Annotated in this window: 43 protein-coding genes (1 of these 43 running past the window's edge); 26 read left to right on the top strand and 17 right to left on the bottom strand. The window is 71.3% G+C overall.

Annotation, left to right across the window (positions count from 1 at the left end; all coding sequences use genetic code 11):
• The 6 genes from AC1DIW_RS20180 to AC1DIW_RS20205 all read right to left on the bottom strand — a co-directional run.
• On the bottom strand, positions 1 to 824 hold an 824-nt coding region (locus AC1DIW_RS20180; RefSeq protein WP_478110450.1), incomplete at its 3' end, for an NAD(P)/FAD-dependent oxidoreductase.
• A gap of 156 nt (positions 825 to 980) precedes the next feature.
• Complete coding sequence (locus AC1DIW_RS20185) at positions 981 to 1,907, bottom strand: hypothetical protein (protein WP_478110452.1); 927 nt, start codon at positions 1,905 to 1,907, stop codon at positions 981 to 983.
• A 160-nt stretch (positions 1,908 to 2,067) separates the two neighbouring features.
• Entirely contained in the window at positions 2,068 to 2,640 is a 573-nt protein-coding gene (gene sigM, locus AC1DIW_RS20190; RefSeq protein WP_442280914.1) for an RNA polymerase sigma factor SigM, read from the bottom strand.
• 2 nt (positions 2,641 to 2,642) lie between these two features.
• Positions 2,643 to 4,688: a protein kinase family protein gene (locus tag AC1DIW_RS20195; RefSeq protein WP_478110455.1), complete on the bottom strand. Its 2,046-nt coding sequence runs from the start codon at positions 4,686 to 4,688 to the stop codon at positions 2,643 to 2,645.
• Between the two features lie 45 nt (positions 4,689 to 4,733).
• Entirely contained in the window at positions 4,734 to 7,112 is a 2,379-nt protein-coding gene (locus AC1DIW_RS20200; protein ID WP_478110457.1) for a DUF6049 family protein, read from the bottom strand.
• On the bottom strand, positions 7,109 to 7,594 hold the full coding sequence (locus AC1DIW_RS20205) for an NUDIX hydrolase (protein WP_442280911.1): 486 nt from the start codon (positions 7,592 to 7,594) through the stop codon (positions 7,109 to 7,111). The genes AC1DIW_RS20200 and AC1DIW_RS20205 overlap by 4 nt, the downstream gene beginning before the upstream one ends.
• A gap of 164 nt (positions 7,595 to 7,758) precedes the next feature.
• Between AC1DIW_RS20205 and AC1DIW_RS20210 the strand changes: the two genes are divergently transcribed.
• From AC1DIW_RS20210 to AC1DIW_RS20285, 16 genes are all read left to right on the top strand, one after another.
• Positions 7,759 to 9,258 (top strand): CCA tRNA nucleotidyltransferase, encoded by a 1,500-nt coding sequence (locus AC1DIW_RS20210; protein ID WP_478110459.1) that lies wholly within the window; start codon positions 7,759 to 7,761, stop codon positions 9,256 to 9,258.
• 207 nt (positions 9,259 to 9,465) lie between these two features.
• Positions 9,466 to 9,951 (top strand): hypothetical protein, encoded by a 486-nt coding sequence (locus AC1DIW_RS20215; RefSeq protein ID WP_478110460.1) that lies wholly within the window; start codon positions 9,466 to 9,468, stop codon positions 9,949 to 9,951.
• Positions 9,948 to 10,760, top strand: a complete 813-nt coding sequence (locus tag AC1DIW_RS20220; protein WP_478110462.1) for a PP2C family protein-serine/threonine phosphatase — start codon at positions 9,948 to 9,950, stop codon at positions 10,758 to 10,760. Before AC1DIW_RS20215 ends, AC1DIW_RS20220 begins: the two co-directional genes overlap by 4 nt.
• Before the next feature lie 2 nt (positions 10,761 to 10,762).
• Positions 10,763 to 13,051, top strand: coding sequence for an FHA domain-containing protein (locus AC1DIW_RS20225; RefSeq protein WP_478110464.1), 2,289 nt, complete (start codon positions 10,763 to 10,765; stop codon positions 13,049 to 13,051).
• Entirely contained in the window at positions 13,048 to 14,748 is a 1,701-nt protein-coding gene (locus AC1DIW_RS20230) for a serine/threonine-protein kinase (RefSeq protein WP_478110466.1), read from the top strand. Before AC1DIW_RS20225 ends, AC1DIW_RS20230 begins: the two co-directional genes overlap by 4 nt.
• A gap of 207 nt (positions 14,749 to 14,955) precedes the next feature.
• Complete coding sequence (locus tag AC1DIW_RS20235; protein WP_478110468.1) at positions 14,956 to 15,750, top strand: hypothetical protein; 795 nt, start codon at positions 14,956 to 14,958, stop codon at positions 15,748 to 15,750.
• On the top strand, positions 15,747 to 22,064 hold the full coding sequence (locus AC1DIW_RS20240) for an Ig-like domain-containing protein (RefSeq protein ID WP_478110470.1): 6,318 nt from the start codon (positions 15,747 to 15,749) through the stop codon (positions 22,062 to 22,064). The genes AC1DIW_RS20235 and AC1DIW_RS20240 overlap by 4 nt, the downstream gene beginning before the upstream one ends.
• A gap of 101 nt (positions 22,065 to 22,165) precedes the next feature.
• Positions 22,166 to 23,149 carry an AAA family ATPase gene (locus AC1DIW_RS20245; protein WP_442280903.1) on the top strand — a complete coding sequence of 328 codons (984 nt, stop codon included), beginning with the start codon at positions 22,166 to 22,168 and terminating at the stop codon, positions 23,147 to 23,149.
• A gap of 34 nt (positions 23,150 to 23,183) precedes the next feature.
• The gene (locus tag AC1DIW_RS20250) at positions 23,184 to 24,653 is read left to right on the top strand and encodes a DUF58 domain-containing protein (protein WP_478110472.1); all 1,470 of its coding nucleotides are present in this window, start codon (positions 23,184 to 23,186) and stop codon (positions 24,651 to 24,653) included.
• Positions 24,650 to 27,346 carry a transglutaminaseTgpA domain-containing protein gene (locus AC1DIW_RS20255; protein ID WP_478110474.1) on the top strand — a complete coding sequence of 899 codons (2,697 nt, stop codon included), beginning with the start codon at positions 24,650 to 24,652 and terminating at the stop codon, positions 27,344 to 27,346. Before AC1DIW_RS20250 ends, AC1DIW_RS20255 begins: the two co-directional genes overlap by 4 nt.
• Positions 27,343 to 31,743 (top strand): FtsK/SpoIIIE domain-containing protein, encoded by a 4,401-nt coding sequence (locus tag AC1DIW_RS20260; RefSeq protein WP_478110476.1) that lies wholly within the window; start codon positions 27,343 to 27,345, stop codon positions 31,741 to 31,743. The genes AC1DIW_RS20255 and AC1DIW_RS20260 overlap by 4 nt, the downstream gene beginning before the upstream one ends.
• A gap of 280 nt (positions 31,744 to 32,023) precedes the next feature.
• On the top strand, positions 32,024 to 32,299 hold the full coding sequence (locus AC1DIW_RS20265) for a WXG100 family type VII secretion target (RefSeq protein WP_081633740.1): 276 nt from the start codon (positions 32,024 to 32,026) through the stop codon (positions 32,297 to 32,299).
• Positions 32,300 to 32,354: 55 nt separating this feature from the next.
• Positions 32,355 to 32,630 carry a WXG100 family type VII secretion target gene (locus AC1DIW_RS20270; protein WP_478110478.1) on the top strand — a complete coding sequence of 92 codons (276 nt, stop codon included), beginning with the start codon at positions 32,355 to 32,357 and terminating at the stop codon, positions 32,628 to 32,630.
• 783 nt (positions 32,631 to 33,413) lie between these two features.
• Positions 33,414 to 34,766, top strand: a complete 1,353-nt coding sequence (locus tag AC1DIW_RS20275) for a DUF6421 family protein (RefSeq protein WP_478110651.1) — start codon at positions 33,414 to 33,416, stop codon at positions 34,764 to 34,766.
• A complete protein-coding gene (locus tag AC1DIW_RS20280) occupies positions 34,763 to 35,494 on the top strand; it encodes an SDR family NAD(P)-dependent oxidoreductase (RefSeq protein WP_478110480.1) in 732 nt (243 codons plus the stop codon). The genes AC1DIW_RS20275 and AC1DIW_RS20280 overlap by 4 nt, the downstream gene beginning before the upstream one ends.
• Positions 35,495 to 35,616: 122 nt before the next feature.
• On the top strand, positions 35,617 to 36,678 hold the full coding sequence (locus tag AC1DIW_RS20285) for a threonine aldolase family protein (RefSeq protein WP_478110482.1): 1,062 nt from the start codon (positions 35,617 to 35,619) through the stop codon (positions 36,676 to 36,678).
• A gap of 68 nt (positions 36,679 to 36,746) precedes the next feature.
• Here AC1DIW_RS20285 and AC1DIW_RS20290 read toward each other — a convergent pair whose 3' ends face one another.
• Positions 36,747 to 37,385 carry a peroxiredoxin gene (locus AC1DIW_RS20290; RefSeq protein ID WP_478110484.1) on the bottom strand — a complete coding sequence of 213 codons (639 nt, stop codon included), beginning with the start codon at positions 37,383 to 37,385 and terminating at the stop codon, positions 36,747 to 36,749.
• A 173-nt stretch (positions 37,386 to 37,558) separates the two neighbouring features.
• On the opposite strand from AC1DIW_RS20290, the gene AC1DIW_RS20295 reads away from it, so the two are divergent.
• The 3 genes from AC1DIW_RS20295 to AC1DIW_RS20305 all read left to right on the top strand — a co-directional run bounded on the left by AC1DIW_RS20295 (position 37,559) and on the right by AC1DIW_RS20305 (position 39,873).
• Positions 37,559 to 38,248, top strand: coding sequence for a DedA family protein (locus tag AC1DIW_RS20295; RefSeq protein WP_478110486.1), 690 nt, complete (start codon positions 37,559 to 37,561; stop codon positions 38,246 to 38,248).
• Positions 38,249 to 38,392: 144 nt separating this feature from the next.
• Positions 38,393 to 39,172: a hypothetical protein gene (locus AC1DIW_RS20300; RefSeq protein ID WP_478110487.1), complete on the top strand. Its 780-nt coding sequence runs from the start codon at positions 38,393 to 38,395 to the stop codon at positions 39,170 to 39,172.
• On the top strand, positions 39,169 to 39,873 hold the full coding sequence (locus tag AC1DIW_RS20305) for a DUF4190 domain-containing protein (RefSeq protein WP_478110489.1): 705 nt from the start codon (positions 39,169 to 39,171) through the stop codon (positions 39,871 to 39,873). The genes AC1DIW_RS20300 and AC1DIW_RS20305 overlap by 4 nt, the downstream gene beginning before the upstream one ends.
• Before the next feature lie 131 nt (positions 39,874 to 40,004).
• Here AC1DIW_RS20305 and AC1DIW_RS20310 read toward each other — a convergent pair whose 3' ends face one another.
• From AC1DIW_RS20310 to AC1DIW_RS20325, 4 genes are all read right to left on the bottom strand, one after another.
• Positions 40,005 to 41,096, bottom strand: a complete 1,092-nt coding sequence (locus AC1DIW_RS20310) for an inositol-3-phosphate synthase (RefSeq protein WP_442280893.1) — start codon at positions 41,094 to 41,096, stop codon at positions 40,005 to 40,007.
• Positions 41,097 to 41,099: 3 nt separating this feature from the next.
• Positions 41,100 to 41,738 carry a PadR family transcriptional regulator gene (locus AC1DIW_RS20315; RefSeq protein ID WP_478110491.1) on the bottom strand — a complete coding sequence of 213 codons (639 nt, stop codon included), beginning with the start codon at positions 41,736 to 41,738 and terminating at the stop codon, positions 41,100 to 41,102.
• Between the two features lie 128 nt (positions 41,739 to 41,866).
• Complete coding sequence (locus AC1DIW_RS20320) at positions 41,867 to 42,955, bottom strand: hypothetical protein (protein WP_478110492.1); 1,089 nt, start codon at positions 42,953 to 42,955, stop codon at positions 41,867 to 41,869.
• Positions 42,952 to 43,539, bottom strand: a complete 588-nt coding sequence (locus AC1DIW_RS20325; RefSeq protein ID WP_478110494.1) for a SigE family RNA polymerase sigma factor — start codon at positions 43,537 to 43,539, stop codon at positions 42,952 to 42,954. The genes AC1DIW_RS20320 and AC1DIW_RS20325 overlap by 4 nt, the downstream gene beginning before the upstream one ends.
• Positions 43,540 to 43,736: 197 nt before the next feature.
• Between AC1DIW_RS20325 and AC1DIW_RS20330 the strand changes: the two genes are divergently transcribed.
• The 6 genes from AC1DIW_RS20330 to rplI all read left to right on the top strand — a co-directional run bounded on the left by AC1DIW_RS20330 (position 43,737) and on the right by rplI (position 49,328).
• Entirely contained in the window at positions 43,737 to 45,866 is a 2,130-nt protein-coding gene (locus AC1DIW_RS20330; protein ID WP_478110495.1) for a transglycosylase domain-containing protein, read from the top strand.
• A 49-nt stretch (positions 45,867 to 45,915) separates the two neighbouring features.
• Entirely contained in the window at positions 45,916 to 47,259 is a 1,344-nt protein-coding gene (locus AC1DIW_RS20335) for a glycosyltransferase 87 family protein (RefSeq protein WP_442280888.1), read from the top strand.
• Positions 47,260 to 47,520: 261 nt separating this feature from the next.
• Positions 47,521 to 47,808 (top strand): 30S ribosomal protein S6, encoded by a 288-nt coding sequence (rpsF, locus tag AC1DIW_RS20340; RefSeq protein ID WP_030197748.1) that lies wholly within the window; start codon positions 47,521 to 47,523, stop codon positions 47,806 to 47,808.
• 60 nt (positions 47,809 to 47,868) lie between these two features.
• Positions 47,869 to 48,483, top strand: a complete 615-nt coding sequence (locus AC1DIW_RS20345) for a single-stranded DNA-binding protein (RefSeq protein WP_478110497.1) — start codon at positions 47,869 to 47,871, stop codon at positions 48,481 to 48,483.
• Positions 48,484 to 48,618: 135 nt separating this feature from the next.
• A complete protein-coding gene (gene rpsR, locus AC1DIW_RS20350; protein ID WP_013494395.1) occupies positions 48,619 to 48,855 on the top strand; it encodes a 30S ribosomal protein S18 in 237 nt (78 codons plus the stop codon).
• Between the two features lie 26 nt (positions 48,856 to 48,881).
• Positions 48,882 to 49,328: a 50S ribosomal protein L9 gene (gene rplI / locus AC1DIW_RS20355; protein WP_442280886.1), complete on the top strand. Its 447-nt coding sequence runs from the start codon at positions 48,882 to 48,884 to the stop codon at positions 49,326 to 49,328.
• A 151-nt stretch (positions 49,329 to 49,479) separates the two neighbouring features.
• Here rplI and AC1DIW_RS20360 read toward each other — a convergent pair whose 3' ends face one another.
• The 5 genes from AC1DIW_RS20360 to AC1DIW_RS20380 form a co-directional block, all read right to left on the bottom strand.
• Positions 49,480 to 50,511 carry a LacI family DNA-binding transcriptional regulator gene (locus tag AC1DIW_RS20360; protein WP_478110499.1) on the bottom strand — a complete coding sequence of 344 codons (1,032 nt, stop codon included), beginning with the start codon at positions 50,509 to 50,511 and terminating at the stop codon, positions 49,480 to 49,482.
• Positions 50,508 to 52,037 (bottom strand): GH1 family beta-glucosidase, encoded by a 1,530-nt coding sequence (locus AC1DIW_RS20365; protein ID WP_478110500.1) that lies wholly within the window; start codon positions 52,035 to 52,037, stop codon positions 50,508 to 50,510. Before AC1DIW_RS20365 ends, AC1DIW_RS20360 begins: the two co-directional genes overlap by 4 nt.
• On the bottom strand, positions 52,034 to 52,915 hold the full coding sequence (locus AC1DIW_RS20370) for a carbohydrate ABC transporter permease (RefSeq protein ID WP_478110502.1): 882 nt from the start codon (positions 52,913 to 52,915) through the stop codon (positions 52,034 to 52,036). Before AC1DIW_RS20370 ends, AC1DIW_RS20365 begins: the two co-directional genes overlap by 4 nt.
• Positions 52,912 to 53,907, bottom strand: a complete 996-nt coding sequence (locus AC1DIW_RS20375) for a carbohydrate ABC transporter permease (RefSeq protein WP_478110503.1) — start codon at positions 53,905 to 53,907, stop codon at positions 52,912 to 52,914. The genes AC1DIW_RS20370 and AC1DIW_RS20375 overlap by 4 nt, the downstream gene beginning before the upstream one ends.
• A gap of 86 nt (positions 53,908 to 53,993) precedes the next feature.
• Positions 53,994 to 55,322 carry an ABC transporter substrate-binding protein gene (locus AC1DIW_RS20380; protein ID WP_442280710.1) on the bottom strand — a complete coding sequence of 443 codons (1,329 nt, stop codon included), beginning with the start codon at positions 55,320 to 55,322 and terminating at the stop codon, positions 53,994 to 53,996.
• 213 nt (positions 55,323 to 55,535) lie between these two features.
• Here AC1DIW_RS20380 and iolC point away from each other — a divergent pair, with 213 nt between their 5' ends.
• Positions 55,536 to 56,501, top strand: a complete 966-nt coding sequence (gene iolC / locus AC1DIW_RS20385) for a 5-dehydro-2-deoxygluconokinase (protein WP_478110505.1) — start codon at positions 55,536 to 55,538, stop codon at positions 56,499 to 56,501.
• Between the two features lie 275 nt (positions 56,502 to 56,776).
• Here the strand turns inward: iolC and AC1DIW_RS20390 are convergent, their stop codons facing one another.
• On the bottom strand, positions 56,777 to 57,671 hold the 3' portion of the coding sequence (locus AC1DIW_RS20390; protein ID WP_478110508.1) for an MATE family efflux transporter. The gene runs 446 nt beyond the window's last position; the window shows 895 of its 1,341 coding nt (coding positions 447-1,341); the start codon falls outside the window, past its right edge; the stop codon is at positions 56,777 to 56,779.

Here is a 57,671-nt window from a genome sequence, read left to right on the forward strand (position 1 = left end):
GGCAGGTTGGTACGCGTGGAGCGGCCGTCGACGAGCACGTAGCCCGCGTCGTCGGTCTCGACGACGCCCGTGACGAGCTCGTTGCGGGGGTCGTGGCCGATCGCGACGAAGAGACCGGTGATCGCGAGCTCGCGGGTGTCGCCGGTGACGGTGTCGCGCAGCGTGACACCGCTGAGCTTGCCCTCGCCGTGGATCTCGGCGACCTCGGAGTTCCAGGCGAAGTGGATCTTGTCGTTGGCGTGGGCCCGGTCGGCCATGATCCTGCTGGCACGCAGCTCGTCGCGGCGGTGGATGATCGTCACGGTGCGGGCGAACTTCGTCAGGAAGGTCGCCTCCTCGATGGCGGAGTCGCCGCCGCCGACGACGGCGATGTCCTGGTCGCGGAAGAAGAAGCCGTCGCAGGTCGCGCACCACGAGACGCCGTGACCGGACAGCTCCTTCTCGCGGGGCAGGCCGAGCTCACGGTAGGCGGAGCCCATCGCGAGGATCACCGAGCGGGCCCGGTGGGCGGTGCCTTCGCCGTCGGTGACGGTCTTGACGTCGCCGGTCAGGTCCACCGCGGTGACGTCGTCGGTGACGAGCTCGGCGCCGAAGCGCTCGGCCTGGGCGCGCATCTCGTCCATGAGGTCGGGTCCCATGATGCCGTCCTTGAAGCCGGGGAAGTTCTCGACCTCGGTCGTGTTCATCAGCGCGCCCCCGGCGGTCACGGCGCCCTCGAAGACGAGGGGCGCGAGGTTCGCGCGGGCGGCGTAGACGGCCGCGGTGTAGCCCGCGGGGCCGGAGCCGATGATGATGACGTTGCGGACGGTGTCCGGACGGGACATGTGGGCTGCTCCTTGTGACGCTTCTCGTGTCGTGACCGTTCGACCAGCTCGGTGACCGGCAGGTGCCGGTGCTGCGCGCGGCCACGAGCCGCATAGGCCTCAACCGATCCTAGGTGGTCGTTGTTCCCACTCGGAGCAGCTCACGGCCGTCGGGCCTCACGGGACGGGGGTGGCGCCCTCGAGCACCCCGGGGGCGCCGGTCGTGCAGCTGCGCTCGACGGCCCAGGCGGTGCTGACGCCGGCACGGGTCACGACCACCACGACCGCGGGGTGTCCGTCGAAGGTCGCGAGATCGGCCGACACGGCCTCGGGCGCCGGGTCGGCGCCGTCACGGGCCCCGATCGCCCGCAGGCACGACTCGAGGCCCGTGGGGGTGGCGATGGGACCGACGGCCGGTGACTCGGCTGCCAGGTCGCCGATCGGCTGACCGGGGTGCTCGAGGAGCGTCCTCGCCTGCGCGGCGAGCCTGCCGGGGGAGTATGCCGTCGTGCTGAGCTGGATGTGCAGGCCGGACCGCGTGGCCGGTGGGCTGGACTGGGCACCTGATGGGGCACTCGACGGGCCGCTCGACGGCGACGCGCTGGCGCCGGAGTTGTAGGTGTCGCCGATGGCCGCCGCACCGTTCGGTCGCTTCGTCAGGTGCAGGGCTGAGGCGCCCACGGCGACGACGGCGACAGCCGCAGCGACCGCGGCGGCGAGGTAGATCGGCTTGGGTCGTCCGGCTCGCGATGGCATCGCGAGCACCGCGCCGCCGCCGCCGCCGGGGCCTGGGCCGCCGTCCGGCCCGTCAGGGCTGTGTTTCGAGCTGCCGGGCGCGAGCGGGCCGGGGTCCACGCGCAGCTGCGCGGCGTGCAGCAGGGCCCGCGAGATGCGCTCGCCCACCTCGGCGGGCATCGGACCGGGGTCGGGCGCGTCTGCCAGCAGCTCTCGCACCCGGGCATCGAGGTGCGCGTCGATGTGCGGCTCGGGGCCCTCGTCCTCGATCTCGTGACCGAGATCGGTGGCGGGCGGCGCGGTCGGGTCACGCGGTTCGGGGAGGTCGAGGGGTCGGTCGTGCTCAGGGGTGTTCGCGGACTCGTCCACCGATATGGTCCTTCGGGCAGAGCGTGCAGTGGTCGTACGGGCAGGCAGGGGTGTGCCGGTCGCCGCGGTTTCGACGGCCCCCTGTGGCCGTCGGGTTCCCCCGGATTCAACCATTGTTCGGCGGGGTCACCGCGCGGCCCCGGGCGGGGGACCCGCCCGGTCAGTCCTGCTCGACCGGTCGCACTCCGGGCGTCAGGCCCAGGTGCTGCGCCAGGGCGGCACGCCCCCGCGCGCAGCGGGACTTGATCGTGCCCTCGGCCACGCCGAGGATGACGGCGGCCTCGGCGACGGGCACCGCGTGCATGTCGACGAGGACGAGCGCGGCACGCTGGCCCTCGGGTAGCCGGGCGAGAGCCTCCTGGATGTCCAGGCGCACCTCGGTGGAGGCGTGGTGGTCGTGCCGGTCGGCGAGGTCGTACTCGAAGAGCTCGGTCGTCGGCCGGCGCCGGCGCAGCCGGTCGAGACAGGCGTTGACGACGATGCGGTGCAGCCACGTCGTGACGGCCGCCTCGCCCCGGAAGGAGTCGGCGCGGCGGAAGGCGGCGATGAAGCCGTCCTGGACGCAGTCGGCGGCGAGCTCGGGATCGCGGACGGTGCGCAGGGCGACAGCCCACATCCGGTCCTTGTGCCGGCGGAAGAGCTCGGCGAAGGCATGGTCGTCACCGTTGACGTGCAGTGCCAGCAGCTCCCGGTCGCTCAGGTCGGCGATCGGAGCGGCATCCCCCGAGCTCACGGTCAGCGCACTGTCACTTCACTGATCTGCGCGCGGTAGTGGTTCGCAGCCTCGGCGGGCGCCGCCTTGGTCACGAGGACGATGATCTTGCTGGCCGGCTTGAGCTGGCCGGTGGCCTTGATGACGACGGTGCCGTTGGCGTTGGTGGCCGAACCGATCTCCTGGGCGCCGTCGAGCGACTTGGTGGAGGCGGAGTCGGTGGCGTAGACCGTGACGTCCTGAGCGGCACCGAGGACGAGCTGGACCTCCTTCACGGCCGTGGGGGCGCTGAGGTCGAGCAGGACCCCGACACCGGCCTTCTTGCCGTTGAAGTTGTCGGAGCCGTACCAGCGCGACCGCCAGTCGGTGCCGGGGTTGCCGTCGAAGGTGAGCTTGACGTTCTGGTCGGTCTCGGTGCCGTCCTCGGGGTCGAAGCCCGTGCCCCCGACCACCGCGACCGGCGCCGCGGGAGGCGCCTGGGTCGTGGTCGTCGGGGCCGGCGTCGACGTGGTGGGCGGCTGGGTGGCACCCGGGCTGCGGGTCTGGGTCACGACGACCGGCGCCGCCGTGCCGTCGTGCTGCCCGATCTTCATGACGTTGCCCACCCCGATGAAGAGCGCCACGAGCACGAGGACGCCCACGATCGCGAGGGCGATGCGGGACTGGGTGCCGCTCGGGGCCTCCGGGACGTCGCGTCGCCCGAAGACCGGCACCGGCGGCTCGAGGCGTGCCGGGGGCGCGTCCTCGAGGGCGTCGACCAGCCCGATGCCGTCGTCGCCGAACGAGTCGTCGAACGTGTCGTCGAAGGTGTCGTCGAAGTCGTCGTCCACGTCGCCTTCGCGGGTGGCCCGACGCTCGGCGGCTCGCGCCGACGCCTTGTCGGCCGCGGCCCGGGCGAAGGAGCCGACCCGCTCCCCGATGGCGCCGGCCACCCCTGCAGCGGCAGCACCCGCCGCCGCGATGCCGGCCTGGAGGCGTTCCGCGGACGGCTGCGTCGGCTCCTGCTGACCGGACTGGCCCTCGGCGGGGCTGACGAACGACACCGTCTCGTTCTGACCCTCGTCGCCACTCGTGCCACCGACCTCGCCGGAGCGGAGGGCCCCTGCCGATCCTGCCGATCCTGCCGATCCAGCCGCTGCGGCAGCGCCCACGCCGAGACCCACGCCGGACCCTCCGCCGGCGGCCACCGACGGCATCACCCGCGTCGGGTCGAGGGACTCGGAGTCGTCACGGCCGCGCAGCCGCATGCCGGTCGCGCCGTCGGACGTCGCCTGCTCGGCGGGCCAGGGTGCGATCTGCAGCGCGAGGTCACCGGGTGAGATCGGGCCGCGGCGGCCGCTGCCGAGCGTCATGCGGCAGATGAGGTCGAGGTCGTTGGGCACGCCCACGGCGATCTCGGAGGGGGCGGCCACGCCGCCGACGATGGTGGGTGCGGCTTCGAGACCGACCGGCGCGCCGGCGGGGATCAGCCCGTCGTCGACGGCCACCATCGGCCAACGACCGGTGAGGCCGGCATACGCGATCTTGACGAGGCCGACGGCGTCGGCGCGGGAGGCGCGCTCGTCGGAGAGCCGGTCCGCGTCGGTCAGCGCGGCCTCGGTGGCCAGCCCACGGACCTTGACGGCGCCGTCGGGCATGCGCAGGACCGCGCTGGGCGTCAGGGCGAGGTGATGCAGACCGCGGTGGCTCGCCTTGTCGAGGGCCGTGGCGGCCTCACCGGTCAGGCGGCGCACCTCGTCGGCGGCGAGGCCGCCGCTCTGGAGCAGGTGCGAGAGAGGGACGGCTCCGGTGAGCGGCTCCTCGACGATGAAACCGACTCCCTGGTCGGTGCCGACGTCGAGCACCCGCACGAGGCGAAGGTCCTCGATGCCGGCGGCACGCCTGGCGGCGTCCAGCGCCGCCGCCGCCACTGATTCCGCGGCGGAGAAGCAGACGAGCACGACCTCGCGCTCGAGAGTGTGGTCGTTGGCGCGCCAGCGCTCGTGGTGCACGCCCTCTGAGGTGCGCAGCGTCACGGCATAGCGGCCACCGAGGACGGATCCCGGTCCGACTCCTTGCACCTGCGTCACCCTCCCCTCGTCCGGCCGTACCTGGAGGCGTGGCTCGGCATCATCCTAGGCGGGTCGGTCGGCATCCCGAGTGTCCGCACCGCCGAGAGACTCGTGTGCCGCGGTGAGTGCCTCGATGTCGGCGATCTCGTCGACGCGTGAGGTGCCCTTGAGGACGGCGCGAACGACACCGGCCAGCAGGACGAGGCCGACGAGGATCCCGCCGACCCAGTAGATGGCGCCGTCGAGCGGGTTGGCCGACACCGGGATCGTGGCCGGCGATCCGATCTGGGTGCCGTCGGCCGTCGTGAGGAAGGCGCGGATCTCGGCGCGGCCGGCGGCTACGGCGGCGACCTCCACGGGGACGTTCGTGCGGGACAGGGGTCCGATGGTCACCGGGCCGGGCTGCTCGACGACCCGGACGCGGGGGTTGTCCGGAACGAGTCGCAGGCGGATGTCCTGGATGGTGTAGTCGAGGCCGTTCTCGACGGTGATCCGCAGGGTGCCCTTCTCGGCGAGGAGGTTGATCGTGCTCGTGCGTGGCACGACGCGGATCGCGCTCGTCGCTGCCCGGATGTCCCTGGCCACCGAGGCGGAGAGGGTGGCCCACGAGCCGGGCTCGTAGCGCCATCGGGTGCTGGCGAGCTCGTCGAGCACCGCTCGGTAGGTGCGCTCGAACTCGGTGCCGTCCCGCAGCACCGAGGACACACTGAGCAGCGTGTCGCGCTGCTCGGCCATCTGGGCGAGGCGGCGCGCGGTGAGGACTGCCGGCGGCGCGGCGGACGCGACCGGGGTCGCCGGGGTGGCCTGCCCGACTGCCTGGTCGGTGCCGCTGTCGGAGAGCAGCGACGCTGCGTCGACGGGCTCGAGCCACGGGGCGCTCGACGTGGCGGCGAGGAACGTCGCGAGGGCGCCCCCGTCGGGGTCGTACGTGCGGGGGGCGGTGACGAGGACGGACCGGGGCGTGCCGGCCCGCTCCCCGAGGAGCACGAGCGTCTCCGCGAGGTAGCGCTGGGTCGACAGGACCGGGCTCGGGTCGGTGCGTGCCGGAAGGAGCGCCGACAGGCGGGGGTCGTACGCGAGCAGCCGCGTCCCGGCGGCCGCGACCCTCCGTGCGGTCGGGGTGTATGCCGTCGTCCTGGTCACCGCGGCGGCGTTGACGACGATGCCGGCCGGCTTCTTGACCGAGGTGCCGGACAGGAGGGTCTGGATGCCCTGTTCGCGACCTGCTGGCATCAGGCCGTCGACGGGCCAGACGATGTCGGCCCGGGCGGCTTGGCCGAGTCGCGTGGCCAGGGTGCTCGCGCGCGTCACGAGGTCGCGCACGAGCGAGTTCGAGGGGTCGACGGCAACGGTGGCGGCGACATCGGCGTCGGTGTACGGCAGCGCCCACACGCTGCGGCCCTGCAGCTGGGTCACGAGCTCGTCGCCGAGGCGCGCGATGGTGGCGGTGGCCTGGGACGGCGGGGTGCCCTGGGTCGTGGGAGTGGGCGTCGGAGCCGTCGGAGTCGTTGGTGTCGTGCCCGTGTCGGGGGTGCTGGGGGTGGCGGGGGTACCCGAGGCGGTGCCGCTCGGTGTCGGGGTGGCCCCGCCCGGAGCGGAACCGGCCCCGGAAGAGGACCCGGCAGCAAGATCCGGGCCGAGCACGGACGGGTCGACGGCGAGATCGACGTGCGCGCCACTGGTGCCGTCGAGGATGCGGGCCACGCGCGAGTCGGGTCCGATAGCTCGCTGCCAGGCGGACTCCCGGGTGGCGTCGTTGCGGGAGAAGAGGCCGACGTCCGGGTCGAGCGTCAGGGGCAGCACGGTGGCCACCTTGAGCGGGACGTACTCCTTGCGACCGTTCCAGGCGATGAAGGTCCGCGTCCGGCCGGTGGGCTCGGTCGCGCCCTGCTGGACCACGTCGACCGAGATCGGCACGGCGGCGAAGGCGTCGGCGGAGCGCAGCCGCCCCCACGGCACCGTGGTCGTGAACGGTCGGGTCTGGCCTGCCGGCACGGTCGGAACGGCCGTGGTGGCGACGGTGCGGCCCGAGGACGGCGTGCGGCCGGACGCCCAGTCGTCGAGTGCCGCGCGCTGGTTCACCGTCACGTCCCCGCGCACCACCTGCAGCTTTGGGCTGGAGAGCGGGCCGGTCAGCGGTGCCGTGACGGTGCCGGTGATCGTGACGTCCTTGCCCGGGCTCACCACGGCGGGCGACAGGGTGTCGAGGACGATGACGGCGACGTCCTTGACCGGCGTCACGGCGGGACGGTGCTCGAGCGCACGGGCGGACGTGCCGGCATACGTCGTCGGGACCCGGGACGAAGGAGCGGCGCTCGCGAGGGTGCCCCCGACCGAGAGCCCCACGGCGGCCAGCGTCGACGCGGTGGCGGCCAGGGTGCGCACGAGGCGGGTCGCGCGACGCCCGCTCGTGTCCGGACGCCGCGACCCTCGACGGATCACGCCGTCCCCGCCAGCCGGTTCCACGCCGCCTGCGCGATGCGGCGTTCGTTGGGGAACGTGAGTCTGCGGTGCACCTCGTCGAGCCTCATCCAGGCGACGTCGATCGCCTCGTGGTCCGGGTCGTTCTCGATGGAGAGCTCCCCGCCGGTGGCCTCGAGGAGGTAGTGGTGCACGAACTTGTGCACCCGTGTGCTCGACGTCGCGAACCAGTAGTCGATGGTGCCGAGCTCGATGAGCACGCGTCCGACGATGCCGGTCTCCTCGGCCACCTCGCGGGCGGCCGCCTCGACGAGCGTCTCACCGGGCTCGACGTGGCCCTTGGGCAGGCACCACTCGATGCGCCCGGCCCGGTTGCGCCGGGCGATGATCGCGATGAGCGCCAGACCCTCGCGGACGTCCACGACGATGCCCCCGGCCGACCGTTCCTCGACGGCGGGCAGACGCCTCCCCGGCAGGGGACTCGGGACGGGAAGCGCGCTCACATCGCCACCATAACCGGCGGAACCGTGGCACCTCCCGTCGTCGGGAGACGGCGACACGGGGTCACACGGGGGCCACACGGGGAGCACACGGGGACCACACGCGAACGCCAGGACGCGCCTGCACGCGGTCGGGGGGCTCGCCGGACGCTCACTAGGCTGGTCGCGTGCCTGACCGACCCGACACGCCCGCCCCCGACGGCCAGCAGCCTGCCGACGCCGGCCTGCCGCTCCTGCGCGCCGCCGTCGCCCGACTCGCCCCCGTCCTGCCCATGCTCACCGAGCTCGGCGAGCGGTTCGCCGGGGCCGGACACGATCTGGCACTGGTCGGCGGACCGGTCCGTGACGCGTTCCTCGGTCGGGTCTCGCCCGACCTCGACCTCACGTCCGACGCGCGGCCCGACGAGATCCTCGCGGTGGTCCGGGGCTGGGCCGACGCGCACTGGGACATCGGTCGCGAGTTCGGCACGATCGGCCTGCGCAAGGGCGCCCACGTCATCGAGATCACGACCTACCGCGCCGACACCTACGACCGCACGTCGCGCAAGCCCGAGGTCATGTTCGGCGACAGCCTCGAGGGTGACCTCGTGCGTCGGGACTTCACGGTCAACGCCATGGCGGTACGGCTGCCCACTCTCGAGTTCGTCGACGTCCACGGCGGGCTGCCCGACCTCGTGCAGCGCCGGCTCATGACGCCGGCCGCGCCCGAGGAGTCCTTCGCCGACGACCCGCTGCGGATGATGCGGGCGGCCCGTTTCGCCTCGCAGCTCGGCTTCGACGTGGCACCCGAGGTTCGTGCCGCCATGACGGAGCGCGCCGACACCCTCTCGATCGTCTCGGCCGAGCGCGTGCGCGACGAGTTCACCAAGCTGCTGCTGTCATCCCGCCCGAGGCTCGGACTGACGCTGCTCGTGGACACCGGTCTGGCCCAGGTGTTCCTCCCCGAGCTGCCGGCCCTGCGCCTCGAGCTCGATGAGCACCACCGGCACAAGGACGTCTACGACCACTCCCTGATCGTCCTCGAGCAGGCCATCGACCTCGAGGGCCCCGCCGACGGAGCGCCCGAGTCAGTGCCCGGTCCGGACCTCGTGCTGCGCCTAGCTGCGCTGCTCCACGACATCGGCAAGCCCGCCACCCGACGCTTCGAGGACGGTGGCGGCGTCTCGTTCCACCACCACGAGCTCGTCGGCGCCAAGCTCACGAGCAAGCGGCTCAAGGCGATGCGCTTCGACAAGGACACGACCAAGCAGGTCGCCCGACTCGTGGAGCTGCACCTGCGTTTCCACGGCTACGGCGACGGGCAGTGGACCGACTCCGCCGTGCGCCGCTACGTCACGGACGCCGGGCCGCTGCTGACCCGACTGCACCGCCTGACGCGCTCTGACTGCACGACGCGCAACGCGCGCAAGGCAGCACGCCTCTCCCAGGCCTACGACGACCTCGAGCGGCGCATCGACCGACTCGCCCAGGAGGAGGAGCTGGCCAGTGTGCGGCCGGAGCTCAACGGCAACGAGATCGCCGAGGCGCTGGGCATCCGACCGGGCCCGGTGCTGGGTGAGGCGTACGACTTCCTCCTGTCGGTCCGCCTCGACGACGGCCCCATCGGCAAGGACGCCGCCCGCGAGAAGCTCGAGGCCTGGTGGGCCGCGCGAGGGGCCACGGACTGACGTCCGCGGGTGTCGGTCTGGTCGGTGCGATGGGCAGTCCTCCCCATCGCGAGGCCCGGTGCGACCGTCGTACGCTCGGCAGCACTTCGTTCCCGTGCCACCACCTGCTCGAAAGGCACCACGACCGACCTGACACGGCACCGCGTGAATGATTGACTGACCGCGCCGTCCCCGACCCCTGCGGGAGCGACCGAAAGGAACGAGCCCATGAGCACCCTCGCCTACCCGAGCGCCGACTTCCCGGGGCAGCCGTCGGTGGCCCTCGAGGTTCCGGACGGATGGGAGCCCGCGCACGCACCGGGCACGACGATGGCCGCCCGGCTGCCGCGCGAAGGCGCGTTCGCCCCCAACGTCGTCGTCACCATCGAGGCGTGCGGGCCGGAGTTCAGGGTAGAGGACTCGCTCGAGCAGATCGCCTCCCTGGCGACCTCCCGGGGCGGCGTCTCGGAGCCGTATGCCGCGGACCTCGGCGGTGCCGCGTTCGTCGGGTGCGATGCGACCTGGCCGGACCCCGACGTCGAGACCGTGCTCCAGGCCAACCTCTTCCACCTCGTGAGCTCCGAGGCTCCCGACGTGGGCGCGCACCTCGTCCAGCTGACCGGTGCTGTCGGTGGGCCGGAGGCGGTCGCCGACTACGAGCTCATCCGTCAGGTCCTGACGACGGTCCGTGTCACCCCGTGGGGCGAGGCATGAGCAGCGGCCTTCCGGCGATCACCGTCGGTCTGGCGACCGACGTGGGACGTGTCCGCCAGCACAACGAGGACGCGGCACTCACGAGCGGGACCGTCTACGTCGTCGCCGACGGCATGGGAGGGCATGCCGCGGGCGAGGTCGCGAGCCGCATCGCGGCCGAGACCGTCGTCGAGCTCGCCGCGCGCCCGGTCGTCCACGTGGGTGACGTCGTCGCCCAGGTCGAGGAGGCCAACAGGCGCATCCTCGCCTCCGCCGCACGGCACCCCGAGCAGACCGGGATGGGAACGACCGTCGCCGGTCTGGCCCTCGTCTCCGTCGGCGGCTCGCGACACTGGGCCGTCTTCAACATCGGCGACTCACGCGTCTACCGCTGCCTCGACGGGCAGCTCTCCCAGGTCACCGTCGACCACTCGGAGGTGTGGGAGCTCGTCGAGCGGGGCCTCATCACGCCGGAACAGGCCCAGCGGCACCCCGGACGCAACGTCGTCACCCGCTCGCTCGGGCGCGACCCGATGGGTGTCGTCGACACGTGGGTCTTCCCGCCCTACCCGGGTGAGGTCTTCGTCATCTGCTCCGACGGCCTCTCCAACGAGCTTGCCCGCGAGGAGATGGAGGCCGTCCTCGCCGACCATCCCGACGCCGAGGAGGCGGCTGCCGAGCTCGTGCGACGCGGTGTCGCAGCAGGAGGACGGGACAACGTCACTGCTATCGTCGTCGCGGTGCAGGGGCAGGACGCCGACTCCGACGTCGACGAGGACACCACCCCGCGCGAGAACGTGAACGGCTCAGCAGGGGAGAGCAGGTCGTAGACGTGAGTGACCCGTCCGTGGTCGTCGAACGGGCCCCCGACGGGTGGACGCACATCGGGGGCCCCGGCATGCACCTGCTCATCGGCCTCGACGAGGACGACGAGCGCACGATCTCAGCGAGCGACGCCGCGGACGGTGGAGACATCGACGACGTCGTCGAGGTGCTGACCGCCGGTGGCATGCGCAAGGCCCACCACTTCGTCGGCGTCCACTGGAGGCCGCGCACCCGCATCGTCGCCTTCGGTCCTGTTGCGGCCGTCGTGACCCTGACCGACGGGACCGAGCACGACGTCCGCGCGACGAGCAGCAAGGTCTGGACCGACCTCGAGCTCCCGGAGCACCCCGATCGGGTGGTGCTGCGCGTCCTCGACGAGTCCGAGCGCTCCCAGCCGGCGCCGCCGCTGGCTTTCGTGACCGGCGCCCCGGCTCCCCAGCCCGTCTCGGACGCGTCGGCGGTGCAGCCCGCGGTCCGGACACCGACGCCTGAGACGCTTCCGGCCGTCGGTGACGCGCCGCGACCCGGGGTCATCCCGACCTTCAGCGCTGCGGTCCGGTCGCCCGAGGCACCCGACCGCACGGGCGAGGGTGCGAGCGGTTCGACCGGTGCGAGCGGATCGGACGGCTCGGGTCGGTCGCCGTGGGGTCGCAGCTGGGCCCGCCACGAGACCACGTCCGCGGCGAGTCCGCCTCAAGCCGACGGTCCCCCACCGGCGCCCGCAGCGCCCACGCCCGAACCACACCGATCCGTCGAGCCGACACCGCCCGCCGTCCCCGCAGCCGGGAAGCCGGCCCTGCGTGCATGGACCTCGGTCACCCCACCAGCCCCCGTCCGAGCCCCGGCGCCCGGCGCCCCCACCGATGCCGCGTCCGCGCCGGTGGCCGACGACCTGCCCGTCGTCGTTCCGCGGGACGTCGACTCGACCTGGGCCGCGCGCCCGCTTCTGGAGCCTGACGCGGCGACGTCCTCCCCAGCACCAGCAGCACCGGCACCGTCGACCGCCCTTCCCGACCGACCGGCCGGGACGACGGCGCCTCGTCTGCCGGACGACGGGGATGACGTGCACGACGGACAACGGCCGGCGCTGCCCAGCTACGACTACCTCTTCGGCCACACGACGACGGCCGACGAGCACCGCAAGGCGCTCGCCCAGCTGACCCAGACCGACGACGAGGACGGCGGATCCGACGAGGACGAGCCACTCGCGGTGCCCACGGTCAACGACCTGCTCGACGTTCCGGTCACGAACGCCGCCCCCGTCCCCGAGGTGCCGCCGCGGCCCATCCCGTCCGCGCCACAGGTCCCCCCGGTCGCAGAGCTGTCCGAGGGCGGTCTCATCTCGTCCGTCCCATGGGCCAGCCCTGCGCCGAAAGCGTCCCAGCCGGCCCCGGAGCCGGAGGTGCCGACCTTCTCCGGACGGCACACGCCGCCCCCCGCCCCGAGCCTGCTGCCCCCGACGATCACTCCGCCTCCGGGTGTCCGTGCCCCCGAGGCCACTCCGCTGATCGCGACCGGACCGCCGCCCGCGACCGCCAGCCCGGCACCCAGCCCGGCACCCAGCCCGGCACCCAGCCCGCCCGCGCCCCCGTCCGCGCCCCCGTCCGCGCCCTCGTCCGCGCCCTCGTCCGCGCCCTCGTCCGCGCCCCTGGCATACGCCCCAACGGGCCAGCCGACCACGGAGCCGACCTTCGACGTGCCCATCTCGATGCCGGTCGCGTCCGCGCCCACCGGTGACGTCGAGACGTTCGACGACGACGAGACGGAGCTGACCGTCGACCGCAGCGCGCTGCTCGAGGCCCGCAACGCCGCGCAGAACCAGACCATCTCCGGACCGAGCGTGCTCGCCGTCCTCTGCGCGGCCGGTCACCCGACGCCGCCGCACAGCGACCGGTGCCGGGTGTGCGGCTCGAGCATCCCGCCACAGGAGCCGTTCACGATGCCGCGACCGCCCCTCGGGGTGCTGAGGCTCTCGACCGGCGATGTGGTCACGCTCGACCGCAGCGTCCTGCTCGGCCGCGCCCCCAAGCTCGGCGACGGGCTGGCCGCCCACGACCGCCCGCACGTCGTCAAGGTGCCGAGCCCCGAGCGGGACGTCTCCCGCAACCACGTCGAGGTCATCCTCGAGGGCTGGCACGTCCTCATCCGCGATCTCGGCACGACGAACGGCACCACGGTGAGCCTGCCGGGCGAGAGTCCGGTTCGCCTGCGCGCCAACGACCAGCAGGTCCTCGAGCCGGGGTCGTACGTGTCCATGGCCGACGAGGTCTCGTTCACCTTCGAGGCCGCGACGTGAAGAAGGGTGCGCCCCCGAAGATCCCGGGGCTCGTCTTCGTCCAGCCGCTCGGCTCCGGCGGCTACGCCGACGTCTTCCTCTACGAGCAGCAGAGCCCGCGCATGCCGGTCGCGGTGAAGGTGCTCAAGTCCGAGGGGCTGACCGACGCGCTGCGCCAGCAGTTCGTCGACGAGGCCGACACGATGGCCGCCCTCGGCGACCACCCCTACATCGTGCAGGTCTTCCGGTCCGGCACCTCCGACGACGGTCGCCCGTACCTCGTCATGAAGTACTACCCGCCGCCGAACCTCGCGATGCGGGCGCGCGCCGAGCGCTTCTCCGTCGAGGACGTGCTGCGCACCGGCATCCAGCTCTCGAGTGCCGTCGAGACGGCGCACCGCGCCCACATCACGCACCGCGACATCAAGCCGGCCAACGTGCTCATCAGCGCCTACGGCGCCCCCGGGCTGACCGACTTCGGCATCGCGGGTCGCGGCGCGCGCGAGGGTGACGCCCCGCCCGAGGCCACCGACGACATCGGCGTCTCGGTCCCCTGGGCAGCGCCGGAGGTCCTCTACGGCCAGAGCAACGGCGACGAGCGCTCCGACGTCTACTCCCTCGCGGCCACGTTGTGGCAGCTGCTCGTCGGCCGCTCCCCGTTCGAGGTGCCCGGCGGCGACAACTCGGCGTATGCGTTGATGCCGCGGATCCGCAGCACCGCACCACCGGCCACCGGGCGCCAATACGTCCCGGCGGGGCTCGAGCGCCTGCTGGCGCAGGCCATGGCCAAGGACCCCGCGCACCGACCGGCGTCGGCACTCGAGTTCGCCCGCGCCCTCCAGGCCGTCGAGCAGCAGCAGCGGTTGGGTCGCACGCCCATCGTCGTGCTCGACGAGCAGGGCCACACGACCCTGGTCAGCCAGACGCAAGGCTCACCGACGGGCCGTGGCGGGGACGACGAGGACCGCACCCGCATCAAGGCCCCGCAGACCGTCGTCGCGCAGCCGGTCGGCCCCTCGCCGACGACGGCCGACGGCGAGACCCGTCGTCGCTCGGAAGCCGGCGGTCAGCGCTGGTCACCGGCCCCGATGCCCAGCCCGAGTCGTGCGGCGGCGGCAGCACCCGTGCGTCCCGCCGCCGCCACCGACCCGGTGACGAGCCAGACCGCGCCGCTCGGCTCCGACTCCTCGGAGGAGGCGACGGTCCGTCGGGCTGCGAGCACCGCCGATGTGCAGGCGCTTCCGGCTCCGGTTCCGGCGTCGCCCTCACTGCTGGCCAAGCCCACGGTCCTGGTGGGACTCGTGGCCTGCGTGGTCGTGCTCGTCGGTCTCGTGGTCTTCCTCGTCGTGCGCCCCGGGTCGGACGACCCGACACCAGCCAAGCCCAAGCCGAGCGCCACGGTCTCGATGCCGGGTGACGACAGTGCGATCGGCGATGGTGTCTTCGACAAGCCGACGGTCTCGGCGAGGTCGGGCACGGGCAACGTCAGTTTCACGTGGAACTACCCGCAGCCCACCAAGAAGGACACCTTCCAGGTGTCCTACGGCCCCACCCCGTCCGATGCGGGGAACCCGGACCGCGCCAAGATCGTCTCGGTCGCGACGAGGAGCTACACGGTCAAGGCGGCCAAGGGCACCAAGGTGTGTGCGACCGTCGTCGTGGCTCGCCTGGGCCAGACCTCACCGGGCTCTGACGTCCAGTGCGAAACGGCGCAGTGAGGCGCGCAGACCCGGACCATCACCACGGCGCACCGACCGCCGACGACTGCCTGAGTACGTCAGCGGGTGGACACCGGTCGGTTGGGGCGGCACTCTCAGGACAGACACTGCCAAACCACCACAAGCTTCCGTAACGACGCGGGTTGCCCATCGTTGACAGCGGGGGCCGACGCGCGAGCGTGCCGACAGGGATTAGGGGACCTGATCGTGATCCACAGCAAGGTGACCGTCGTGTTCTGCGGCGAGGAGTACTCCGTGTCGCCGGAGACCGGCCTGACCATCGGTCGCACCGGTGACGTCGAGGTGGACGACAACCCCTACCTGCACCGCACCTTCCTCGTCGTCTCGTTCGAGAACGGCTTCTGGTGGATCAGCAACACCGGGTCGACGTTGACGGCGACGGTCGCCGACGAGCAGGGCCTGTTCCAGGCATGGCTCAACCCGGGCGCGAAGATCCCGCTCGCGATGAGGAAGCTCATCGTCTGGTTCACGGCCGGCCCGACGACCTACGACTTCGAGATCCACGTGGCGAGCCCCGCCTTCCGGTCCGTGACCGCCGACGCGCCCGCCGACGGTTCCGCCGACACGGACGACGAGGTCGGCGCGGCCACCGTCGGACGCGTGTCGTTCACCCCCGACCAGAAGCTGCTCGTCGTGGCGCTCTGCGAGCCGTTCCTGCGGCGCCGTGAAGCGGGTACGAACCAGATCCCCTCCTCGGCCGCCGCCGCTGAACGGCTCGGCTGGACCCTCACTCGTTTCAACCGCAAGCTCGACAACGTCTGCCAGAAGCTCGCCGATGCCGGCACGCGCGGCCTGCACGGCGGCGTCGGCAAGCTTGCGACCAACCGCAAGGCGCGGCTCGTGGAGCACGCCCTCTCGACCAAGCTCGTCACGGAGAGCGACCTCGCCCTCCTCGACGGGGCGGTCACCACCGACACCACGCCCGATGAAGAGAACAGGGTCGACGACCGCCTGGCCGTCGCCGAACAGGGGAACGCATGAGCACCGCCGCCACCAAGCGACGGGTCGGGGTCATCTCCACCGTCGTCGTCGCCCTCCTCGCGAGCCTGCTCGTCTGGATGGCCTCCCGCAGCGAGGGTGAGATCGTCCGCAAGGCCGACCTCAACGACGGCGGCATCTGGGTGACCAACGCCGAGCAGGCCCGCTTCGGGCGCATCAACAAGCCGGCCGGTCAGCTCGACGCGGGCGTGCTGTCGGACGGCTCGACCGGGTCGGGCCTCGACGTCTTCCAGGACGGCGGGGCGATCGTCGGCTACTCCAAGGCGAGCAACCAGATCGTCCCGATCAACCCGGCCGAGGGCACTCTTGCTCCGGAGCAGTCGATCGTCGTGCCGAAGCCCAGCACGGCCACCGGCAACCGCGTCTTCACCGCTCCCCTCGTCGACGTGCGCGGCGAGACCATCGCCATGATCGACCCGGCCAAGGGCGAGGTGCGTGCGCAGCACGTCGACAACCGCTCGGGCATCGCCGGCCTCGACGGCCTCCAGACCCAGGCCAAGCCGCTCGCCAAGGTCGGCGGCAACGCCGCGGTCGCCGTCGGGGTCGATGGCACGGTGTATGCCGTGTCCGCCGAGCTGGGCACGATCACCGTCCTGCGCCCCTCGGGGGACGGGTTCGCCGCACCGGTCACGACGAAGCTCGGCTTCACGTCCAAGTCGGCACAGGTCACGGCCGTCGGCGCCCACTGGGTCGTCTGGGACTCCAGCACCGGCAAGCTCTACTCCGACGCACTCTCGGAGCCCCAGCAGCTCACGGTCGGCAACGCCGAGCCCGGCAACCCGGCCTTTGCCGCGCTGCAGCAGCCCGGCCCCGACGCGGGCTCGGTCCTCATCCAGGACGAGTCCCAGCTGACCCAGGTCTCCCTGACCGGCGGCAGCCCGACCTCGGGCGGGGTGAAGCTGAGCCAGGCCGCGCCCGGGCAGCGGCTGTTCCTCTCCGCCCCGGTCCGCCTCGCGAACTGCGTCCACGCAGCGTGGGCCGGCGCCTCGAACGTCTACTACGGCCGCAACTGCGGCTCACCCACCGACGCCGCCACGGTGGACCTCGGGGCGATGAAGAAGGGCGTGCGCACCGACGGCGTGAAGCTGCGCGTCAACCGCGGCCTCATCGTCCTCAACGACCTCGACTCCGGCGACGTCTGGGACATCGACCGCAACAAGGTCAAGATCGACAACTGGAACTCGGTCATCCCGCCGCCGCAGACCGACAACAAGAACAAGAAGAAGGACGAGAACCTCGTCGACGACCAGGTGAGCCGCACGCCCCCGAAGGCGCAGCCGGACAACCTGCAGGTCCGTCCGGGCCGCACCTCGACGCTGCACGTCCTCGACAACGACTCGGACTCGCAGGGCTCGATCCTCGCCATCTCGCCCGGTGACGTCAGCCAGCCGGCGACGCCGGGCATCTCGACGAGCGCGTCCGCCGACGGGCAGACCGTCCAGGTCACGGTCCCCGAGGAGGCCAGCGGCACGTTCTCGTTCGACTACACCGTCAACAACGGCACGACGGCCAAGAACGGCCGGGCCACCGCCAAGGTCACCGTCCGCATCGTCGGGTCCGAGACCAACACGGCGCCGAAGCTGCGCGCGGGTCAGGCGAAGCTGGCGCAGGCGAAGTACCCCGTCGTCGCCGGAGGCTCCGTGCGCGTCGGTGTCGTCGCCGACTGGCGCGACGCCGAGAACGACCCGATCCAGGTCTCGGCCATGGACCCGACCACCACCGGGGTCGACGGCTCCGGTGCCCTGACCGTCAAGGCGCAGGTCAACAAGGGGGACCAGGTCGTCCAGTACCAGGTCGACGACGGCCGGGGCGGCACGCAGCAGGCGTCCGTCACCCTCGACGTGCTGAGCGAGCAGGACAGCAAGGCGGTCCCGCCGAAGACCCAGCCGGACGTCCTGCGAGCCGTCGTCGGCAAGCCGGTCCAGCTCCAGCCGCTCGGCAACGACATCGCCGGCGCCGACCCGACCGACCCCCAGGCCCGCATGCGCCTCGCGCAGGCCGTCAAGGGCCCGGGCCAGCTCACGCTCGACACCAACCTCGACACCAACGTCCTCACCGTGACGGGCCAGACGCCCGGCACCTCGACGGTCACGTATGCCGCGCAGGTGGGTTCGGGGGTCAGCGTGGGCCGCATCCGCGTCGACATCATGCCCAACCCCTCGGTCGACCTGCCGCCCGTCGCGACGCCTGACGCGGCCGTGCTGCGTGGGCAGACGCCGGTCATCGCCGACGTGCTCTCCAACGACTACAGCCCGCGCAGCGACGTGCTCGTCGTCCAGCGTGTCGTCACGGGCGACGCGTGGCTGCGCGTCTCGGTCGTGCAGGGGCGGTGGGTCCGCGCCGAGGCGACGGCGCCGCTCGACGGTGACAGGCCCCGTCGGGGCACCGTGAGCTACACGATCAGCGACGGCACGAAGACCGCGGTCGGCCAGCTCTCCGTCGTCCAGAAGCCGGAGCCCCGGGAGAAGGTCCTGCCGACGGTCGTCGACGACGTGGCGACGGTCCGGGTCGGTGACGCCGTCACGATTCCGGCCCTCGACAACGACTCGATGAGCGAGGGCATCCCGCTCAAGCTGGACCCGGCCGGCGTCAAGGTCCTCTCGGGCGGCGGCCAGGCCTTCGCCTCCGGGACCGTCGTGCGCTACGTCCCGGACCAGGAGCCGCTCAAGGGCCCGAAGGCGGCGATCCTCGAGTACGCCACCTACCCGGAGGGCCTGCGCGCCCGGGCCGTGACCGGTCGCATCAACGTGACCATCAACCCGCTCCCCGACGCCGTGAAGTACCCGAACCAGCCGCCGTCGGCGCGCAGCTTCTCGGCGAGCGTCACGGCCGGTGACACCCTGGCCATCACGGTCCCCACGAGTGGCGTCGACCCCGACGGGGACCTCACCTTCGTCAGCGGCATCGTCGGGGAGGACGGCAAGGCCGTCGACCTCAAGCTGGGCCGGGTGCTCGGCTTCGGCGCGGCGACGATCCGCTACGAGGCCTATCCGCGCAGCGCCGGCACCGAGGTGATCCGCTACCAGCTGCGCGACCGCTTCGGGCTGACGAGCGAGGGCTTCGTGCGCGTCGGCGTGGTCCAGCCCGGCGACCCGCAGCCGCCCGTGGCGGTCGAGGACGACGTCGTCGCCGCGCCCGGCCGCACCGTGCACGCCGACGTGCTCTCCAACGACCTCATCGCCGCCGGTGACTCCGTCTCCTTCGTCGACCTGTCGACGCTCAACGACGCCGACGTGCTCAAGGACTTCCAGCGGCAGAAGGACGACAGCTTCAAGGTCGTCGCTCCCGAGGACGGCCCGGCGAAGGTGCTCACCTACGGCATCACGGACGGCCTCTTCGACCCGTCGAAGTCGAGGCTGACGGTGCGCGGCCAGAAGGACTTCAACAACCCGCCGATCGCGGTCGACGACACCGGCATCGCCAAGCCGGGCGAGACCTCGATCCTCGTCGACGCGCTCGCCAACGACCGTGACCTCGACGGCGACCAGGCGAGCCTCAAGATCACGAAGTTCATCGGCGACGGCGTCGTGCGGGAGGGCCGCAAGCTGCGCATCCAGCTGCGACCGCAGGCGCGCGTCGTCCCCTACGTCATCGAGGACGCGGACGGCGCGGCGGCCATGGCGCTCATCTACGTCCCGGCCGGCGCCAACGGCGTCCCCTACGTCGTGGACGGCAAGACCATCAAGATGGGTGCCGACTCGACCGTCAAGGTCTCGCTCGGCGACTACGTCAGCGACCCGCGTGGCGGCAAGGTCACGCTGACCTCGCCCGACACCCTGTCGACCTCTCCCGAGGAGGACCTCCAGTCCGAGGCCGGATCGGGCACCGAGATCACCCTGACGTCCACCAACGGCTACGTCGGACCCGCGGCCGTGATGCTCGAGGTGACCAACGCGACGGGACCCGCGGACAAGGCCGCCCAGACGGCATACGTCACGATCCCGGTCCAGATCGGCGCGGACGTGCCGGTGCTGCGCTGCCCCGACCACGAGGTGCAGCTCGTCGCCGACGGCCCGGCCCGCTCGTTCGACATCCCGCGCCTGTGCCACGCGTGGCTGCCGACCGGACTGGACGCCGGCAGCGCGCAGTACGAGGCGGCCTGGGACCCGGCCATCGACCGGGTCGACCTGAGCCAGGCCGGTGCCGGTGGGCGTCAGGTGGTCCTCAAGGCGCAGGCTGCCGCCAAGGAGGGCGCGACGGGCGCCGTCACCGTCAGGGCCAAGGGCGGCGCCGACTCCTTCAAGATCAAGGTCAGAGTCATCAGCTCGCCGCCGATCGCCACCCTGCGTCCGGTGCGCATCGAGGGCCTCATCGCCGGCACGAGCCGCACCGTCAACCTCGCGCAGTACCTCGACAGCCCCCTGACCGCGCCGAAATGCTCGGTGCAGGGGTCGCAGGTGAGGTCCGGCACCGGCGTCAGTGCCTCAGCCAGCGGCTGCCAGCTCACCGTCACGGCCTCCGACAAGGCGCGCGGCGACGCGAGCATCGCCGTGCAGGTCATCGACGCGCCGGGACGCCCCGCGGCGCTGGGCGAGGTCAGCGTCAGTGTCCGGAGCAAGCCCGACCCGGCAGCTGCACCGGTCGCGGTGGCCGACCGGATCCTCGGGAGCAGCGCGCGCGTCGACTTCCGGCCGCCGGCCTACGACGGCGGTCTCCCGATCCAGGGCTACGAGGTCACGGCGATCGGACCCGGCGGTGGCGCCAAGGCCTGCTCGTCGTCGCCGTGCACCGTCACCGGCCTGACGAACGGTCAGGACTACTCGTTCACGGTCCGCAGCCGCAACCCGGTCGGCTGGTCCGACCCGAGCCCGCCGAGCAACACGGTGCGTCCCGACACCAAGCCCAAGGCGACGTCGATCAGTGACATCACCCCGGGCGACCGCAAGCTCACGGTGAGCTGGACCGAGCCGCCCAACGAGGGCAGCAAGGTGGTGAAGTACCGCGTCCAGTGGGTCAACATCGGCGGCAGCGCCGGTGCCACGGGGCAGGCGGAGGTCGTGGCCCCCGGCCTGACCAAGGTCGTCACCGGCCTGATCAACGACGACGCCTACAACGTGCGGGTGCAGGCCTACAACGAGGCCGGCTGGGGGCCCTTCGGGCCCGACGTCAGGGCCCAGTCGTTCGGCAAGCCGGCCGCGGTGCCGGCGCCGACGTTGAGTCCTCGGTCGCCGGTCCCCGGCGAGACCAACGCCCAGGTGTCGATCTCCTGGCCCTCGACCGACCCCAACGGCCCGGCCATCACGAAGTACGACGTGTTCCGGCGCACCGGAGGCGGGGCATGGAACCTCATCGCGACGCGGTCGGGCGGTGACTCCCGGGTCGCGAGCGACACGGTGCCCTACCAGGGCCAGACGGTGGACTACGTCGTGACGGCCACCAACGGCGGTCCGGCGACGTCCGACAAGGCCAACTACCGGAGCTACACGGCCAACGGCTACCCCGACAAGCCGGCCATCACCCGTGCCGTCACGCCCCGTGACGACAAGACCGCCGACATCAGCTACACGGTCGGAGCCGCGCACGCGGGCGGTGGCCAGCGGGTCACGTACTCGACCTCCAGCGGGGCCCGTGGCAGCTTCAGCTGTGCGTCCGGGTCGTGCACGCAGACCACCGGCGCGCTTCCGGTCGGGTCGCAGACGATCACGGTGACGACCTGCAACAGCGCCAACCTCTGCCAGACCTCCGGCGGGGCGTCCATCTCGCCGTACGGCTCGACCCAGGGCGTGCCCAACCTCCACGTCTCGAGCAAGGACGGCAACAGCATCACCTTCAGCTGGGGGACCACGGCCAGCAACGGTCGGCCGATCACCGGCTACGAGATCAACGGTGACCGCAACCAGACCGTCGGGGCGGGCACGCACTCGACGACCTTCAACAACCTCGGCTACTCGACGTCGAGAACCATCCGGGTGCGCGCCATCGCCCAGGACTCCGGGCCCGGACCGTGGACGGCCAACGTGACCGGCACGACCGACCCGAAGCCGCCACCCCCGGCGCTGTCGATCAGCGTGCAGCGCGGCGGACAGTGCGCGCCGACCTGTACGCCCGCGCAGGGCTGCACGACCCAGAACTGCCAGTGGGTCACCTACACCCTGGGCAACTTCGTCGCTCCGATCAGCTGCTCCGTCTCGGGTTGGTCCCAGCCCGACGACGGCACGGGCGGCTCCCACGAGCCGACGAACGGCTTCAACCAGTCGCACAAGTTCTACGGGTTCCCCCAAGGATCAGTGACAGTCACCTGCCGCGGCGCCGACGGGAGACAGAAGGGCGACACCAAGAACCCGTGGGGCGGCTGACGGACCGCCCAGGGACGACCCACGGACCGCGCGCCGCGGCGGGAGCCAGCCCAGCGGCATACGCACGCATCGACCAGCAGCACCACAGGAGAACGAAACCCATGAGCGTCACCAGCCGCATCACCCAGGAGCAGGTCACGTGGTTCGCCCACACGTTCGACCAGCTCGTCGGCAACATCGAGAAGGCCGTCCTCGGCAAGCAGCACGTGACGCGCCTCGCGCTGACCTGCCTGCTCTCCGAGGGCCACATGCTCCTCGAGGACTACCCCGGCACCGGCAAGACGCAGCTCGCCCGCGCGCTCTCGGCCACGGTCCAGGGCACGCACAGCCGCATCCAGTTCACGCCCGACCTGCTGCCGAGCGACGTGACCGGCGTGACGATCTACGAGCCGACGAAGCAGTCCTTCGAGTTCCACCCGGGCCCGATCTTCGCGACCATCGTGCTCGCCGACGAGATCAACCGCGCCTCGCCGAAGACGCAGTCGGCGCTGCTCGAGGTCATGGAGGAGGGCCGCGTCACCATCGACGGCAAGCCGCACTCGGTCGGTGAGCCGTTCATGGTCATCGCGACGCAGAACCCCATCGAGCAGGCCGGCACGTACCGCCTGCCCGAGGCGCAGCTCGACCGCTTCCTCATGAAGGCGAGCGTCGGCTATCCCGACCACGAGGCGACCATCGCCGTCCTCGCGGACGCCAAGACGCGTGACCGCGCCAAGACCCTCAGCCCGCTCATCGCGAGCAACGTCATCGTCGAGATGAGCAAGCTCGCCGACGAGGTGCACGTCGACCCGGCGATCCTCGGCTACGTCAGCCGCATCGCCGAGGAGTCGCGCCGCCACCCCTCGCTCAAGCTCGGCCTGTCGGTGCGTGGCTGCCTCGCCTACGTCCGCTGCGCCAAGACGTGGGCCGCGAGCCAGGGCCGCACCTACGTCGTGCCCGACGACATCAAGCTGCTCGCCGAGCCGATCCTCAGCCACCGCCTCCTGCTCAACGCCGAGGCGCAGTTCGCCGGAACGACCGTCGAGCAGTGCGTCGACCAGATCCTCGGCGACATCGCGCCGCCGGCCGAGCGCGCCTCGGCCTGACCGCCGCTCGCACAGCAGCAACCAAGGGGACCGCATGACCCAGCAGGACCAGGAGGCCGCGCCGTCGCGTCGCGGCGGCCGCTTCCGTATGCCGTCACGCCAGGGGGCGTCGGCCGGTGCCGCCGCGCCGGTGGCGGCGGCAGCCACCGGCACGACGGGTGGTCGCGCGCACGCCGTTCCGGCGTCGACGAGCCGTGGCATCCGCCAGATCACTGCGCCGATCACCCGCTCCATCGAGCAGGTGGCCGACCAGACCGAGGGTGTCTGGCGTCCGGTCGCCGGCCTCGTGCGGTGGATCTCCCCGCTCGGGTGGACGATCCTCGCACTCGGCGTCGTCTGCTGGGCCGTCGGCGCGCGGTGGGGGTGGACGGAGCTGCTCATGGTCGCCGCTGCGGCCCTGCTCCTCTTCGTCGTCTGCTTCGTCCTCGCGCTCGGACGGACCAAGGTCCGCATCCTCGCCGAGGTCGACCCGCGACGGGTCGTCGTCGGCGAACCCGCGACCGGGCGGATCCTCGTCACCAACGAGGCGCGCACGCCGATGCTGCCGATCCTCGTCGAGCTGCCCGTCGGCCTGTCGGCCGCACGCTTCGTGCTGCCCGCGCTGACCCCGGGCAGCGAGCACGAGGAGCTCTTCGTCGTCCCGACCTCGCGCCGCGGCGTCATCCAGGTCGGCCCCGCGACGACCGTGCAGGGCGACCCGCTCGGCCTGATGCGCCGCACCCTGACGTGGACCGAGCGCACCGAGCTCTTCGTCCACCCGCGCACCGTCGCCCTGGAGTCGCTGGGGGCCGGTCTGCTGCGAGACCTCGAAGGCAGCACCACCGAGGACGTCTCGATGAGCGACCTCGCCTTCCACGCGCTCCGGGAGTACCAGCCGGGTGACGACCGCCGCTACATCCACTGGCGCAGCTCGGCCAAGGCCGGCAAGCTCCTCGTGCGCCAGTTCCTCGACACCCGGCGCTCGCACGTGACGGTCATCGTCGACCCCGACCCGGAGCAGTACCGCTCCGGCCACGGCAGGACGGGGCGCTCCGACCGCGACGTCGAGCGCGACGTCATGGCGGCCAACGCCCCGACGGCGGTCCAGGCCGACGTCGAGACGGCGATCTCGGTCGGCAGCTCGATCATGGTCCGCGTCATGCTCGACGAGCAGGACGCCACCATCGTCTGCGGCACGCAGAAGGTGACGAAGTCGGTCCCGCAGGTGGGCCTCGACGCGATGTCGCGGGTCGAGCCCGGACGGGTCGACCTCTTCACCACCTCGCTCGACGCGGTCGAGCTGGCCCCCGACACGAGCACCTGCTTCCTCGTGACGGGCCCGCACCGCCCGTTCGTCGAGCTGCAGCGCGCGGCCGGACAGTTCCCCCCCGAGGTCACGCGCGTCATCGTCGTCATCGACCCGATGGCCGACCACGGCATCCGTCATGGTGGCGGCCTCGTCATCCTCACGCTCTCCGCGCTCGAGGACCTCCGCACGCTTCTCGTCTCAGGGGTGGCCCGATGAGCTCACCGATGTCACCGGGCCCGGCAGGCTCCACGGGCTCGATCCCGGCACCGCCTCCGTCCGCGCTGGTCAAACCGCCGACGGCCGGCGAGCGCCTCCGTGCCCAGCTGGTCCGTCTGCGCCCGACCGTCCCCCACCTCGTCGACGCCGGCTTCACCCTGGTACTCGTGGCGCTGGCCCTCGTCGGCTTCCGCACGACCTTCTTCGGACTCGGCTGGCTCTGGGTCGGACTCGCCGGCCTCGTCATCGGCCTGATCGTCACCCACGTCACCGCGACGTTCCGGGCCTACGGCATCGTCACGCTGCTCGCGGTCGCGGCGGCCTACCTCCTGCTCGGCGGGCCCGTCGCGGTTCGCGAGGACCTCGTCGCGGGCTTCATCCCGTCGGGGCAGACGTTCGCGACGCTCGTGCACATGGCGGTGCCCGGCTGGAAGGAGCTGCTGACGGCGCTCGCTCCGGTCGACTCCGAGGGCCCCTACATGGCCCTGCCGTTCCTCTTCGGGCTCGTCGGTGCCGTGCTGACCTACGGAGTCGCGCGTCGCTGGGCCGGTGCCGTGTTGGCGCTCGTCGCGCCGGTGGTGCTCCTCGTCGCCTCGATCGTGCTCGGCACACTGACTCCCGCGGCGACGCTGCTCCAGGGCGCCGTCTTCGCCCTCGTCGCCATCGGCTGGACCGCGTTGCGCAGCAACCGCAACCGGCCCGCCCTGCAGAACGGCGCCGGCCGCACCACCCGGGCGGTCACGACTGCCGCGCTACTCGCCGTCGCGACCGTGGGTGGCTTCTTCGTCGGGCCGTTGCTGCCGGGTGCCGACGGGGCGGACCGCACCGTCTTCCGGTCGGCGCTCGTCCCGCCCGCCGACGTGGCCCAGTACCCGTCCCCGCTCGCCGGCTTCCGGCAGTACACCGAACCCAACGGCGCCCAGCTCTTCGACAAGACCCTGCTGACGGTCAAGGGCCTGCCGCAGGGCGTGCCGGTGCGCATCGCCGCTCTCGACTCCTACGACGACTTCGTCTGGGGCGCCGGCAACGTCGCCAACGACGGCTCCGGAGACACCCCCGACGGCGCGGGCTTCCGCAAGGTCGGCAGCCACATCGCGGCCGAGGGCGCCGGCGACCCGGTGACGGCAACGGTCAGCGTTCCGGCCGGTGGCTACAGCGACGTGTGGCTGCCGACGTTCGGCACGGTCACCGGTCTCGAGTTCGGCGGCCCCCGCGCCGACCAGCTCAGGGGCGACCTGCGCTTCAACGTCGACACCAACACCGGTGTGCTGCCCGAGAAGCTCCAGACCGGCGACACCTACACCGTCACCGCCCTGGCCCAGAAGGTCGACGCCGAGCTGCCGAAGAGCGTCGACGTCGCCGACGGCACCGTCGTCGACAGCCAGAACCTGACGTTCATCGACGACAAGATCTCGCCGTGGACCGAGCGCGTCGACGGCCAGTGGGAGAAGGTCGTCGCCGTCGCCAAGGCCATGCAGGACGGCGCCTACACCGACGGCGGCGCGCCCGGCGACTACCAGAACATCTTCCTCCCGGGCCACAGCCTCCGGCGGATGACGCAGTTCATGAAGGCCACCCAGCTCGCCGGCGACGACGAGCAGTATGCCGCCGGGCTGGCCCTCGCGGCCAACCGCCTCGGAGTGCCGGCGCGCGTCGTCCTCGGCGCCGAGCCCGACGCCACCGGCGCCATCAAGGGCAAGGACGTCCACGCCTGGGTCGAGGTCGCGCGGGCCGACGGGTCGTGGCAGCCGATCTACTGGAAGCAGTTCGTCCCGGACCGCAACAAGAAGCCGCAGCAGCTGATCCAGAAGTCCGAGGAGAAGAAGACCGGCGCCCAGGTGCCGCCGCCCGCGGCGAACAACCCGCCGAGCGTCCTCCAGGGTCCCGACCAGGCGCAGAACGCGACCCAGCTGAAGACCCCGCAGAAGGACGACAAGAACCCGCTCGACCCGAACAACTGGCCGGACTGGCTGCGCTGGCTCCTCTTCTTCGTCGTCATCCCGCTGCTCGTGCTGCTGCTCGTCTACGGCGCCATCCGCGGGGCCAAGTGGCTCCGCCGGCGGCGTCGGCGCACGACGGGCGAGACCGCGAGCCGGGTCAGCGGCGGCTGGCGCGAGGTCGTCGACACCGCCCGCGACCTGCGCATGCCCCTGCCGGTCAAGGGAACCCGGCTCGAGCAGGCGCGCGCTCTCGAGGAGCACGTCTTCGGTCCCGCGCCCGAGAAGCCGAGCCCGGTCGTCGACGGCGCCGTCATCGGCGCCCCCGTCCCGTCGAGTGCTCGCTTCCTCCCTGGACCCGAGTCGGCGGCACCGCCCACGGATGGGGAGGAAGTGAGCACTCGACGGGGGCTGGCCCTCGTGCCGCTCGCGGCCGCCGCCAACGGTCACGTCTTCGACGTCACCGAGCCGACGCCGGAGGAGGTCGACGCCTTCTGGGCCGACGTCGAGACGGCGCGCCAGCGGATCCGGAGCGAGCAGAGCTTCTGGCAGAGGCTGCGTGGCGACGTCTCGCTGCGCACCTTCCGAGACCACCTACCGAACGGCTCCGGCCTCGCGCCCGCCCGCATCCGCACCTCGCGCCGCCAGGGCCGAGATGCGCCCACGCGGCGCGAACCGGCGACGACGACCCGCCGCGGCACCATGGCCCCCAGCGCCAAGAGCGCTCGGGCGGCACGAAAGGGAAGAGACGCGTGAAGCTGAAGTTCGTCCTCCGCTCCGGGGACCGCGAGACCGACCTCGTCGCGACGACGGACTCCGCGACCACGGTCGGTGACCTCGCCTCCTATCTCGCGGCCGCCGACCCGAACCGCTCGAGCGTGCTCGGGGTCGACACCGCGATGACCCTCGCCCTCGTCGACCAGGACCTGCGCGGGCTCGACCCGCGCTCCACGGTCGCCGAGAGCGGTCTGCAGTCCGGCATGCGCGTCTCGGTGACCCGCGCCGGGGAGGGCTTCGTGGACCGGGGCCGTCCAGCGGCCGTCGCCCTCATCCGGTCCGGCCCCGACGCGGGCAAGGAGTTCCCGCTCGCCCGCGGGACGGCATACGTCGGCCGAGGTCGGGGCTGCGAGGTGCAGCTGTCCGACGAGTCGGTCTCGCGCAAGCACGCCAAGCTCGTCATCCAGGAGGTCGTCGAGGTCGTCGACCTCGGCTCGGCCAACGGCATCACCGCCGGCGGGCAGCAGGTGACGCGCGCGCACCTCAAGAGCGGCGACGTCGTGCGCGTCGGGGACACCGAGCTCGAGGTGCACCTCGAGGGAGACGGCGTCGTCAGCCGTCCCGGCAGCGGCGTCCTGTCCGGCGACGCCGGCACCGTTGCGTTCTCGCGCTCGCCCCGGGTGGCGCCGCTCTTCTCCGGACAGGAGTGGCAGGTCCCCGACCTGCCGGAGCGCGGCAAGCGGGGCCCGATGCCGCTCGTCGCGATGGTCGTGCCGCTGCTCATGGGCATCGTCATGTACCTCATCACGCGCAGTGCGTTCTCGATCATCTTCATGCTGATGATGCCGATGATGATGGCCGGCACCTACTACGAGGCGCGGCGCCAGCAGAAGAAGGACTACGCGCAGGCGATGGCGGACTTCCGCGAGGACCTCGAGCTGCTCTCGCAGCGCATCCGCGGCTCGCTCGAGGTCGAGGGCAACACCCGGCGTGCCGAGCACCCCAGCGGCGTCGACTGCCTCACCGCCGTCCGCGACCGGAGCGCCCTGCTGTGGACCCGCCGACGCGACGGCAACGGCTTCGGCGAGCTCCGGCTCGGCCTCGGCACGCGCCCGTCCCGGTCCGCGATCAAGATGCCCGCGGTCGGCCGCTCCAAGGCGGAGGCCTGGCTCGCGGTCTCGGAGGAGCTGCAGGGTCTCGAGGTCGTCCGCGACGTCCCCGTCGTGGCCGCCCCCCTGACCGACGGCGCCGTCGGCATCGCCGGCCAGCGCGCGAGCGCTCTCGGCGCGGCCCGCTCCGTCGTGCTCCAGATGGCGTCGCTGCACTCACCGGCCGAGCTCGCCGTCTGCTCCTTCGCCTCCGGCAGCTCCGCGCGTGACTGGGACTTCCTCAAGTGGCTTCCGCACACGACGTCGCCGCACAGCCCGATCGAGGTCGACCACCTCGCTGCGAGTGCGCCCGGGTGCTCGGCCCTCGCCGACGCCCTCGAGGACATCATCGAGGCCAAGGGCACCGCGAAGGAGCAGGAGCAGGCGAACGCCGAGCGTCCCACCGTCCTCGTGCTCGTCGAGAGCGACGCCCCCATCGACCGCAGCCGCCTCGTCGCGATCGCCGAGCGCGGCCACCGCCACGGCATCGTCGTCGTCTGGGTCGCCGAGACCCAGCAGCTGCTGCCGGCCGCGTGCCACACCTTCCTCGTCGTCAGCGACGACCACAGCTCGCTCGCCGGCTTCGTCCACGCGGGCGAGGAGGTGCAGCCCGTCGCCATCGACCGCATCGGCTACGACGAGGCGATGGCGTGCGCGCGCCAGCTCGCGCCCGTCGTGGACGCCGGAGTGCCGGTGGACGACGCGAGCGACCTGCCCCGGGCCGTCTCGCTCCTCACCCTCGCCGGCACCGACCTCGCGAGCTCCGAACAGGCCGTCATCGAGAAGTGGGGCGAGTCGCGCTCGATCCTCACGGGCCCGTATGCGCCGGCGGTCCTGCCACGCAAGCCCGGCAACCTGCGCGCCATCGTCGGACAGTCGAGCCAGGGCACGTTCTCCGTCGACATCCGCTCCGACGGACCCCACGCGCTCGTCGGTGGCACGACCGGTGCCGGCAAGTCCGAGCTGCTCCAGGCGTGGATCCTCGGCATGGCCGCGGCCCACTCGCCGCAGCGCGTCACCTTCCTGCTCGTCGACTACAAGGGTGGCTCGGCCTTCCGCGACTGCGTCAAGCTGCCGCACACGGTCGGCCTCGTCACAGACCTGTCGCCGCACCTGGTGCGTCGCGCGCTCGCGTCGCTCGCGGCCGAGCTGCACTACCGCGAGCACCTGCTCGCCCGGCACAAGGCCAAGGACCTCGTCGAGCTCGAGCGCCGCGGCGAGGTCGACGCCCCGCCCTCGCTCATCATCGTCGTCGACGAGTTCGCGGCCCTCGTCCAGGAGGTGCCCGAGTTCGTCGACGGCGTCGTCAACGTCGCCCAGCGCGGTCGTTCGCTCGGCCTGCACCTCATCCTCGCCACGCAGCGTCCCGCCGGTGTCATCAAGGACAACCTGCGCGCCAACACCAACCTGCGGATGGCGCTGCGCATGGCCGATGAGAACGACTCCGACGACGTGCTCGGGTCCAAGGAGGCCGCGTTCTTCGACCCCGCCCTCCCCGGCCGGGCCGTGTCCAAGACCGGCCCGGGCCGGCTCGTCCCCTTCCAGACGGGGTATGCCGGTGGGTGGACCTCGGACGTCCCGCCGCCGCCCGACATGAAGGTCGAGACGCTGACCTTCGGCCGCGGCACCGAGTGGGAGCCGCCGCGCGTCGAGGGCGCCGACGACGCGGCCGACCTCGGCCCGACCGACATCCAGCGTCTCGTCGGCACGCTCGGCCGCGCCGCGCGCGTCGCCGAGCTGCCCAAGCCCCGCAAGCCGTGGCTGCCCGACATGCGCGCGGTCTACGACCTCGCGACGCTGCCGACGGAGCGCCGCGACGACGAGCTCGTCTTCGGCGTGGCGGACGACCCCGACAACCAGGCCCAGCCCGAGATCGCGTTCCGCCCGGACAAGGAGGGCAACATCGCGATCTACGGCACGTCCGGCTCGGGCAAGTCCGTCTTCCTGCGCTCGATGGCGGTCGCGGCTGGTTACACGGTGCGCGGCGGCCCCTGCCACGTCTACGGCCTCGACTTCGGCAACCGCGGTCTCGCGATGCTCGAGACGCTGCCGCACGTCGGATCCATCGTGCCGGGCGGTGACCACGAGCGCGTCACGAGGCTGCTCCGCATGCTGCGCGCCACGATCGACGAACGCGCCTCGCGCTACTCGGCCGTCAGTGCCGCGACGATCACCGACTACCGCCGCCTGGCCGGTCGACCAGACGAGCCGCGCGTGCTCGTGCTCATCGACAACATGACGGCGTTCCGGCAGGCCTACGAGGTGGGCGGACGCTTCCAGTGGCTCGACCTGCTGGCCGGTCTCGCGGCCGACGGGCGCCCCGTCGGCGTGCACTTCATCATCGCCTCCGACCAGCGCACCGGCCTGCCCACCAACCTCGCCGCGGCGGTGCAGGGACGGATCATCCTGCGCATGAGCAACGTCGACGACTACTCCGTCTTCGGCGTGCCCGGCGACGTCCTGACGATGGCCTCCCCGCCCGGACGGGGCCTCATGTCAGGCTCGGAGGTCCAGGTTGCGGTGCTCGGCGGCTCGTCCGACGTCACCGTCCAGGCCGCGGCGATCGAGGCCTTCGCCGACGCGACGCGCAAGGCCGGCGTCAGCCAGGCGCCGCCGATCGAGAGTCTCGCCGAGGTCATCCCGCTCGGCGACCTGCCGTCGGAGTTCGGGGGTCGACCCGTCGTCGGTGTCGCCTCCTCGAGCCTCGAGCCGCACGGCTTCGACCCGAAGGGCACCTTCATCATCACCGGGCCCTCCGGTTCGGGGCGCACGACGGCGGTCGCCACGACGGCGGCCGGCCTCTTCCGGTTCAGCTCGGCCTCGGCGCTCTACCTCATGACGCCGCGGCGGACCTCCGAGCTGCTCGACCTCGGCATCTGGACCGAGACTGCCGTCGGCGGGGACGCCACGACGGCGCTCGCGACCCGGCTCGCCGCCGACATCGAGGAGGGACGCGTCACGAGGCCCATCGCCGTCTTCGTCGAGCGCATCGACGACCTCGCCCCGTCGGGCGCCGAGAACGCCCTGACCACCCTGACCAAGGCCTGCGTCGACAACGACCAGCTCGTCGTCGCCGAGGGCGAGGCGGCGTTCTTCAGCAGCAACTTCGGCCTGCAGGCCCTGCTCAAGACGTCGCGCTCGGGCCTCGCCCTGCACCCGGACGGCAACGAGGGGCTCTCCGTCTTCAAGGCCAACCTCCCCGCCCTCAACCGGGCCGAGCTCCCCCCAGGACGCGGTTTCCTCATCGAGAAGGGCCGTTTCGAGCTGCTCCAGGCGGCCCTGCCGTGAGCTCGCTGAACCCGCCGAAAGCGTTGTGGCACAAGGGAATCGAAGGACGCTCACGGCATACGCCAGCGGTGTCCGCGGGGGCGGCGAAACATGGGGAGTGCTCCCCATCGACACCCCCGAAACGCTGACATAGGTTTCTGCATGTCGACGAAAGCCGCCCATCGGACGAACCGCCCGAAGGTGTCAACGTCGAGGAGTTTCGAACAGCGCGGGCCTGCACGGTTGGTCCGGAAGAGAACTTCCCGAATCAGTCGGGGGAACACAGGCAAAGGAGAAGGTCATGGCTTGGCTCGGAATGAACGACGATGAGGTCAACGCCCAGGGCAACGTCCTGCAGCAGCAGGCGGAGGCCATCCAGAAGCTCATCACCAAGGTCGACCAGGAGGTCGAGTCCCTGAAGCAGAACTGGCAGGGTGACGACTCCAAGCAGTTCGAGCAGGAGTGGACCGGCACGCACCGTCCCGAGCTCCAGAAGGCCCAGAAGCTGCTCACCGAGATGAAGTCGACGATCGACCACGAGGTCCAGCAGCAGCGCAGCACCTCGTCGCAGTACTGATCGACCTTCGCTCACACAAGACCAACACACGCTTCACTTCTGAAGGGGAACTGACATGGCTGTTTACAAGAAGGGTATGAACGCCGACGCGGTGTCCGCGTCCGGTGACAAGCTCGTCGGCTACAAGGGCGAGCTCGACGGCATCGTCGAGGCCGTCAACGGCGCCGTCTCCAACATCAAGGGCAACTGGGGCGGCACCGACGCCGAGCAGTTCCAGAGCGACTGGCACGGCCAGCGCCAGGTCGTCTCGGCCGCCGGCGACAAGCTCGACGCCATGGGCAGGAAGTGCAAGACGAACGCGGAGACGCAGAAGCAGACGTCGTCGAAGTGAGCTTGGCGCTCGCGTGAGCCAGACGGCTCCGCGGTAGCCGTAGCGCGAAGAGTGGTCGCTCTCTCAGGGGAGGAGCGGCCGCCCTTTCGTGTGCCCGGCTCGTCGACCGGAGATGCCCAGATGTGCGTCATGTCACGTGCCGGCGAGACGAATTGGCGTTGGTACGCCGTCGACCCGTAGATTCTTCATCAGCAAGGCAGCAATGCAGAAGTATCTCCGGACAGGAGGCCCCTCGTGAGCCTGTTTCCCCTCGTGACCGTCGTCGCCGACCGGCCCGACCTCGCCGACGCGCTGACCCGACGCGGTTGCGTGCCCAACCCCGCCCAGGAGGCCGACGTCCTCGTCGTCGATGCCTCCTCGGCCGCGGACGACGAGGTAGGTGACGCGCTGGCCCACGGCCGGGGCGTCGTCGTCCTCGGTGCCCCGGCGAGCGCCCTGTCCGGTGTAACCGCTGGTGAGGACACCGCGACCGGAACCCTCCGGCCTGCCGTCCGCGTCGAGCGCGACACGGAGATCGGCGAGGACCTGCTGGCGCGCGTCGACCTCGGCGCCCTCCGTGCCTCCGGCTCGCTGGTCGTGCAGGCCCCGGCCCGTCCGCTGCTCGCCGCCGGCGGAGTGCCGGTGGCCGCCACCACGACGACCGAGGCGGGTCGTGCCGGTCGTGCGGGTCGTGCCGGTCGTGTCGCCGTGCTGACCGTCGTCCCGGATGCGGCCTCGGCCGCCGGGGAGCAGTCGTTCGCCGAGCTCGTGCACAACGCCGTCTGCTTCGTCGCGCCGCGTCGGGTGCGCCCCGTTGACGGCGCCACCCACCCGCTCGTCCGCTCCGAGGCCTGGGCCGGGCTCAAGTCCGCCGTCACCGACCTCCGGTCTCTGCAGGTGGCCGACGGGTCCGTGCCGGACTCCGCCCACCACGAGGCCGCCGCAGGCCACGTCGGCCGCGTCGTCGCCGGCATCGAGGCCCTCGCGCCGCAGCTGCCGCACGACGCCGACTACCTCGAAGCCCTCGTCAAGGACTTCGGTCGCTGGGCCGACGGCGGGTTCGACGTGCCGGACTTCTACGACTCCCTCGTCGCGTTCGCGCCGGCACAGCACCGGGTCGACGGACTCCCCCATCTCGTCGTCTTCCCGATGTACACCCAGAACGGCAACCCGGACCGCCAGGTCGAGGCCGTCCTGCTCGAGGTGATCTGGCCCGACTTCGTCGCCGAGCTCGAGGGCGGCGACTACTCCAACAAGCTCTTCCTGCCGATCCGCTTCCTCGACTTCACCGCGGGCTACGACACGAACTCCGCCGTGCTCTTCCCCGAGACCGTCGCGATGCGCGAGGTCCCGGCCTTCACGTGGGGCGGCATCTTCGCCGACCGTGAGGCGGCCCGGTTCCGTCGCGTCGTGTCCGAGGCGGCCGCCGTGACGCGCCTGTCCCTGCCGCCGGACGCCGCGCGCCTCATCGCGGACCAGGACCTCGCCGAGCGTGCCTTCGTCATGTGGGACCTCATCCACGACCGCACCCACATGCACGGGGACCTGCCCTTCGACCCGTTCATGATCAAGCAGCGGATGCCGTACTTCCTCTACTCGCTCGAGGAGCTGCGCTGCGACCTCACGGCGTTCCGTGAGGCCGTCACGCTCGAAGAGCAGGGCCACCCCTACGCGCGGTCGGTGCAGTATGCCGTCCTCTTCGACCGCATCTTCCGCTTCGCCATCACCGGTGACCGCACCCGCAACTACGACGGCCTGGGCGGACAGCTCCTCTTCGCCTGGCTGCACCAGCAGGGCGTACTGCACTGGACCGACAACCGCCTCACGATCGAGTGGGACCGCGTGGCGGAGCCGGTGCTCGAGCTGGGCCGGAAGGTCGAGGACCTCTACTGGCGCTCGATCGACCGTCCCAAGACCGCGCACTGGCTGGCGGCCTACGACCTCGTCGCGTCCGTGCTGACGCCGCACCCGGTGTCGGCGTGGGCCCGGCACCGCGACGGCGACCTGACCGCACTGCCTCTCGACGGCCCGCCCAAGGGGCTCACCGACGCGGTGCTGCCCGACGAGTTCCCGCTCTCGATGTTCTACGAGGCCCTGTCCAAGAAGATGAAGGGCATCATCGAGTCGACGGCCGGGATCACCGGGGCGAGCGCGTGACCGCGACCGGCTCGGTCGGCTCGGTCGGCTCGGTTGCGCCGTCCGTGCGGGTCGTCGTCGTGACCGGCGCCACCGGAGCGACCGGGCGCGCGACCTGCGCCGCCGTGCTCGCCCGCGGTGAGCAGGTGGTGGCGGTCGGCCGCGACGCCGCCTCGCTCGAGTCGCTCCGCGCCGAGCTGGACGGTGCGCTCGGTGACGACGCCGGCGGCCGTCTCGACACGCGCGTCTGCGACCTGCTCGACGGCGATGCTGTCGAGGCCCTCGCCCGCGACGTCGTGGCGGACCACGGGCACGTCGACGCGCTCTTCCACCTCGTCGGTGGCTGGCGCGGCGGTGACCGTTTCACCGACTCGACCGACGACGACTGGCGCTGGCTCTCGGGCAACCTCGTCGACACGCTCCGGCACACGACCCTCGCGCTGCACGACCACCTGCTCGCCTCCGGGCGAGGGCGCGTGGCGATCGTGAGCGCGGCTGCCGCACAGGCACCCACGGCCGGCAACGCGGCATACGCCAGCGCGAAGGCAGCGGCCGAGACGTGGCTCGGCGCCCTCGCGGACTCCTTCGGGTCCGACGGGGCGACCCCGGGCTCGGCCGCGGTCATCGGTGTGGTGAGGTGGATCGGGACGGGTCGCACGGCGACCAGCCCGGCGGCGATCGCCGAGTGGCTCACCGGGCTGCTCGACGGGGATCCCTCAGCCCTCAACGGCGCGCGCGTCGACCTCTGACGCAATCGAAAGAGCACTTCGTCCGCCCCGTAGGCGCCCGGAGCTCGATCGAAAGAGCAATCCGTCCGCTGGGTCACCGCCCAGGCCGACCTGACCGACCGACTGACCGAGTGAGGACTCCCGTGACGACCCTGCACGACCCCGAGCGCCGCGGCTTCGCGTCCGACAACTACGCCGGCCTGCACCCCGAGGTGCTCGCCGCGCTCGCCGAGGCCAACGGCGGCCACGAGATCGCGTACGGCGAGGACGCCTACACGACGCGGCTGCAGGAGGTCGTCGCCGGACACGTCGGCGCCGGCGCCGTGACGTGGCCGGTCTTCAACGGCACCGGCGCCAACGTCGTGGCCCTCCAGGCGCTCCTGCCGCGCTGGGGCGCCGTCGTCTGCGCCGAGACGGCCCACATCAACACCGACGAGGGCGGGGCGCCGGAGCGGATGGGCAGCATCAAGCTGCTCACCGTGCCGACGCCGGACGGCAAGCTCACGCCGGAGCTCGTCGACCGGCAGGCCTGGGGCTTCGGCGACGAGCACCGCGCGCAGCCGCTCGTCGTGTCGATCACGCAGACCACCGAGCTCGGCACCTGCTACACGCCCGAGGAGGTGCGCGCCATCAGCGACCATGCGCACTCGCTGGGCATGCGGGTCCACCTCGACGGCGCCCGCATCTCCAACGCCGCCGCGACCCTCGGCACCGACCTGTCCGCCTTCACCGGCGAGGCCGGCGTCGACGTCGTGAGCCTCGGCGGCACCAAGAACGGCGCTCTCGCGGCCGAGGCGGTCGTCGTGGTGAACCCCGAGCTGGCCGCCGACCCGTCCCTCGGGCTCGTCCACGTGCGCAAGCTGTCGATGCAGCTGGCCTCCAAGATGCGCTTCGTGTCGGCACAGCTCATCGCGCTCTACGGCACCGACCTGTGGCTGCGCTCGGCCACGCACGCCAACGCGATGGCGACCCGCCTCGCGGCGGGCGTCGAGCCGCTTGCCGGCGTCACGGTCCAGCGCCCGGTGCAGGCCAACGCCGTCTTCGCGGTGCTCGACCGAGACGTCGCGAACGCGCTGCGCGAGCGGTTCCGGTTCTACGACTGGGACCCGGCCACCGGCGAGGTGCGCTGGATGTGCTCCTGGGACACGACGGAGGCCGACGTCGACGCCTTCCTCGCGGAGCTGGAACGGCTCCTCGGCGCCTGAGAGTTCCCGTTGCAGCGGCAGGGCCCGTACCTCGCCGAGGTGCGGGCCCTGCCCTGTGACGAAACGCGTCAGGCCGGGGCCGTCGTGAACCGCAGGTAGGGCTTGACCTCGTCGACGGCATCGGCGCCGAATCGCTCGCGGGCGTCGGCGGTCGAGACAGTCGGGGCGACGATCACCTTCTGGCCCTCGCGCCAGTCGGCCGGTGTGGAGAACGGGCCGCTGTCGGTGAGCTGGAGCGCGTCGACGGCGCGAAGGATCTCGTCGAAGTTGCGGCCGACGCTCTTTGGGTAGGTCAGCGACAGGCGGACCTTGTTGGCCGGGTCGATGACGAAGACGGAGCGGACTCCGGAGGTGTCGCCCTCGCCGGGGTGGATCATGTCGTAGAGCTCGGAGACCTGGCGGGAGTCGTCGGCGATGATCGGGTAGCCGACCTTGGCGCCGCCGACCTCCTCGATGTCGCCCTTCCACTCCTCGTGCTGCTCGATCGGGTCGACCGACACCGCCAACACCTTGACGCCGCGCCGGGCCCACTCGTCCTCGAGGGCGGCCACGCGGCCGAGCTCGGTGGTGCAGACCGGCGTGAAGTCGGCCGGGTGGCTGAAGAGGACGGCCCAGCTGGCGTCCTTCCAGTCGTGGAAGCGGATCGGGCCCTCGGTGGTCGTGGCCTCGAAGTCGGGGGCGATCTCGCCCAGTCGCGGTGTTGCCATTGGCTCGTCCTCTCGCGGTCGGGCGCACGGCGCGCCCCGGTCTGCGACTCATTGTGACCACAAGACCATGCACCGCGTTATGGGTGTCCAAATGTTGTGACGCGCACTCAGCGGGCACCCAGTCAAGCCGCCAAGACTTCCTCGAACCCTGTCGCCACCCCGAGGAGTCCGACGTGAGCGCTCTGCTCGACACGATCACCACCCAGGTCCTCCATGCACCGGTCTGGCTCGTGCTCCTCGTCGTCGGCGGGGTCGTCTTCGTCGAGGATGCGCTCTTCGTCGGCTTCGTCGTGCCGGGTGAGACGGTCGCGATCCTCGGCGGGGTCGCGGCCTCGCTGGGACACGTGCCGTTCGCGGCGGTCCTCGTCGTGGTCGTGGTCGCGGCCATCGTCGGCGACAGCGTCGGCTTCGAGGTCGGTCGCCATCTCGGCGGCCGGGTCGTGGGGCTCAGTGCCTTCGACCGGCACCGGGACCGCATCGACCGTGCGCAGGACTTCCTCGGTCGGAAAGGTGGCACCGCAGTGTTCCTGTCGCGCTGGACGGCCTTCCTGCGCGCCGTGATGCCGGCGCTCGCCGGGATGTCCAAGATGCACTACCCGACCTTCCTGGCCTGGAACGCGGCCGGCGGTATCGCCTGGGGGAGTGTCGTGGTCACCGCCGGCTACCTCGCCGGACAGTCGTACGCCCGCGTCGAGACGTGGCTCGGACGGGGTGCTGCCGTCGTCGTCGCGGTGGTCGTGGTCGTGGCGCTCGTCATCTGGCAGAAGCGGCGGCACAGTGCGGGCCCCGACACGGGCGCCGACGCGGGCCCCGAGGGTCGCGAGGGTCATGAGACTCCGTCGCGTATGCCGTCGCCGGGCTGACGCGGGCGACGCGGGCCGATGTCGGGCGCCCGCATTGATAGTTCATCCTCTTTGCCCCATTTGGACCCCAATCAGGGAATGACCTGTCATGCTCCTGCGCGGGGCGGCTGAGCCCCGCTTTGCCCCGACCCGAGCAGGAGCACCGTGACCGCCCCCCAGACCTTCCACGGCATCGTCGCGAGCCGCCCGGAGCAGACCGTGCTGGACGACGACCGCGGGATCATCTTCTGGGTGCAGACCGACGACGACCCGCACACGGACGCCGCCCAGGTGTTCCTCTCGGCCACCCGCGCGGACCAGGTCGAGGGTCTCGACCTGGCGATCGGGTCGGAGCTCACCATCGAGGGAGCCCCGCTCGGCAACGGCGTCACCTCCGTCTCGGCCCTGCGGCTGGCGGAGCACCGCCGGCCGCGAGGTCGGGTGCTGGGCACCGTCGAGGTCCACGTCCCCGACCTGGCGCGCCTCGACCCGGGTCGCGAGCGTCGCTACCAGCTCCTGGTGTGGGGCGGTGTGGCGACCATCGTCGTGCTGGGTGTCATCGGGATGGTGAAGAGCAGCGTCGTCGGCAACATCGGTTTCATCTTCTTCCTCCTCTGGGGTGCGGTGCTGGTCTGGGACGACCTGCGCACCCGGAAGATCGACGACCGCGAGTACGCCGCACTGTCGAACGACGTCGTCACGGCCGTTCGGTCCCGGCTCAACATCGACGTGCCCCCGCAAGCGGTGTTCGACATGCTTGGCGGTGGCCTCGAGCGCACGGGCAACCCGTGGCGGCCGATGCGCCCCCGCCGGACGGGCCCGGCGTACTGGGTCGCCGAGGCGGTCGGGGCGCGGCTCGCGGTCGACATCACGCCGCAGCCGCTCCAGCCCAATGCCCCAGCCACCATCACGGTCGTGGCGGTCGACGAGGACCACCCGGCGTGACCACAGAGCTCCCTCCTCCCAGCGGCCCGCCGCTGGTCCCACCCGTGACGGCGACGCCCGGTCAGAGCGGTCAGCTGGTGCCGGCGCCTGGAGGGCGCAACGGACTCGCCATCGCTGCCCTGTGCTGCGGTCTCGCCGCCTTCGTTCCCCTGGTCGGCGTGCTCGCCGTCGTCTTCGGCGTCGTCGCCCTCAACCAGCTGCGAGGCGGCTTCCAGCGAGGTCGGGGCATGGCCATCACCGGCATCGTCCTGGGCGCGCTCGGCGTGCTCGCCTGGGCTGCGCTGCTCGCCATCGGCATCTTCGCCGGCGGGCCGGAGCGTGACGCCTCCGGGCAGGTCGCTCCGGCTCAGTCGGTGTTCCTCCAGGACCTCAAGGCGGGAGACTGCTTCGACGGCGTGCCGGCCACTCCGGACGCCGCGGTCGACGCGGTGACCTCCCGCGCCTGCAGCGGAGCGCACGAGGCCCAGGTTGCCGCGATCGTCGAGCTCCGCGAAGGAGCCTTCCCCGGAGACAAGCAGGCCGCCGATCTCGCCGGACGGGCCTGCAGCGACGCGGTCGAGCCGCGGCTCCGCGACAACGTGACGGACGCCGACCTGAGCTTCGTCTACCCCGACACGGCGCTCGCGTGGCGCCTCGACCGGCACGCCGTCTGCATCCTCGCGGCAACGTCGGGCAAGCTCACCGGCTCGGTCCTGAAGTAGGCCGCGAACGCCACACGCACGTGAGGCCCCCTCCCGCTGGGAGGGGGCCTCACGGCATACGTGCTCGGGTCGAGGTGATCGGCGACCGCGGTGGGTCGGCTGTCACCTCGACCCGGGGATGTTCGCTGGGGTCAGCGCGCCTCGGTGCCCGCGATGAACGCCTCGAGCTTGGCACGGCCGAGGTCGTCGGGACGCTGCTCCGGCGGGGACTTCATGAGGTAGGACGAGGCGGACAGCAGGGCGCCGCCGATGCCACGGTCCTTGGCGATCTTCGCCGCGCGGATGGCGTCGATGATGATGCCGGCCGAGTTGGGGGAGTCCCAGACCTCGAGCTTGTACTCCAGGTTCAGCGGCACGTCACCGAAGGCGCGACCCTCGAGGCGCACGTAGGCCCACTTGCGGTCGTCGAGCCACGCGACGTAGTCGGACGGGCCGATGTGGACGTTCTTGCTGTCGACGAGGCCCGAGAGCGAGCCGGTCAGGTTGGACGTCACGGCCTGGGTCTTGGAGACCTTCTTGGACTCGAGACGCTCGCGCTCGAGCATGTTCTTGAAGTCCATGTTGCCGCCGACGTTGAGCTGGTACGTCCGGTCGAGCGCGACGCCGCGGTCCTCGAAGAGCTTGGCCATGACGCGGTGCGTGATGGTCGCGCCGACCTGGCTCTTGATGTCGTCACCGATGATCGGCACGCCGGCGGCCTCGAACTTCGCGGCCCACTCGGGGTCGGAGGCGATGAAGACCGGGAGCGCATTGACGAAGGCGACCTTCGCGTCGATGGCGCACTGCGCGTAGAACTTGTCGGCCTGCTCGGAGCCCACCGGGAGGTAGGAGACGAGGACGTCGACCTTGCGGTCCTTGAGCACCTGCACGACGTCGACCGGCTCGGCGGACGACTCGTCGATCGTCAGCTTGTAGTACTTGCCGAGGCCGTCGAGCGTGTGGCCGCGCTGGACCTCGACACCCGTGGTGGGGACGTCGGCGATCTTGATGGTGTTGTTCTCCGAGGCGTTGATGGCCTCGGACAGGTCCTTGCCGACCTTCTTGTCGTCGACGTCGAACGCGGCGACGAACTCGACGTCAGAGACGTGGTAGTCGCCGAACTTGACGTGCATGAGGCCGGGGACACCGGTGGTCGGGTCGGCGTCCTTGTAGTACTCGACGCCCTGCACGAGCGAGCTCGCGCAGTTGCCGACGCCGACGATGGCGACGCGTACGGATCCCATGGATCACTCCTTGTTGTTGGTGGTCGTGCTCTGGGGGGTGGTGATGTCGGTGGTGTCGTATGCCGCTGGGCCCGGGTCGAGGGCCGCGCGGCGTTCGGCGACGATGAGCTCCTCGAGCCAGCGGACCTCGCGCTCGGCGCGCTCCTCGCCGTGCTGCTGCAGCGCCAGGGTGTAGCTGTCCATGCGCTCGCGGCGCGCCTGGGAGGCGTCGCGGATGTTGGCGAGACGCTCCTCGAGGCGGGAGCGACGGCCTTCGAGGATCCGCAGCCGGACCTGGGCCTCGGTGCGGGAGAAGAAGGCGAAGCGGACGTCGAAGTCGTCGTCGTCCCAGGCGTCCGGGCCGCTGGCCGCGACGAGGTCCTGGAAGTGCTCCTTGCCGTCCGCGGTCAGCTCGTAGGTGATCCGGGGACGCTTGCTCGTCCCGGTCGCCGCCTCGCTGGTCTCGTGGATCCAGCCCGAGTCGAGCAGCTGACGCAGAGCCGGGTAGAGCGAGCCGTAGGACAGGGCGCGGAAGATGCCGAGCGCGGTGGTCAGCCGCTTGCGCAGCTCGTAGCCGTGCAGGGGACCGTCATGGAGCAGGCCGAGGACCGCGAACTCGAGCAGCGCGGCACGGCGGCTCTGAGGACGTGGGGATGACGGCACGCCTTCACCATACAGGCAGATATATCGCTGCGATACATCGCCAGTCAAAGTGCGATCGAAAGAGCAATCCGTCCGTCGTGTGTGACCGCGCGGTCGCGCAGCGTGGGTACGGATTGCTCTTTCGATCGTCAGGGCGCGAGGACGTAGGTGGCGATGTAGGCCGTGCCGGTCGAGTTCGGGGATCCCTCGCCGAGCTGCACCGTGAGCCACTGCCCCCGACCCGCGGACTGGGGCACGGTCTCCCTGCCACCCTCCTGGACCTGTGAGGCCTGGCCGGTGAGGCCGTCGAGCGTGTAGTAGCCCGGGTTCGCCCGGAGGGAGCCGGTGCCGACGGTGCCGTAGGTGACGAGGTAGGGGCCGCTCGACGGTGCCTCGAGCTCGACCTTCCGGCGAGCGACATCGGTGAGTGGTCCGGCCGTGAGCGCCAGTAGCCGGTACGTGTAGCCCTGGTGCTCGAGCGCGTCCGGGACGAGGCCGACCACCTGCTGCGCCGCGTCGCGGACCTCGGTCTGCGGACCCAGCTCGTAGACGGCGGCGACGAGTCGCACCCCGGGTCGCGACACCGGACGGTTCTGCCTGTCGACGAGGTCGACGTGGAGGGTGGCCGGGCTGCCCACCGTGACGTCGGCGGACCCCTGGCCGGACGGACCCAGCTCGAGACCGCCGACGGGCAGGTCGCCGCCCGGTGCCGTCGCCGAGCAGGACATCGAGACGTAGCCCTCCAGGGCGCCGACCCGGGCCCGCACCATGAGGTCTCGGGTTGCTGTGGGCGAGGTCGTGGGGCCGTAGCACTCGACGGTGAGCGAGATCTTCTTCGTCGTCGGGTTCCAGTCGACGTCGAGCGAGCGCTGCCCGACGTCGCCGATGGCGCCGCCTGCCAGCAGGCTGTCGGCCGAGTGCGCCCGAAGGCGGAAGCCGTCCTTGATGATGTCGCCGTGGGCGTCCGGAACGGCGCGGTACGGCAGGCCGTCGGCGCCGATCATCGGGGCCGTGCTCGACGGCGTGCCGGCGGGAACGGTCGGGCTGGGCCGGCCGAGCGACGTCACGACCCCGACGGCCAGCGCGGCAACCGCGAGGGTGGCGCCGGCACCGACCGCCACCGCGCGGCGGCGCTTCGTCTGCGTGACCTTCGCGGCGACGCCGGCCCGGAGGTCGGTGGCCGTGCCGAGGTCGTCGGCGTGGGTGGTCAGCTCGTCGCGCAGGTCGGTGAGGTTCATCGGACACGCTCCTCGTCGGAGTTCGGCGCCAGGGTGGGGTCGATGCGGAGCTTGGCGAGGGCGCGGCTCGCCTGGCTCTTCACGGTGCCGACCGAGCACTGCATGATCTCGGCGGTCTCGACCTCGGAGAGGTCCTCGTAGAACCGGAGCACGACGACGGCCCGCTGGCGTCTCGGCAGGCGCGCGAGCGCCCGCCAGAGGTCGGTGCGGTCGTCCACGCGTACGTCGTCGGCGGGACGGGGGCCGGAGCCCACGCCACGCTCGGGGAGCTCGGCCGTCGCCTCCTCACCGTTCCAGCGCCGCCGCCACCAGCTCGAGTACGTGTTGACCATGACCCGACGGACGTAGGCGTCGGGCTGGCCCTCGATGCGCGCCCAGGCGAACCACGCCTTGGCGAGCGAGGTCTGCACGAGGTCCTCCGCCAGGGCGCGGTCGTGCGTCAGCAGGTATGCCGTCCGCAGCAGTCTCGTGGAGCGCGTCGCCACGAAGTCGTCGAAGGACCCTCGGTCCACGGCTGGTCCCCCTGTCAGCGGCCCGGTCGAGGAGCTGCTCGCCCCGGCGTCGGCGCTCGTCACAGTCGTCACGGTCGTCACACCCTGCAGGACCGGCTGGCCCGGGAGAAAGGTTGCACGTCATGCGGGGGTATGTGAAGCGAGCCTGTGGGGTGGTTGTGCCGCTCGTGTGAAGCGCCTCGCCGGTTTCGTCGTCCCGGTGCAGGTCGGGTCATACTGAGTGGCGGCTCGGGACGGTTCTCGGGCCTGATCAGTGAATGGAGCAGGTTGTGACGCAGAGCAGGCGCGACAAGAGCCGCACCGGCTGGAAGAAGTGGGCGATCGGCACCCTCAAGTGGGGCTCGATCGCCGCTGGCGTCCTGCTCGTGGTCGGTGTCATCGGCGTGGTCATCGCCTACAACCGGACCGCCATCCCGCAGCCGAACCAGCTCGCCAACAAGCAGGTCTCGATCGTCTACTACAGCGACGGCAAGACCGAGCTCGACCGCATCGCCGTTCAGGACGGCAACCGCGAGTCCGTGCCGCTCAGCAAGGTGCCGAAGTTCGTCCAGGACGCGCACATCGCGGCCGAGGACCGGACCTTCTACCAGAACAACGGCATCTCGGTCGGCGGCATCCTGCGCGCCGTCAAGACGAGCGTCACCGGCGAGACCCAGGTCGGCGGCTCCACCATCACCCAGCAGTACGTCAAGAACTACTTCCTCACGCAGGACCGGACCATCTCCCGCAAGGCCAAGGAGATCCTCATCGCCGTCAAGATCGACGGCCAGCTCTCCAAGTCCGAGATCCTCGAGAAGTACCTCAACACCATCTACTACGGCCGCGGCGCCTACGGCATCCAGAGCGCGGCGAAGGCGTACTTCGGCAAGGACGTCTCCCAGCTCACCGTCGGTGAGGGCGCGGTGCTCGCGTCGGTCCTCAACGCCCCGACGCTCTACGACCCCGCCCAGGGCCCGGCCGCCGAAGCCAACCTCACCAAGCGCTACGCATACGTCCTCGACGGCATGGTGCAGGAGGGCTGGCTCAGCGCCGCGGACCGGGCCAAGTACGCCGCGCTGCCGAAGATCCTGCCGTACAAGGGCAACAAGTTCTCGTCCGGTCCCAACGGCTTCATCACGGCGCAGGTCAAGAACGAGCTGCTCTCGACCGGCCTGTCCGAGCAGGACATCGACAAGGGCGGCCTGCGCATCGTCACGACGATCGACAAGAAGTCCCAGGACGCCGCGATCACGGCGATGCAGTCGAACCTGCCCAAGCAGGTGCAGGGCGGCCTCGTCGCGGTGCGACCCGGTGACGGCGCGGTCATCGCGATGTACGGCGGCGCGGACTACTCGAAGTCGCAGTTCAACACCTCGACCCAGGCGATCATGCAGGGCGCCTCGAACTTCAAGCCGTTCGCCGTGCTCGCCGCGGTGCGCAGCGGCGTCTCGACGAAGACGAAGTTCGACGGCGACCAGCCCCAGGACATCGCCGGCACGACGATCACCAACTTCGGCGGCCGCTCGTACGGCATGGTCGACATGCGCCGGATGGTCGGTCGCTCGATCAACACCGCCTTCGTCAACCTCAACAACACGATCGGGCCGGAGCTGACCCGGCAGGCGGCCATCGACGCCGGCATCCCGGAGAAGACGCCGGGGCTCGACGCGACGCTGACCAACGTCCTCGGCACCGCCTCGCCCCACGTCATCGACATGGCCACGGCCTACTCGACGATCGCCTCGCAGGGCGTGCGCGCCAAGCCGTACTTCGTCAAGAAGGTCACCTCGACGACGAGCGACTTCAGCTTCGAGGCCAAGGCCCAGACCAAGCGGGCGTTCGACAAGGACGTCACCGCCGACGTCACCGACGCGATGACCTACACCGTCAAGACCGGGGGCACGGCGACGAAGCTGCAGCGGCTCGGCCGTCCGGTCGCCGGCAAGACGGGCACGTCGTCCTACGCGAAGTCGATCTGGTTCTCCGGCTTCGTCCCGCAGCTGGCGGTGTCGATCGGCATGTACAAGCCCGACGCGCAAGGCAACCCGCAGACCCTCACGAGCTCCGAGGACACCAACCTCACGGGTGGCACGGTCCCCGCCGACGTCTTCTACGACTTCATGAAGGTCGCCCTCCAGGGGATGGAGGTTCAGGACTTCCCGGCGCGGGCAGGCGTCGGCGACGACAAGATCCCCACGCCGACGACGACCTTCACCCCGCCGCCGACCACGACGACGACGCAGGCGCCGACGACGACCACCACGCAGGCGCCGTCCACGACGACCACGCAGGCGCCGACGACCACGCAGGTCCCGACGACGACGCAGGCGCCGACGAGGACCAGGACCCGGACGGCGACGTCCACGCCGACCCTGACGGTGCCGCTGGGGCAGCGGTCGAGCCAGGGCAACACTCCTTGAGCCGGCGGTGCGGTCGGGGGCGTCACGGCCTGACGGGGCTGGTGCCTCGGTGACCGAGCAGGTCGACGACCCCGTCGTGCGGGCGGCCTCCGAGGTCATCGGGGGCCCCCGTGGGCGGTATGCCGCGGCGCACGAGCTTCCGTGGCTGCTCACGGCCGCACTCCTGTCGGCCCTGACAGCCGTCACCGCCGGGCTCGCCGTCCTGCTCCGCGTGCCGTGCCTGCGCACCGGCTTCAGCGGCGACACCCAGTTCTGGAGCGCGTGCTACGCCGACCTGCCCACCGCCTACCGTGACGCCAACGTCAAGGCCGGAATCGCCGCCTACCTCCAGGGTGGCGACGGCGCGCCGGTCACCGGTCAGCCGCCCCTGACCGGGCTGGTGCTCACCGCCGTCGCGAGCCTCACGCCGGACAACGGGTCGCTGGCGACGCGCGCGGTCTGGTACTTCGCGCTGTGGTCGGTGTTGCTGACGCTCCTGCTGCTCGCCGTCGTCTGGCTCGTCGCGTCGTCCGCCGCCCGGCCCTTCTCGGCCGCGCACGTCGCGCTGTCACCCGTCGTGGTGCTCGCCGGCTTCATCTCCGCCGACCTGCTGGGGGTGGCGCTCGCGAGCGCCGGCATGTGGGCGTGGTCGCGGCGCAACCCGACGCTCGCCGGGGTGCTGCTCGGGCTCGCCATCGGGGCCCGGTCGTATCCCGTGCTGGTCCTCGTGGCCATCGCGCTGCTCTGCGTGCGGTCCGGGCGGCTGCGCGAGATGGGTCGCGTCGTCGGCTATGCCCTGCTGACGTTCGGCGCCCTGCTCTCGGGGCTGTGGCTGCTCAACCGCGGAGCGGCCGCCTCGCCCTACCAGGGGTGGGCGTCCTCGGGCGCGGGCTACGGCTCGCCGTGGCTCCTGCCGCAGCTCGCCGGCCACCCCCTTCCCGAGGGGGCCGTGACGACGCTCGCGGTCGTCGGTTGGCTCCTCGCGCTCGTGGTCGGAGCCGTGCTCGCGCTGTCGTCCGCGCGGCGACCCACCATCGCCGAGGTGTCGCTCGTCATGGTCGGGATCGTCCTCGTCACGGGCAAGTCGTTCACGGTCCAGAGCTCCCTGTGGCTGGTGCCGCTCGTCGCGTGGTGCGCCCTGCAGTGGCGTGACCACCTCATCTGGGCCGGCGCCGAGGCACTCAACTTCGTCGCCGTGTGGCTCACGATCGCCGCGACGACCGTGCCGGACCGTGGGCTGCCGGCGCCGTGGTATGCGTTCTTCTCGATGCTGCGCGTCGTGGCCGTGCTGTGGCTGGTGGCCGTGGTGTGGCTGCGGGCGCGGGGTCGGTGGGGTCGCGGGACGTCCGAGACCGACGACCTCGCCGGGCCGATGACCGGCGCGCCGGATCGGCTCATCGTCCGCTTCTCCTGAGCGTTCTCCCGAGCGTTCTCCTGGGCGCAGGGGCCGCGGGCTGCGCCGATTTCGGGGTATGCCGTCCGGCCCGGTAGTCTTGCCCAGTTCGCCGTGTGCCCGGTGGCCTGTGGATCAAACCGATCGATGTCGGCGCGGTCTGCGAGGCTGAACCCGGCTGGAAGATCAGGCCGGGCCCCGTGCCCGCGGTGGGACGAATGCAACCCTCCTGTCACGAGAGAGACTCGTGACCGCCGAGACCAGAGGAGGTGGGTTAGAAGCATGCGTCAGTACGAACTCATGGTCATCCTCGACCCGGAGACCGAAGAGCGCACCGTCGACAAGACGATGGACAAGTTCCTCACCGTCGTGAAGAACGACGGGGGCACCGTCGACAACGTCGACATCTGGGGCCGTCGCCGTCTCGCCTACGACATCAAGAAGAAGTCCGAGGGCATCTACGTCGTCGTCACCATGACGGCGGAGCCGGCCACCGCCCAGGAGCTCGATCGCCAGCTGAACCTCAGCGAGTCGATCATGCGCACCAAGCTGCTGCGCCCCGGCGCCTGATTCAGCGACAGTCACTGAACCCGCTCGATCACCCGACGAAGGACTGAACGGAGCCCACGCATGGCAGGCGACACCGTCATCACGATCATCGGCAACCTGACCGCCGACCCGGAGCTGCGTTTCACGCCGTCCGGGGCTGCGGTCGCGAACTTCACCGTGGCCTCGACGCCGCGGCAGTTCGACCGCCAGAGCAATGAGTGGAAGGACGGCGAGACGCTGTTCATGCGCTGCTCGGTGTGGCGCGACGCGGCGGAGAACGTCGCGGAGTCGTGCCAGCGGGGCATGCGCGTGATCGTGTCCGGCCGGCTGAAGTCTCGTTCCTACGAGACCAAGGAAGGCGAGAAGCGCACCGTCGTGGAGATGGACGTCGACGAGATCGGCCCGTCCCTGCGCAGTGCCACCGCGAAGGTCAACAAGACCCAGCGCGGCGGCGGCGGTGGCGGCTTCGGCGGCGGCCAGGGCGGCCAGGGCGGCGGCTGGAGCGGTGGCTCCGGCGGCCAGGCCGAGGACCCGTGGGCGACCGGCGGTTCCGCCGGTGGCCAGGCGGCCCCGGCTGCGAGTGGCGGCCAGCAGGGTGGCTGGAACAACCAGTCCTCCGGTGGCGGTCAGCAGGGTGGCGGCCAGCAGGGTGGCGGTTGGGGCGCAGCCCCCAGCTACGACGAGCCCCCCTTCTGATCGCGCTTCCTGATCGAGCTCGAGCAGGTCAGCACCGTCGTTCGGTGAAGTGAGCCGGACGGCATACCCACGTAGTTCTTAAACCCATCCCGGGGCACCAAACCCCGGGCTCTCATCAAGAAGGAGAGCACCACGATGGCAAAGCCCGTTGTGCGCAAGCCCAAGAAGAAGGCCAACCCGCTGAAGGCGGCGAAGGTCGAGAACATCGACTACAAGGACACTGCGCTCCTGCGCAAGTTCATCTCCGACCGCGGCAAGATCCGCGCGCGTCGCGTGACCGGTGTGTCCGTCCAGGAGCAGCGCCTCATCGCCACGGCCGTCAAGAACGCCCGTGAGATGGCCCTGCTGCCCTACTCGAGCTCGGCTCGCTGAGCTAGTTCGGGAACGAGGAGAACACCATGAAGCTCATTCTCACGCACGAGGTCTCCGGCCTCGGTGCCGCTGGTGACGTCGTCGAGGTCAAGGACGGCTACGGCCGCAACTTCCTGATGCCGCGCGGTCTCGCGACCCCGTGGACCAAGGGTGGCCAGAAGCAGGTCGACGCCCTGACCAAGGGTCGCGCGGTCCGCGAGATCAAGGACCTCGACCAGGCCAAGGGCATCAAGGGCCAGCTCGAGGCAACCTCGGTCAAGGTCCCGGCCAAGTCCGGCCAGTCCGGCCGCCTCTTCGGCGCCGTCAGCAACGGTGACATCGCGGCAGCCGTCAAGGCTGCCGGTGGCCCGGAGCTCGACAAGCGCAAGATCGAGGTCAAGCAGGCCATCAAGACGCTCGGCTCCTACGAGGCGACCGTCCGTCTGCACCCCGAGGTCGCGGCGACCCTCACCTTCGAGGTCGTCCCCGCCTGACCGTCGAGGTCTGATCGGCCGAAGGGCCGGGCTCCGCACCACGCGGAGCCCGGCCCTTCGTCACGCCCGGCCCCTTCGAGTGCTCGGTGCCCGACGAGGTGCGGGCGGGGAAGTGAGCACGCGAGTGTCGAGTGCTCAGTTTCCGACGGGCTCAGGTGGAGTCGCGCACGACGAGGTGGGTGTCGAGGGTGGTGACCCGGGGCGGGGTCTCGCCGGCGAGCAGCCGCAGCAGCGTGTCGGCCATGACGACGCCCATCTCCTGGGCCGGCTGGGCCACGGTCGTCAGACCGACCTTGCCGCGCGTGGCGTACTTGCTGTTGTCGAAGCCGACGATCGCCACCTCGCCCGGCACGCGCAGCCCCCGCTCCTCCAAAGCGAGCAGCGCACCGCTCGCCATGAGGTCGCTCGCGACGAAGATCGCGTCGACGTCCGGGTAGGAGTCGATGATCGAGAGGGCAGCGCGGATGCCGCCGGCCTCGGTGAAGTCGCCGTGCGCGACGCGGTGGTCGGAGAGACCAGCAGCGCGCAGGGCGTCGCGCCAGCCCTGCTCGCGGTCGACCGAGGCCGGCATGTCCGGCGGGCCGGTGATCGTCGCGATCGCCGTGCGGCCGCGGTCGATGAGGTGCTGGGTGCCGGTGACGGCGCCCAGCCGGTTGTCGACGTCGATGTAGTAGTCGCTGTCCTTGGCCTCGTCACCGATGGGGCGTCCACCGAAGACGACGGGCAGCGACCTGCTGAGCGAGGCGAGGAAGTGGTCGCCGGAGTGGTGCGAGACGACGATGGCGCCGTCGACGTTGCCCCCGAGCAGGTAGCGCCGCGTCTTCTCGGACGGGCTGCTCGGGTGGGTCAGCTGCAGGTTGAGCACGTAGTCGCTGTCGTCGAGCCGGTCGCTGATGCCCTGGACGACGTCGGCGAAGTAGGGGTCGCCGAAGAAGCGGTGCGCGTCCTCGGGCACGACGAGCGCGATCGACATCGTGGCCCGCGCGACGAGCGAGCGAGCGGCCCGGTTGGGCACGTAGTTGAGCTCGGCGATGGCCTTCTCGACGACGGCGAGCACGTCCGGGCTGACCCGCGGCGAGCCGTTGATGACGCGCGAGACCGTGGCCCGGGACACGCCGGCCACCCGGGCGACCTCCTCCAGGGTGGGTCGCCCGACGGGGGTGGCCAGCGTCCCGTCGCTCATGTCGTCGATTCTCCTGCGGATTCGTCGCCGGCACCGCTGGCGTCCGGCTCGGCCCAGGGGGCGGGCAGCCGGCGGGTCGCGATGATCCGGGCGAGGTCGAGTGCGCTCGCCTTGGGGGTGCGCACCTGGGTGTCGTAGTCGACTCGGACGATACCGAAGCGCTTGGCGTATCCCCACGCCCATTCGAAGTTGTCGAGCAGCGACCAGTAGAAGTAGCCGCGCACCGGCACTCCGGCGTCGACCGCGTCGAGGATCGCCCCGAGGTGCGCGCGGACGTATGCCGTCCGGCCGCGGTCGTCGACGAAGCCGTCCTCGTCGGGGACGTCGTCGAAGGCGGCGCCGTTCTCGGTCACGTGGAGGGCGACGCCGGCCGGCCCGGCATACTCCTCGTGCAGCCGGACGAGCAGGCGGGTCAGGCCCTCGGGCTGGATCTCCCAGTCCATCGCCGTGACGGGCAGGCCGCGCGGGTGGCGGTAGGAGTCGTCCGCGGCAGGGAACGGTGAGCGGGTGAACCGGCCGCCGTTGACGCTGTCGGAGAGCGAGGCGGCGGGGGGCTCGTGGCCGATGGCCTCGCCGTTGTAGTAGTTGACGCCGAGCACGTCGACGGGGGTGGAGATGACCTCGAGGTCACCGTCCATGATGTGGTCCTCGAGTCCCAGGTGACGGACGTCGTCGAGGAGGTCGGCCGGGTAGGCGCCGCGGAAGACCGGGTCGAGGAAGATCCGGTTCATCTGCGCGTCGACGCGCCGGGCGGCGTCGACGTCGCGCGGGTCGGACGGGTCGAGCGGGTCGGCCACGGTGAAGTTGAGCGTCAGGCCCAGCTCGAGGGACGCGTCGCGGGCGCGCAGCTCCTGCACGACGCGGCCGTGCGCGAGCAGCAGGTGGTGCGCGGCCGCCAGCCCGTCGGCGGGTGACGTGCGCCCCGGCGCGTGCATGCCGGCCGTGTAGCCGAGGAAGGCGGCGCAGAACGGCTCGTTGAGTGTCGTCCAGGTGCGGACCTTGTCGCCCAGCCGGTCGTGGACGGCCAGCGAGTAGTCGACGAAGCGGTCGACCGTCTCGCGCGAGGTCCAGCCGCCCCGGTCCTCGAGGGCTTGGGGCAGGTCCCAGTGGTAGAGGGTCAGCCACGGCGCGATCCCTGCGTCGAGGAGCGAGTCGACGAGCCGCTCGTAGAAGTCGAGCCCCTTTGCGTTGACGGGTCCGCCGTCGGGGCACACCCGGTCCCACGAGGTCGAGAAGCGGTAGGACTGCATCCCGAGCGACTTCATGAGGGCCACGTCGGCGGCATACCGGTGGTAGTGCTCGCACGCGACGTCGCCCGTGTCGCCGTCGACGACGGCACCCTGGGTGTGGCTGAAGGTGTCCCAGATCGAGTCGGTGCGGCCGTCCTCGTGACGGGCCCCCTCGATCTGGTAGGCCGCGGTCGCGACACCGAGGACGAAGTCCTGAGGCACCGGGCGGCTCTGCGCCAGCACGAGATCCGTGGCAGGGACGATGAGGGGCTGGGGGCTACGCGTCTGCGCGGTCATCCCTTGACTGCTCCTTGCATGATGCCGGAGACGAGCTGCTTCCCGGCGAAGACGAACAGGACGATGAGGGGCAGTGCCATGAGCACGACCCCGTTGAGCACGAGGGAGTAGTCGACGAAGTAGGCCGCCTGCAGCTGCTGCAGCGCGACGGGCAGCGTCGGGTTGCCCGGGTCGAGGATGATGAAGGGCCAGAAGAAGTTGGTCCACGTCGCGATGAAGGTGAACAGCCCGAGCATGGCCGCGCCCGGGCGGGCGGCGGGCAGCGCCACGGACCAGAAGGTCCGCAGGGTGGACGCGCCGTCGACGCGCGAGGCCTCGATCAGCTCGTCGGGAAGCGCCTCCTGGAGGTACTGCGTCATCCAGAAGACCCCGAAGGCGCTGACCGCGCTCGGCAGGATGACGGCCCACAGGCTGCCGATCCAGCCGAGCTTGCTCATGACGATGAAGAGCGGCACGATCCCGAGCTGCGTCGGCACGGCCATCGTCGCGATGACGAAGACGAGCAGGCCGTTCCGGCCGCGGAAGCGCAGCTTGGCGAAGGCGAAGCCGGCCATCGCCGAGAAGAGCACGACGAGCACCGAGACCGTGCCGCTGACGAGGATGCTGTTGCCGAGGGCCTTCCAGAACGGGATCGTCGTGACGACGGTGCTGGCGTTCTGGAGGAAGTGCCCGCCGGGGATGAACGAGTACGGGTCCTGCACGATGGCGGCCGAGTCCTTGCTGCCGATGACGAAGGACCACCAGAGCGGGAACGCCGAACCGACGAGCACGACCGCGAGGAAGACGTATGCCGTGGGGCTGGCCTGGGTGCGTCGCACGAGGCGGGCGCTGTGTCGAGGCTTCACGGCGGGGGCGGGGGTCAGGGTCGGGGCGGTCATCGCTGTCCCTTCGAGGCGATCCGGCGGGTGACGAGGAAGTTGACGACCGCGAAGATGACGACGATGAGGAAGAGCATCCAGGCGACCGCGGCCGCGCGGCCGAAGTTCTTCTGCGTCCAGCCGAGCTGGTAGAGGTAGAGGGTCAGCGTCTGCCACTGCAGGTCGGCGCCGCCGAGACCGTACTGGTCGTACATCCGCGGCTCGTCGAAGATCTGCAGGCCGCCGATCGTCGAGGTGATGACGACGAAGATGATGGTCGCGCGCAGCTGCGGGACGGTGATCGAGAAGAAGGTGCGGACGCGTCCGGCGCCGTCGATCATCGCCGCCTCGTAGTAGTCGCGCGGGATGGCCTGCATGGCGGCGAGGAAGATCAGGGCGTTGTAGCCGGTCCACCGGAAGTTGACCATCGTGGCGATGGCGAGGTGGCTCGGCAGGACCTCCTTGTGCCACTGGATGGGGTCGACCCCGACGAGGCCGAGCAGGTGGTTGACGAGTCCGAACTTGTCACCGAAGAGGTCGCTGAAGATGAGGGCGACGGCGACCGGGGCGACGACGTAGGGCAGCAGCACGCCCATGCGCCAGAACGTCCGGGCCCGCAGGCCGCTGTCGAGGGCGGCCGCGATGAGCAGGGCCGCGATGACCTGGGGGACGCTCGAGAGCAGGAAGATGCTGATGGTGTTCTTGAGGGCGTTCCAGAAGTAGGGCTGCGCCAGCACGTCGGTGTAGTTCTTGAGGCCGACGAAGCCGCCCTGGCCGCCGATGAGGCTCCACTTGTGGAGCGAGACCCACGCCGTGTAGAGCAGCGGGAAGAGCCCGACGACGCCGAAGAGGATGAAGAAGGGCGAGACGTACGCGTAGGGCGCGCCCGACTCGTCGAGCTTCGTCAGGCGCCGTCGCCATCTCGACCGCGGCTGCATCGGCGAGCGCTGCACGAACGCCGGGGACTCGGAGGGGTCCGGGTGCGTCGTGCGGGTGGGGGACTGAACGGTCATGGCAGTTCCGATGGTCGGGGGGACGGCTCGGTGCGGGGGTGGGGGTGCACCGGGCCGTCCCCGGGTCAGCTGGCTCGGCGGTCAGGTCAGCCGATGGCCTTGACGTCGCCCACCCACTTGTCCCACGAGTCCTGCGGAGAGGTGCCCTGCTCGACGCGGGTCAGCGCCTGCTGCATCGCGTCGTTGATGGCGAAGTAGTGGGTGCCCTTGTACGGCGTCATCGTGACGGCCTTGGCGCGGTCGGCGAAGATCTGGCCGGTCGGGGCGTCATTGAAGGACGCGACCTTGAAGGAGAGCAGGTCGGGGCTCTCGAGGGCCTGCTTCTGGCTCGGGAAGGTGCCGACCTTCTTGAAGGCCTTGACCTGCTGCTCGGGGGCGGTGAGCCATGCGGCGAGCTCCCGGGCCTCCTTCGGGTGGGCGCTCTGCTTCGGCACGGTCAGGTACGAGCCGCCCCAGTTGCCGCCGCCGCCCGGGAAGGTGTTGGCGACGTCCCAGCCCTTGACGCCCTTGGCGTTGCCCTCGATGACGCCGACCATCCAGCCGGGGCAGAGCATCGTCGCGAAGCCGTCCTTCTGGAAGCTGGCCGTCCAGTCGTCGCCCCACTGCTGCAGCTTGGCGGACAGGCCGTCGGTGATGCCGGCCTGGACGACCTGGTCGTAGACCTTCTTGACCTGGGCGTTGTCGGTGGCGGTGATCGAGTCGTCGCTCGGGTTCTCGTAGGCGGCGGGGATCTGGTTGACCATGCCCTGGTAGGTGGCGCCGATGCTGTCGAAGAACGGGACCTTGGACTTGGCCTTGAACTGCTTGCCGGCGGCGAAGTAGCTCTCCCACGTGTTGCCGAAGAGCTTGGCGACCGACTCGCGGTCGCTCGGCAGGCCCGCAGCCTTGAAGAGGTCGCTGCGGTAGCAGATGGCCTCGGGCCCGGAGTCCGTGCCGTAGCCGATGAGGTGGCCGTCGGAGTCGGTGGCGGCCTTGGCCTTCCAGTCGAGCCAGCGGCCCTGGACATCGGCGGAGTTGAGGTCGTTGAACTTGTCGGAGTACTGGAGCATCTCGGGGAGCCAGTCGACCTCGACGGCCTCGACGTCGGCCATACCGCTGCCGGCGGAGAGCCGGGTGAAGAAGTTGTCACGGGCCTCGTTTGAGGTCGCGGCCTTCTTGTGGGTCACCTTGATGTTCGGGTGCGACTTCTCGAACTCGGGGATGAGCTCCTCGTAGCCGAACTGGTTGAAGGTGGCGAGGGTCAGGGTGACGGGCCCGCTCGCACCGCCGGTGCTGCCGGCCTGCGTGGCGGCCCCCTCGGTGCTGGAGCCGGAGCTGCAGGCGGTGAGGGCCATCAGCCCGACGGTGAGGCTGGCGAGAACGGCATGGCGCGAGCGCAGGGTCGGTGCGCCGATCCGGGTGGAACGGGATGTCATGGAGAGCTCCTTTGGTCTCATCCCCAGTGTGGGTGTGGGAGCGCTCTCCGTGCGTGAAACGCGGCCGTGAGAGCGCTCTCACGAGCAGGATGGCGGCTCGCGACGGGAGCGGTCAAGTGCCGTGACCATTCCGTGACCTGAACGCCGGGCTCGATCACCGCTAGCGTGGAGGTCCCGGCACTTGCCCGGGCCCTGGCAACTGCGGGAGGCTCCATGACCGTCCACGACGTCGTCGCCATCGGTCGGGTGGGTGTCGACCTCTACCCGCTCCAGCACGGTGTGACGCTCGACGAGGTGCGCAGCTTCGAGAAGTTCCTCGGTGGCAGCGCAGCGAACGTCACCGTCGCCGCCGCGCGTCACGGCAGGCGGGCGGCCCTCGTCAGCGCTGCGGCCGCCGACCCCTTCGGACGCTTCGTCCACCGCCAGCTGCTCCAGCTCGGTGTCGACGACGCCTACGTGCAGACGATCACCGGTGGCCCGCCCACGCCGGTGACCTTCTGTGAGATCTTCCCGCCCGACCACTTCCCGGTCTGGTCCTACCGCTACCCGACCGCGCCGGACCTGCTCATCACCCCGGAATCCCTCCCGCTGCAGGCGATCCGAGAGGCGCGCGTCTACTGGTCGACGCTGACCGGGCTCAGCCAGGAGCCGAGCCGAGCTGCCCATCTCGCCGCTTGGGAGGAGCGCGGGCGGGCGGCGCTGACGGTGCTCGACCTCGACTACCAGCCTGCCTTCTGGAGCGGCCGCGGCGCAGCCCACGACCAGGCCCGCGAGGCGTTGCGCCACACCACCGTCGCCATCGGCAACGTCGAGGAGTGCGCCGTCGCCACCGGCCACGCCGACCCGGAACGCGCGGCGCGGGCGCTGCTCGACCTGGGCGTCGAGCTCGCCGTCGTCACCCAGGGGTCTCGTGGAGCGCTGGCCATGACGCCGAGCGAGCTGGTCAGCGTCCCGGCCTTCCCCGTGCAGGTCGTCAACGGGCTCGGCGCCGGGGACGCCTTCGGTGGGGCGCTCGTCCACGCGCTCCTCGAGGGCTGGGACCTCGAGCGCATCCTGCACTTCGCCACGGTGGCCGGGGCCCTCGTGGCGGGCCGGCTCGCCGGGTCACCGGCGATGCCCACCACGGCCGAGGTGCAGGAGCTGCTCTCGGACGTCGAGGTCGCCGACGAGGCGCGGTGAGCTCCCGGCCGGAAACGAGAAAACCCGCCCCCGCTGGTCACGTCGCCGAACTCGACCAGCGGGAGCGGGTGCCCTTTGACTCGATGACCGACAGGGGAGGAGATCACCGAGTCGCACAGGAGCAACTCACGAAAACGACTATGGGCGCCCGACCTTAAAGGAGACTGGGAAAGCCGTAGCAGTTAGCCCAGACCTCTCGCTGTCCGTGGTGGACGATCAGGGACGAACCCCCATGTTCCGTGCGAAAGGGACGTGACGGCATACGCCCAAGGCCCTCAGCGGGCGCCGATGACCATCCAGTCGTCGCGACGCGCCCGCCAGCCGAGCACGACCCCGCGGATCGCCATGAAGGCGGTGAACGCGACCCACAGCACGACGACGTCTCGGGTCGCGGAGCCGCTCGGTCCGGCCGCACGCACGGCGAGGATGACCGGGAGGTAGGCGACCAGGGTGGCGACCTGGCCCCCGGCCAGCCACCGGCCGTCGCCGGCGCCGATGAGGACTCCGTCGAGGACGAAGACGTAGCCGGCCACGGCCTGGCCGAGTCCGACGACGACCAGGGCCGCGCCGAGCGCCTCCTGGACGGCCGGGTCGGGCGTGAAGAGCGGCGGCAGGACCGAGTGCAGGGCTGCGATGACGAGCCCGAGGGCGAGACCTCCCCAGACGCCCCAGCGCACCATCGTCCCCATCGCGAGCCGGACGCCCGCGCGGTCGCCGGCGCCGAGCGCTCGGCCCGTGATGGCCTGGGCGGCGATCGCGAGCGCGTCGAGCGCAAAGGCGAGGAACGACCAGACGGTCATCGCCACCTGGTGGGCTGCGAGCGGCACGTCGCCCAGGGAGGCCGCGACCCACGTCGTGACGAGCAGCGTGGCGCGCAGGGCGAGGGTGCGGACCAGCAGGGGTATGCCGGTTCGCCCGGCCGCGAGGACCCGTGCGGGATGTGGGCGCAACCGGGCGTGCCGTGCCCGCGCCTTGACGAGCAGCACGGTGACGAGCGCGACCCCCATCCCGGTCTGCGCGATGACGGTGCCCCACGCGGATCCTGCGATGCCCCAGTGCAACCCGTAGACGAAGACCAGGTTGAGCGCGATGTTCGCGCTGAAGCCGACGACCGAGGCGACCAGTGGCGTCGTCGTGTCCTGCAGGCCCCGGAGGACGCCGGTGACGGCG

The organism is Terrabacter sp. 01T434 (genome assembly GCF_056398545.1).

What these genes read in the sequence shown, in the direction of transcription:
- AC1DIW_RS20365 (WP_478110500.1), bottom strand. Translation starts at nt 52,037, where the DNA reads ATGACCGCGCAGACGCGTAGCCCCCAGCCCCTCATCGTCCCTGCCACG.
- AC1DIW_RS20310 (WP_442280893.1), bottom strand. Translation starts at nt 41,096, where the DNA reads ATGGGATCCGTACGCGTCGCCATCGTCGGCGTCGGCAACTGCGCGAGC.
- AC1DIW_RS20250 (WP_478110472.1), top strand. Translation starts at nt 23,184, where the DNA reads ATGACCCAGCAGGACCAGGAGGCCGCGCCGTCGCGTCGCGGCGGCCGC.
- AC1DIW_RS20215 (WP_478110460.1), top strand. Translation starts at nt 9,466, where the DNA reads ATGAGCACCCTCGCCTACCCGAGCGCCGACTTCCCGGGGCAGCCGTCG.
- AC1DIW_RS20375 (WP_478110503.1), bottom strand. Translation starts at nt 53,907, where the DNA reads ATGACCGTTCAGTCCCCCACCCGCACGACGCACCCGGACCCCTCCGAG.
- AC1DIW_RS20255 (WP_478110474.1), top strand. Translation starts at nt 24,650, where the DNA reads ATGAGCTCACCGATGTCACCGGGCCCGGCAGGCTCCACGGGCTCGATC.
- AC1DIW_RS20270 (WP_478110478.1), top strand. Translation starts at nt 32,355, where the DNA reads ATGGCTGTTTACAAGAAGGGTATGAACGCCGACGCGGTGTCCGCGTCC.
- AC1DIW_RS20265 (WP_081633740.1), top strand. Translation starts at nt 32,024, where the DNA reads ATGGCTTGGCTCGGAATGAACGACGATGAGGTCAACGCCCAGGGCAAC.
- rpsR (WP_013494395.1), top strand. Translation starts at nt 48,619, where the DNA reads ATGGCAAAGCCCGTTGTGCGCAAGCCCAAGAAGAAGGCCAACCCGCTG.
- AC1DIW_RS20240 (WP_478110470.1), top strand. Translation starts at nt 15,747, where the DNA reads ATGAGCACCGCCGCCACCAAGCGACGGGTCGGGGTCATCTCCACCGTC.
- AC1DIW_RS20245 (WP_442280903.1), top strand. Translation starts at nt 22,166, where the DNA reads ATGAGCGTCACCAGCCGCATCACCCAGGAGCAGGTCACGTGGTTCGCC.
- AC1DIW_RS20345 (WP_478110497.1), top strand. Translation starts at nt 47,869, where the DNA reads ATGGCAGGCGACACCGTCATCACGATCATCGGCAACCTGACCGCCGAC.
- rpsF (WP_030197748.1), top strand. Translation starts at nt 47,521, where the DNA reads ATGCGTCAGTACGAACTCATGGTCATCCTCGACCCGGAGACCGAAGAG.
- AC1DIW_RS20320 (WP_478110492.1), bottom strand. Translation starts at nt 42,955, where the DNA reads ATGAACCTCACCGACCTGCGCGACGAGCTGACCACCCACGCCGACGAC.
- rplI (WP_442280886.1), top strand. Translation starts at nt 48,882, where the DNA reads ATGAAGCTCATTCTCACGCACGAGGTCTCCGGCCTCGGTGCCGCTGGT.
- AC1DIW_RS20360 (WP_478110499.1), bottom strand. Translation starts at nt 50,511, where the DNA reads ATGAGCGACGGGACGCTGGCCACCCCCGTCGGGCGACCCACCCTGGAG.
- AC1DIW_RS20370 (WP_478110502.1), bottom strand. Translation starts at nt 52,915, where the DNA reads ATGACCGCCCCGACCCTGACCCCCGCCCCCGCCGTGAAGCCTCGACAC.
- AC1DIW_RS20220 (WP_478110462.1), top strand. Translation starts at nt 9,948, where the DNA reads ATGAGCAGCGGCCTTCCGGCGATCACCGTCGGTCTGGCGACCGACGTG.
- AC1DIW_RS20380 (WP_442280710.1), bottom strand. Translation starts at nt 55,322, where the DNA reads ATGACATCCCGTTCCACCCGGATCGGCGCACCGACCCTGCGCTCGCGC.
- iolC (WP_478110505.1), top strand. Translation starts at nt 55,536, where the DNA reads ATGACCGTCCACGACGTCGTCGCCATCGGTCGGGTGGGTGTCGACCTC.
- AC1DIW_RS20290 (WP_478110484.1), bottom strand. Translation starts at nt 37,385, where the DNA reads ATGGCAACACCGCGACTGGGCGAGATCGCCCCCGACTTCGAGGCCACG.